54 protein-coding genes and 1 tRNA gene (1 of these 55 running past the window's edge) are annotated in these 56,954 nt (G+C 66.4%); 22 read left to right on the top strand and 33 right to left on the bottom strand.

What is annotated here, in order from left to right:
• Positions 1–191 precede the first annotated feature (191 nt).
• From aroQ to WS51_RS13355, 8 genes are all read left to right on the top strand, one after another.
• Positions 192–644: a type II 3-dehydroquinate dehydratase gene (aroQ, locus tag WS51_RS13390; protein ID WP_040143361.1), complete on the top strand. Its 453-nt coding sequence runs from the start codon at positions 192–194 to the stop codon at positions 642–644.
• 64 nt (positions 645–708) lie between these two features.
• Positions 709–1,185, top strand: a complete 477-nt coding sequence (gene accB, locus WS51_RS13385; RefSeq protein WP_059451927.1) for an acetyl-CoA carboxylase biotin carboxyl carrier protein — start codon at positions 709–711, stop codon at positions 1,183–1,185.
• Between the two features lie 85 nt (positions 1,186–1,270).
• On the top strand, positions 1,271–2,638 hold the full coding sequence (gene accC, locus WS51_RS13380) for an acetyl-CoA carboxylase biotin carboxylase subunit (RefSeq protein ID WP_059451926.1): 1,368 nt from the start codon (positions 1,271–1,273) through the stop codon (positions 2,636–2,638).
• 2 nt (positions 2,639–2,640) lie between these two features.
• Positions 2,641–3,543 (top strand): 50S ribosomal protein L11 methyltransferase, encoded by a 903-nt coding sequence (prmA, locus tag WS51_RS13375; protein ID WP_069229302.1) that lies wholly within the window; start codon positions 2,641–2,643, stop codon positions 3,541–3,543.
• Between the two features lie 45 nt (positions 3,544–3,588).
• The gene (locus tag WS51_RS13370; protein ID WP_069229301.1) at positions 3,589–4,932 is read left to right on the top strand and encodes a zinc-ribbon and DUF3426 domain-containing protein; all 1,344 of its coding nucleotides are present in this window, start codon (positions 3,589–3,591) and stop codon (positions 4,930–4,932) included.
• A gap of 72 nt (positions 4,933–5,004) precedes the next feature.
• Positions 5,005–5,508 (top strand): thiol peroxidase, encoded by a 504-nt coding sequence (gene tpx, locus WS51_RS13365; protein WP_059451923.1) that lies wholly within the window; start codon positions 5,005–5,007, stop codon positions 5,506–5,508.
• Positions 5,509–5,602: 94 nt separating this feature from the next.
• Positions 5,603–6,541, top strand: coding sequence for a carbohydrate kinase family protein (locus tag WS51_RS13360; protein WP_059546947.1), 939 nt, complete (start codon positions 5,603–5,605; stop codon positions 6,539–6,541).
• A gap of 19 nt (positions 6,542–6,560) precedes the next feature.
• On the top strand, positions 6,561–7,034 hold the full coding sequence (locus WS51_RS13355; protein WP_059451921.1) for an outer membrane lipoprotein: 474 nt from the start codon (positions 6,561–6,563) through the stop codon (positions 7,032–7,034).
• 218 nt (positions 7,035–7,252) lie between these two features.
• Here WS51_RS13355 and WS51_RS13350 read toward each other — a convergent pair whose 3' ends face one another.
• From WS51_RS13350 to WS51_RS13325, 7 genes are all read right to left on the bottom strand, one after another.
• Complete coding sequence (locus WS51_RS13350) at positions 7,253–7,936, bottom strand: histone H1-like DNA-binding protein (protein ID WP_059451920.1); 684 nt, start codon at positions 7,934–7,936, stop codon at positions 7,253–7,255.
• A gap of 28 nt (positions 7,937–7,964) precedes the next feature.
• On the bottom strand, positions 7,965–8,291 hold the full coding sequence (locus tag WS51_RS30955) for a hypothetical protein (protein WP_081053979.1): 327 nt from the start codon (positions 8,289–8,291) through the stop codon (positions 7,965–7,967).
• An 82-nt stretch (positions 8,292–8,373) separates the two neighbouring features.
• Entirely contained in the window at positions 8,374–9,585 is a 1,212-nt protein-coding gene (locus tag WS51_RS13345) for a ribonucleotide-diphosphate reductase subunit beta (RefSeq protein ID WP_059451919.1), read from the bottom strand.
• Between the two features lie 364 nt (positions 9,586–9,949).
• Positions 9,950–12,943 (bottom strand): ribonucleoside-diphosphate reductase subunit alpha, encoded by a 2,994-nt coding sequence (locus WS51_RS13340; protein WP_059506891.1) that lies wholly within the window; start codon positions 12,941–12,943, stop codon positions 9,950–9,952.
• A 453-nt stretch (positions 12,944–13,396) separates the two neighbouring features.
• A complete protein-coding gene (ampD, locus tag WS51_RS13335) occupies positions 13,397–13,987 on the bottom strand; it encodes a 1,6-anhydro-N-acetylmuramyl-L-alanine amidase AmpD (RefSeq protein WP_059451916.1) in 591 nt (196 codons plus the stop codon).
• The gene (locus tag WS51_RS13330; protein WP_059546952.1) at positions 13,984–14,298 is read right to left on the bottom strand and encodes a PP0621 family protein; all 315 of its coding nucleotides are present in this window, start codon (positions 14,296–14,298) and stop codon (positions 13,984–13,986) included. Before WS51_RS13330 ends, ampD begins: the two co-directional genes overlap by 4 nt.
• 13 nt (positions 14,299–14,311) lie before the next feature.
• Positions 14,312–15,205, bottom strand: a complete 894-nt coding sequence (locus WS51_RS13325) for a cytochrome C assembly family protein (RefSeq protein ID WP_059506889.1) — start codon at positions 15,203–15,205, stop codon at positions 14,312–14,314.
• Between the two features lie 89 nt (positions 15,206–15,294).
• Between WS51_RS13325 and ffh the strand changes: the two genes are divergently transcribed.
• Positions 15,295–16,662 (top strand): signal recognition particle protein, encoded by a 1,368-nt coding sequence (gene ffh / locus WS51_RS13320; protein WP_040143347.1) that lies wholly within the window; start codon positions 15,295–15,297, stop codon positions 16,660–16,662.
• 94 nt (positions 16,663–16,756) lie between these two features.
• Positions 16,757–17,308: a hypoxanthine-guanine phosphoribosyltransferase gene (locus WS51_RS13315; RefSeq protein WP_009688452.1), complete on the top strand. Its 552-nt coding sequence runs from the start codon at positions 16,757–16,759 to the stop codon at positions 17,306–17,308.
• Between the two features lie 83 nt (positions 17,309–17,391).
• Here WS51_RS13315 and WS51_RS13310 read toward each other — a convergent pair whose 3' ends face one another.
• Both WS51_RS13310 and WS51_RS13305 read right to left on the bottom strand, forming a co-directional pair.
• The gene (locus WS51_RS13310; protein ID WP_040143346.1) at positions 17,392–18,000 is read right to left on the bottom strand and encodes a MarC family protein; all 609 of its coding nucleotides are present in this window, start codon (positions 17,998–18,000) and stop codon (positions 17,392–17,394) included.
• Between the two features lie 21 nt (positions 18,001–18,021).
• The gene (locus WS51_RS13305) at positions 18,022–19,758 is read right to left on the bottom strand and encodes a proline--tRNA ligase (protein ID WP_059870145.1); all 1,737 of its coding nucleotides are present in this window, start codon (positions 19,756–19,758) and stop codon (positions 18,022–18,024) included.
• Between the two features lie 218 nt (positions 19,759–19,976).
• Between WS51_RS13305 and WS51_RS13300 the strand changes: the two genes are divergently transcribed.
• Positions 19,977–20,624: an RNA pyrophosphohydrolase gene (locus tag WS51_RS13300; protein WP_059451911.1), complete on the top strand. Its 648-nt coding sequence runs from the start codon at positions 19,977–19,979 to the stop codon at positions 20,622–20,624.
• Positions 20,625–20,687: 63 nt separating this feature from the next.
• Positions 20,688–21,245 carry a CNP1-like family protein gene (locus tag WS51_RS13295; RefSeq protein ID WP_059546960.1) on the top strand — a complete coding sequence of 186 codons (558 nt, stop codon included), beginning with the start codon at positions 20,688–20,690 and terminating at the stop codon, positions 21,243–21,245.
• A gap of 96 nt (positions 21,246–21,341) precedes the next feature.
• Here WS51_RS13295 and proB read toward each other — a convergent pair whose 3' ends face one another.
• The 4 genes from proB to rplU all read right to left on the bottom strand — a co-directional run bounded on the left by proB (position 21,342) and on the right by rplU (position 24,450).
• Positions 21,342–22,460 carry a glutamate 5-kinase gene (proB, locus tag WS51_RS13290; protein WP_040143342.1) on the bottom strand — a complete coding sequence of 373 codons (1,119 nt, stop codon included), beginning with the start codon at positions 22,458–22,460 and terminating at the stop codon, positions 21,342–21,344.
• 90 nt (positions 22,461–22,550) lie between these two features.
• Complete coding sequence (gene cgtA / locus WS51_RS13285; RefSeq protein ID WP_059451908.1) at positions 22,551–23,663, bottom strand: Obg family GTPase CgtA; 1,113 nt, start codon at positions 23,661–23,663, stop codon at positions 22,551–22,553.
• A 187-nt stretch (positions 23,664–23,850) separates the two neighbouring features.
• Complete coding sequence (gene rpmA, locus WS51_RS13280) at positions 23,851–24,114, bottom strand: 50S ribosomal protein L27 (protein WP_006476999.1); 264 nt, start codon at positions 24,112–24,114, stop codon at positions 23,851–23,853.
• A gap of 24 nt (positions 24,115–24,138) precedes the next feature.
• Complete coding sequence (rplU, locus tag WS51_RS13275) at positions 24,139–24,450, bottom strand: 50S ribosomal protein L21 (protein WP_006025184.1); 312 nt, start codon at positions 24,448–24,450, stop codon at positions 24,139–24,141.
• A 210-nt stretch (positions 24,451–24,660) separates the two neighbouring features.
• Between rplU and WS51_RS13270 the strand changes: the two genes are divergently transcribed.
• The 9 genes from WS51_RS13270 to WS51_RS13230 all read left to right on the top strand — a co-directional run bounded on the left by WS51_RS13270 (position 24,661) and on the right by WS51_RS13230 (position 32,630).
• The gene (locus WS51_RS13270) at positions 24,661–25,656 is read left to right on the top strand and encodes a polyprenyl synthetase family protein (RefSeq protein WP_059451907.1); all 996 of its coding nucleotides are present in this window, start codon (positions 24,661–24,663) and stop codon (positions 25,654–25,656) included.
• Between the two features lie 148 nt (positions 25,657–25,804).
• Positions 25,805–25,881 (top strand) — tRNA-Pro (locus WS51_RS13265).
• Positions 25,882–26,029: 148 nt separating this feature from the next.
• Entirely contained in the window at positions 26,030–27,316 is a 1,287-nt protein-coding gene (locus tag WS51_RS13260) for an HlyC/CorC family transporter (protein WP_081053742.1), read from the top strand.
• Between the two features lie 82 nt (positions 27,317–27,398).
• Positions 27,399–28,676: a GspE/PulE family protein gene (locus WS51_RS13255; RefSeq protein WP_059768340.1), complete on the top strand. Its 1,278-nt coding sequence runs from the start codon at positions 27,399–27,401 to the stop codon at positions 28,674–28,676.
• A gap of 5 nt (positions 28,677–28,681) precedes the next feature.
• Positions 28,682–29,887 carry a type II secretion system F family protein gene (locus WS51_RS13250; RefSeq protein ID WP_069229300.1) on the top strand — a complete coding sequence of 402 codons (1,206 nt, stop codon included), beginning with the start codon at positions 28,682–28,684 and terminating at the stop codon, positions 29,885–29,887.
• Positions 29,888–29,931: 44 nt separating this feature from the next.
• Entirely contained in the window at positions 29,932–30,843 is a 912-nt protein-coding gene (locus WS51_RS13245; RefSeq protein ID WP_069229978.1) for a prepilin peptidase, read from the top strand.
• An 84-nt stretch (positions 30,844–30,927) separates the two neighbouring features.
• Positions 30,928–31,536 carry a dephospho-CoA kinase gene (gene coaE, locus WS51_RS13240; protein ID WP_059848585.1) on the top strand — a complete coding sequence of 203 codons (609 nt, stop codon included), beginning with the start codon at positions 30,928–30,930 and terminating at the stop codon, positions 31,534–31,536.
• A 109-nt stretch (positions 31,537–31,645) separates the two neighbouring features.
• Positions 31,646–32,401, top strand: a complete 756-nt coding sequence (zapD, locus tag WS51_RS13235) for a cell division protein ZapD (protein WP_014898170.1) — start codon at positions 31,646–31,648, stop codon at positions 32,399–32,401.
• 28 nt (positions 32,402–32,429) lie between these two features.
• A complete protein-coding gene (locus tag WS51_RS13230; protein WP_069229299.1) occupies positions 32,430–32,630 on the top strand; it encodes a DNA gyrase inhibitor YacG in 201 nt (66 codons plus the stop codon).
• 61 nt (positions 32,631–32,691) lie between these two features.
• On the opposite strand, the gene WS51_RS13225 is transcribed toward WS51_RS13230, so the two are convergent.
• The 4 genes from WS51_RS13225 to secA form a co-directional block, all read right to left on the bottom strand.
• Positions 32,692–33,135, bottom strand: a complete 444-nt coding sequence (locus WS51_RS13225; RefSeq protein WP_069229298.1) for an NUDIX domain-containing protein — start codon at positions 33,133–33,135, stop codon at positions 32,692–32,694.
• Positions 33,132–34,001, bottom strand: coding sequence for an ATP-binding protein (locus WS51_RS13220; RefSeq protein ID WP_059506883.1), 870 nt, complete (start codon positions 33,999–34,001; stop codon positions 33,132–33,134). Before WS51_RS13220 ends, WS51_RS13225 begins: the two co-directional genes overlap by 4 nt.
• Positions 34,002–34,022: 21 nt before the next feature.
• A complete protein-coding gene (argJ, locus tag WS51_RS13215; protein WP_069229297.1) occupies positions 34,023–35,264 on the bottom strand; it encodes a bifunctional glutamate N-acetyltransferase/amino-acid acetyltransferase ArgJ in 1,242 nt (413 codons plus the stop codon).
• A 149-nt stretch (positions 35,265–35,413) separates the two neighbouring features.
• Positions 35,414–38,212 (bottom strand): preprotein translocase subunit SecA, encoded by a 2,799-nt coding sequence (gene secA, locus WS51_RS13210; RefSeq protein WP_059797818.1) that lies wholly within the window; start codon positions 38,210–38,212, stop codon positions 35,414–35,416.
• A gap of 266 nt (positions 38,213–38,478) precedes the next feature.
• Here secA and WS51_RS13205 point away from each other — a divergent pair, with 266 nt between their 5' ends.
• Entirely contained in the window at positions 38,479–38,958 is a 480-nt protein-coding gene (locus tag WS51_RS13205; RefSeq protein WP_059452032.1) for a DciA family protein, read from the top strand.
• Between the two features lie 79 nt (positions 38,959–39,037).
• On the opposite strand, the gene lpxC is transcribed toward WS51_RS13205, so the two are convergent.
• The 16 genes from lpxC to rsmH all read right to left on the bottom strand — a co-directional run.
• On the bottom strand, positions 39,038–39,955 hold the full coding sequence (lpxC, locus tag WS51_RS13200) for a UDP-3-O-acyl-N-acetylglucosamine deacetylase (protein ID WP_059506998.1): 918 nt from the start codon (positions 39,953–39,955) through the stop codon (positions 39,038–39,040).
• A 240-nt stretch (positions 39,956–40,195) separates the two neighbouring features.
• Entirely contained in the window at positions 40,196–40,702 is a 507-nt protein-coding gene (locus tag WS51_RS13195) for a peroxiredoxin (protein WP_059451898.1), read from the bottom strand.
• A gap of 197 nt (positions 40,703–40,899) precedes the next feature.
• Positions 40,900–42,096 carry a cell division protein FtsZ gene (gene ftsZ, locus WS51_RS13190; protein WP_011883181.1) on the bottom strand — a complete coding sequence of 399 codons (1,197 nt, stop codon included), beginning with the start codon at positions 42,094–42,096 and terminating at the stop codon, positions 40,900–40,902.
• A 111-nt stretch (positions 42,097–42,207) separates the two neighbouring features.
• On the bottom strand, positions 42,208–43,440 hold the full coding sequence (ftsA, locus tag WS51_RS13185; RefSeq protein WP_006752447.1) for a cell division protein FtsA: 1,233 nt from the start codon (positions 43,438–43,440) through the stop codon (positions 42,208–42,210).
• A gap of 26 nt (positions 43,441–43,466) precedes the next feature.
• Positions 43,467–44,219, bottom strand: coding sequence for a cell division protein FtsQ/DivIB (locus WS51_RS13180; protein WP_059465315.1), 753 nt, complete (start codon positions 44,217–44,219; stop codon positions 43,467–43,469).
• A 19-nt stretch (positions 44,220–44,238) separates the two neighbouring features.
• Positions 44,239–45,180: a D-alanine--D-alanine ligase gene (locus WS51_RS13175; RefSeq protein ID WP_059870156.1), complete on the bottom strand. Its 942-nt coding sequence runs from the start codon at positions 45,178–45,180 to the stop codon at positions 44,239–44,241.
• A gap of 1 nt (position 45,181) precedes the next feature.
• The gene (gene murC, locus WS51_RS13170; protein WP_059465314.1) at positions 45,182–46,579 is read right to left on the bottom strand and encodes a UDP-N-acetylmuramate--L-alanine ligase; all 1,398 of its coding nucleotides are present in this window, start codon (positions 46,577–46,579) and stop codon (positions 45,182–45,184) included.
• Complete coding sequence (gene murG / locus WS51_RS13165; RefSeq protein ID WP_069229296.1) at positions 46,576–47,679, bottom strand: undecaprenyldiphospho-muramoylpentapeptide beta-N-acetylglucosaminyltransferase; 1,104 nt, start codon at positions 47,677–47,679, stop codon at positions 46,576–46,578. Before murG ends, murC begins: the two co-directional genes overlap by 4 nt.
• Positions 47,676–48,959, bottom strand: a complete 1,284-nt coding sequence (gene ftsW, locus WS51_RS13160; protein ID WP_069229295.1) for a putative lipid II flippase FtsW — start codon at positions 48,957–48,959, stop codon at positions 47,676–47,678. Before ftsW ends, murG begins: the two co-directional genes overlap by 4 nt.
• The gene (gene murD, locus WS51_RS13155) at positions 48,956–50,467 is read right to left on the bottom strand and encodes a UDP-N-acetylmuramoyl-L-alanine--D-glutamate ligase (RefSeq protein WP_069229294.1); all 1,512 of its coding nucleotides are present in this window, start codon (positions 50,465–50,467) and stop codon (positions 48,956–48,958) included. The genes ftsW and murD overlap by 4 nt, the downstream gene beginning before the upstream one ends.
• Positions 50,468–50,495: 28 nt before the next feature.
• A complete protein-coding gene (mraY, locus tag WS51_RS13150) occupies positions 50,496–51,665 on the bottom strand; it encodes a phospho-N-acetylmuramoyl-pentapeptide-transferase (protein ID WP_059451891.1) in 1,170 nt (389 codons plus the stop codon).
• A 16-nt stretch (positions 51,666–51,681) separates the two neighbouring features.
• Positions 51,682–53,088, bottom strand: coding sequence for a UDP-N-acetylmuramoyl-tripeptide--D-alanyl-D-alanine ligase (locus WS51_RS13145; protein ID WP_069229293.1), 1,407 nt, complete (start codon positions 53,086–53,088; stop codon positions 51,682–51,684).
• Positions 53,085–54,623 (bottom strand): UDP-N-acetylmuramoyl-L-alanyl-D-glutamate--2,6-diaminopimelate ligase, encoded by a 1,539-nt coding sequence (locus tag WS51_RS13140; RefSeq protein ID WP_069229292.1) that lies wholly within the window; start codon positions 54,621–54,623, stop codon positions 53,085–53,087. The genes WS51_RS13145 and WS51_RS13140 overlap by 4 nt, the downstream gene beginning before the upstream one ends.
• Positions 54,620–56,467, bottom strand: a complete 1,848-nt coding sequence (locus WS51_RS13135) for a peptidoglycan D,D-transpeptidase FtsI family protein (protein WP_059506875.1) — start codon at positions 56,465–56,467, stop codon at positions 54,620–54,622. Before WS51_RS13135 ends, WS51_RS13140 begins: the two co-directional genes overlap by 4 nt.
• Positions 56,464–56,805, bottom strand: a complete 342-nt coding sequence (ftsL, locus tag WS51_RS13130) for a cell division protein FtsL (protein ID WP_059506874.1) — start codon at positions 56,803–56,805, stop codon at positions 56,464–56,466. The genes WS51_RS13135 and ftsL overlap by 4 nt, the downstream gene beginning before the upstream one ends.
• Positions 56,802–56,954, bottom strand: partial view of a 16S rRNA (cytosine(1402)-N(4))-methyltransferase RsmH gene (gene rsmH, locus WS51_RS13125; protein WP_059451886.1) — the 3' end only. It continues 789 nt past the right edge of the window; the window shows 153 of its 942 coding nt (coding positions 790–942); its start codon lies off the right edge, out of view — the gene reads right to left on this strand; its stop codon occupies positions 56,802–56,804. The genes ftsL and rsmH overlap by 4 nt, the downstream gene beginning before the upstream one ends.

The following is a 56,954-nucleotide window of genomic DNA, read 5'->3' as shown; positions in this document are numbered from 1 at the left end:
CCGTGAGCCGCCGCTTGCGCGTTGGCGGCGATTTATCCGTCGATCACCGCAATTTCACGTGATTTCGCTGAGACTTTGCGATGGCGCCGGTAATTCTTGCAGGTCGCGCGCGCCCGGCCGTTCGGCAAAACTAGACAAATTTCTCTAAATAGCGCTAAAGTTCGCGCAATTCCGCAGAAATAGAAGCGACCATGACACGATTGCTGGTGCTGCACGGCCCCAACCTGAACCTTCTCGGCACCCGGGAACCGGAGGTGTACGGCCGCGTCACGCTCGCGCAGATCGATCAGGCGCTTGCCGCGCGGGCACAGGAGGCCGGTGCCGAACTGTCGTCGTTCCAGAGCAACCATGAAGGCGCGCTCGTCGACCGCATCCAGGCCGCGCGGGAGGAACAGACCGATTTCATCCTGATCAATCCCGCCGCGTATACGCACACGAGCGTCGCGATCCGGGACGCGATCGCCGGCGTCGGCATCCCGTTCGTCGAGGTTCATCTGTCGAACGTGCACCGCCGCGAAGCGTTCAGGCACCACTCCTATTTTTCCGACCAGGCCGAAGGCGTGATCTGCGGGCTGGGCTGGAAAGGTTATCTGTACGCGCTCGAGTACGCGCTGGACAAGCTGCAAGGCGCGTCGCGCGGCTGATTTCGCGATCTAGATTCAGCGCCGGTCTCACCGGCGCTTTCACGTATTGAAAGGGGAATTCCCGATGGATCTTCGTAAGCTGAAAACTCTGATCGACCTCGTCTCCGAATCCGGCATCTCCGAGCTGGAAGTGACGGAAGGCGAAGGCAAGGTGCGTATCGTCAAGAACGCACCGCCGGTCTATGTCCAGCCGACGGGCGGATTTGCCCCGCAGGTCAGCGCGCCGGCCCCGGCGGCCGCACTGCCGACCGAAGGCGCGGCTGCCGCGCCGGCCGCTGGCGCCGCTGCCGCGCCCGCCGCACCGCAAGGCCACGTCGTGACGTCGCCGATGGTCGGCACGTTCTACCGCGCGCCGTCGCCGGGCGCCGACCCGTTCGTCCAGGTCGGCGATTCGGTCAAGGAAGGCCAGACCATCTGCATCATCGAAGCGATGAAGCTGCTCAACGAGATCGAGTCGGACAAGGCCGGCGTGATCAAGGAAATCCTCGTCGAGAACGGCCAGGCCGTCGAATACGGCCAGCCGCTTTTCGTGATCGGCTAAGCCCGCCGCGCGGCCCGTCCGGCCGCGCTCCGCCGATGCTCGCCAGGCGCCGTTCGCGCGCCCCTCGAAGAGACGAATACTCGCTATGTTTGAAAAAATCCTCATTGCCAACCGCGGTGAAATCGCGCTGCGCATCCAGCGCGCATGCCGCGAGCTCGGCGTCAAGACGGTGGTCGTCTACTCGGAAGCCGACAAGGAAGCCAAGTACGTGCGCCTTGCGGACGAAGCCGTCTGTATCGGCCCGGCCCCGTCGAATCTGAGCTACCTGAACATGCCGGCGCTGATCAGCGCCGCGGAAGTCACCGATGCCGAGGCGATCCACCCCGGCTACGGCTTCCTGTCGGAGAACGCCGACTTCGCGGAACGCGTCGAGCAGTCGGGCTTCACGTTCATCGGCCCGCGCCCGGAAACGATCCGCCTGATGGGCGACAAGGTCACCGCGAAGCAGACCATGATCAAGACGGGCGTGCCGTGCGTGCCGGGTTCGGAAGGCGCGTTGCCGGACGATCCGAAGGAGATCGTGAAGATTGCCCGCGCGATCGGCTATCCGGTCATCATCAAGGCAGCGGGCGGCGGCGGCGGGCGCGGGATGCGCGTCGTGCACACCGAGGCCGCGCTCGTCAATGCGGTCAACATGACCCGCGAGGAAGCCGGCCGTGCGTTCGGCAACCCGCAGGTGTACATGGAAAAGTTCCTCGAGAACCCGCGCCACATCGAAATCCAGGTGTTGTCGGATGCGCACAAGAACGCGATCTGGCTCGGCGAACGCGACTGCTCGATGCAGCGCCGTCACCAGAAGGTGATCGAGGAAGCGCCGGCGCCCGGCATTCCGCGCCGCCTGATCGAGCGCATCGGCGACCGCTGCGCGGACGCGTGCAAGAAGATGGGCTATCTCGGCGCGGGCACGTTCGAATTCCTGTACGAGAACAACGAGTTCTACTTCATCGAGATGAACACGCGCGTGCAGGTCGAGCACCCGGTGTCGGAGATGATCACGGGCGTCGACATCGTGCAGGAACAGATCCGCATCGCGGCGGGCGAGAAGCTCACGCTGCGCCAGCGCGACATCCAGTTCCGCGGACATGCGATCGAATGCCGGATCAACGCGGAAGATCCGTTCAAGTTCACGCCGTCGCCGGGCCGGATCACGTCATGGCATACGCCGGGCGGCCCCGGCGTGCGCGTCGATTCGCATGCATACAATGGCTATTTCGTGCCGCCGAACTATGATTCGATGATCGGCAAGCTGATCACCTACGGCGCGACGCGCGACCAGGCGATCCGCCGGATGCGCATCGCGCTGTCGGAAATGGTCGTCGAAGGCATTCAGACCAACATCCCGCTGCACCGCGAGCTGATGATCGACTCGAAGTTCGTCGAAGGCGGCACCAGCATCCATTACCTCGAACACCGGCTCGCCCAGAAGCAGCAGGTCGCACCGGAAGAAGCGTAAGCATGAGCTATCGCGAACTCGTCGTCGAACTGGCCCGAGAGCATGCGGAGGCGCTGTCCGATGCGCTGCTCGAGCTCGGCGCGCTGTCGGTGTCCGTCGAGGATGCCGATGCCGACACGCCCGACGAACAGCCGCTCTTCGGCGAGCCCGGGCTCGTCCCCGAACGCACCGCGTGGCAGCACTCGCGCGTGATCGCGCTGCTGTCGCCCGATCACGAGCCGGCCGTGCTGCTCGCGGCGGCCGCGAACGAGATCGGCGTCGCCGAGACGCCGAAGTTCGACGTGCGCGAAGTCGAGGAGCAGGACTGGGTGCGGCTCACGCAGTCGCAGTTCGAGCCGATTCCGATCGGCGAGCGGATCTGGGTCGTGCCGTCGTGGCACGACGCACCCGACCCCGATGCCCTGATCCTCGAGCTCGACCCCGGCCTCGCATTCGGCACGGGCAGCCATCCCACCACGCGCCTGTGCATGGAATGGCTCGAGCAGTCGGTGAAACCCGGCCAGTCCGTGCTCGACTACGGCTGCGGCTCGGGCATTCTCGCGATCCTCGCGAAGAAATGCGGTGCGAATCCCGTGGTCGGCATCGACATCGATCCGCAGGCGGTCGAATCGGCGCGGCAGAACAGCGAACGCAACCATGTGGAAGTCACGTACGGGCTGCCCGACGCGTGCCCGGCCGGCGAATTCGACATCGTCGTCGCCAACATCCTGTCGAACCCGCTGAAGCTGATGGCGTCGATGCTCGCATCGAAGGTGAAACCGGGCGGGCATATCGCGCTGTCGGGCGTGCTCGCGCGCCAGGCGGACGAGGTCGCGGCCGTCTACGCGCGCTACGTCGACATCTCGGTCTGGCGCGAACACGAAGGTTGGGTATGCCTCGCCGGAACGCGGCGCGAAAGCCATTAGAATAGCGCTGTCCTTCACTCTGGCCAGCAGGCCGCCCGGCTCGACATGCTTCTTGCGACGCGCTGCCCTCATTGCGAAACCGTCTTCCGGCTGCAGCAGGAACAGCTCTCGCTGCATGACGGGCTCGTGCGCTGCGGACACTGCCAGCAGATCTTCAACGCGTCGCACTCGCTCGTTCCCGAGCCGCCACCGCAGCCCGAGCCGGCGCTGAGCGAAGCGGCTCCGGCCGGCCCGGCCGCCGCCGAACCGCAACACGAAGCCGCGCCCGCGCGGCTCTTCACTACCGACGCACCGGTCGAGCCGGTGTCGGCCCGTTCCGACTACCAGCCCGAAGGCTGGGACATGTGGGCGCCCTGGCTCGACGCCGGCGTCGATCCGTCCCTGCAGCACAACGTTCGGACCGTGCGCACCGAGCCGCTGGTGCCGCTCGCGCTGCCGGCCATGGAGGCCGGTGTCGTCCATCTGTCCGGCACGCCCGCCCCGATCGCATCGGCGCCGGCCGAACTGCATGCCGTCGTGTCGGGCGAGCCGGATCCCGCGCCGCACGAAACCGACCGGTCCGACATGTCGCAGGCTACGCCCCCGGCCGAACCGGACCTGCGCGAACCGCGCTTCGTCGCGCACACGCCATCGGCGGCCGATGCAGGCGAACCGCTCGGCAACGCGCACTTCCCCGTACTCGACGACGATCGCGAGCCGCGCGAACCGCGCTTCGCATTCACGCCGGCGCAGGCCGTTCCTGAACACGATGCCAACGCCGACGAGCGTTCCTCCGCTGCGGCCGCGGCTGTCGGCGAAGCGCACGGCCGAGCGGACGCACAGCCGGCCGTCCCCTTCCCCGCCGCACTGGGCGACGACGATCGCCCGCACTTCGCCGTGACCCGCGAGACGCGCGCGCCGCAGCGACGCGGGATGCTCGGCGGCTTTTTCGGCGGGCTCGTCGCCGCCGCGCTCGCGGTGCTGCTCGTCGCGCAACTCGCATGGTGGCAGCGCGAAAACGCGATGATCTACTGGCCGGTCACGCAGAGCTGGTTCCGGCAGGCGTGCGCACCGCTCGGCTGCACGGTCGCGGCGCCGCGCGCGATCGACGGCCTGCGGCTCGACGCGGCCGACTTGCGCCAGCTCGACGGCCCGCGCGTGCTGGAGCTGAAGGTGCCGCTGACGAACCGCTATCGCGTCGCACTTGCCTACCCGTCGCTCGAGCTGACGCTGCTCGACGACACGAATCACGTGACCGTGCGCCGCGTGCTCGCGCCGCGCGACTACGTCCGCCCGGGCACGCCGATCGATGCGGGGCTGCCGCCCGGCACGACGCGGACGATGGTCGTCCGTCTCGACACGAACGGCGCACCCGCCTCGAATTTCCGCGTCCAGATCTTCTATCCGTGACGCCCCGCGGCGCGCGCATGCGCGCCGTCTCAACCCGCGCGCCGCAGCGGCGCGCTATTTCGGAGCACGAACATGAGCAAAGTTACGCTGGGTGGCAACCCGATCGATCTCGCCGGCACGTTCCCGGCCGTCGGCTCGCAAGCCCCCGACTTCAAGCTGGTCGGCAAGGACCTCGCCGATCTGTCGCTCGCCAGCTTCGCCGGCAAGCGCAAGGTGCTGAACATCGTGCCGAGCCTCGACACGCCGACCTGCGCGACGTCGACCCGCAAGTTCAACGAAGCCGCGTCGTCGCTCGACAACACGGTCGTGATCGTCGTGTCCGGCGACCTGCCGTTCGCCGCGACGCGCTTCTGCACGACGGAAGGCCTCGCGAACGTCGTGACGGCCTCGACGTTCCGCGGCGGCCGCGCGTTCGCGAACGCGTACGGCGTCGACGTGACGAGCGGCCCGCTGAACGGCCTGACGGCCCGCGCGGTCGTCGTGCTCGACGCGCAGGACAAGGTGATTCACGCGGAACTCGTCGGCGAGATCAAGGACGAGCCGAACTACGACGCGGCACTCGCCGCACTGAAGTAACCCGCTGCCGCCCGGCCCCGCCGCGCGAGGCCCGACGGCCTCGTCGCACCGGCCGGGCGGCCGCTTCTTATTGCTCTCTACAGGAACGCACGCCTTGACTACGCTGATTTGCGGCTCGCTCGCCTACGACAACATCATGACCTTCGAAGGCCGGTTTCGCGAGCACATCCTGCCCGACCAGGTTCACCTTCTGAACGTGAGCTTCCTCGTGCCGACGATGCGTCGCGAATTCGGCGGTTGCGCGGGGAACATCGCCTACGCGCTGCACATGCTCGGCGGCGACGCGCGCATCATGGCGACGGTCGGCGCGAACGACGCCGATCGCTATCTCGAGCGTCTCGACAGCCTCGGCCTGTCCAGGGCCAGCGTGCGCGTGGTGCCCGAAACGCACACCGCGCAGGCGATGATCACGACCGATCTCGAGAACAACCAGATCACCGCATTCCACCCGGGCGCGATGATGCAGTCGCACCTGAACCGCGCGGACGAAGTCGCCGGCGTGAAGCTCGGCATCGTCGCGCCGGACGGCTTCGACGGGATGGTCCAGCACGCCGAGCAATTCGCGAAGGCCGGCATCCCGTTCATCTTCGATCCGGGCCAGGGGCTGCCGCTGTTCGATGGTGCGACGCTGCGCCGCATCATTGAACTCGCGACCTTCGTCGCGGTCAACGACTACGAGGGCAAACTCGTCAGCGACAAGACGGGCTGGTCCGAACAGGAAATCGCCAGCCGGGTTCAGGCGTTGATCATCACGCGCGGCGAGCACGGCGCCACCATTCTTCACAAAAACGGCGAAGAACAGATTCCGGTCGTGCAAGCCGAGCGTATCGTCGATCCGACCGGCTGCGGCGACGCCTTCCGGGGCGGCCTGCTGTACGGCATCGAGAACGGCCTCGACTGGGCAACCACGGGCCGCCTCGCGAGCCTGATGGGCTCGATCAAGATCGCCCACCAGGGGCCTCAAACTTACGCACTGACGCGCGCCGAAATCGACGCGCGTTTCGAGGCTGCCTTCGGGTACAGTCTCAAATGAATATTGTGGGAGAGCAAAAATGTTGACCAGGAAAACCCTCACGCTCGCCGCGATGCTGACGGCCACGCTCACGCTCGCGGGCTGCTTCACGGCGCCGGGCTCGGCGGATGTCTATAGCGTCGGCCAGGCGCAGCGCGAACAAACCGTCCGCATGGGCACGGTCGAAAGCGTCCGTGCCGTGCGCATCCAGTCCGACGGCGGCGGCAGCGCGATCGGCACGCTCGGTGGCGGTGCGCTCGGCGCGGTCGCGGGCAGCGCGATCGGCGGCGGCAAGGGATCGATCCTGACGGCCATCGCCGGCGGTCTCGTCGGCGCGGTCGCGGGCAACGCGGTCGGCGAAAACCTCAGCACGGCGAACGGTGTCGAAATCACCGTGCGCCTCGACAACGGCGATCTGCGCTCGATCACGCAGGCGGCGAGCGGCGAAATGTTCCGCGCCGGCGAACGTGTGCGACTGCTCTCGAGCGGCGGCGTCACGCGCGTCACGCACTAACGGGCATCCTCAGCACGCGGCGCAAGCCGCGGTCGAACGCATGTGCGAAGCTGCACATGCGTTTTTTTTCGTCCGTGGCCGGCAACCACCGGTCGATACATCGACGAATGCGGACGAAAAAAATCCCGCCACCTGAGCCAGATGGCGGGATCGATTGAGTAGCGCTACTCAACCCACGGACACCGCGTGAGTGTCCGGGTGGTACGGCTCAGCCGCGATTACGGACGGCTGCCGGTCGGGAACGGCCATGCCGCTGCCGGGTTGAGCGCGGTCTTCACGCCCGATGCCGGCGCGACCGATGCGGTCGACGCGGTGGTTGCCGGTGCAGCCTTCTTCACGACGGCCTTCTTCGGAGCAGCAGCCTTCTTCGCCGGTGCGGCGGCCTTCGGTGCAGCAGCCTTCGGTGCAGCAGCAGCCTTCTTCGCGGGCGCAGCCTTCTTGGCAGGAGCGGCCTTCTTGGCAGCAGCCTTCTTCGCAGGCGCGGCCTTCTTCGCGGCAGCCTTCTTCGCCGGTGCGGCCTTCTTCGCAGCAGCCTTCTTCGCCGGTGCCGCCTTCTTCGCAGCAACCTTCTTCACCGCGACCTTCTTGGCTGCAACCTTTTTCGCTGCGGCCTTCTTCGCCGGTGCTGCCTTCTTCGCGGCAACCTTCTTCACCGCGACTTTCTTCGCTGCGACCTTCTTGGCTGCAACCTTCTTCGTTGCGACCTTCTTAGCCGCGACCTTCTTCGCAGCAGCCTTCTTCGCCGGTGCTGCCTTCTTCGCGGCAACCTTCTTCACCGCGACCTTCTTGGCAGCAACCTTCTTCACTGCAGCGGCCTTCTTCGCCGGAGCAGCAGCCTTCTTCGCAACGGTCTTCTTGGCAGCGACCTTCTTAGCAGCCGGTTTTTTCTTGGCAGTAGCCATGTTGTTCTCCTTCAGGTTCAGATGAGAGTCAGTTCAAACTACACCCTTCGTCAAAACCCGCTTCCCGCGGACGCTGTTCAGGACGTGCGCTTCGAAGCGGGCTATTCATCGGCGTACGCGGATACTGCGCGCTTACGCTAATGAATACGGTATGGCGCGCGTGACCCCATGGCCTCGCGCGCCAAATCAAGTCGGTAGCCGGCGCACCTCGCGCCGCTACCCCTAATCGCTTGATCAAGCGGACCGCCACACGGCCGCCCGCTTTTTCCGGAGGGAAGTTTGCCCATCCCACTGAAGGGTTCGCAAAGTGCCGATCATGTCGTTGGGCCGTTAAGGCACCGGGCATGCTTTGCATCAGGCGTTCTTGCTCCTAAACCTTGGGCCGGGGCCGAGAGGCCGCCGGCTGCTCCATCATGTGACGGGTTCGCTGCTGCGGGTTATTCCCAGGACAGCGCACCGCCCGTCTGATACTCGATCACACGCGTCTCGAAGAAGTTGCGTTCCTTCTTCAGGTCGATCATCTCGCTCATCCACGGGAACGGGTTTTCCTCGTTCGGGAACAGCGGATCGAGGCCGATCTGCTGGCAACGGCGGTTGCTGATGAAGCGCAGATAGCTCTTGAACATCGACGCGTTCAGGCCCAGCACGCCGCGCGGCATCGTGTCCTCGGCGTAGCGGTATTCGAGTTCGACAGCCTGCTTGAACAGCTCGCGGATCTCGGCGCGGAATTCCGCGGTCCAGAGATGTGGGTTCTCGAGCTTGATCTGGTTGATCAGGTCGATGCCGAAATTGCAGTGCATCGACTCGTCACGCAGGATGTACTGATATTGCTCTGCAGCACCCGTCATCTTGTTCTGGCGACCGAGTGCGAGGATCTGCGTGAAGCCGACATAGAAGAACAGGCCTTCCATGATGCAGGCGAACACGATCAGCGACTTCAGCAGCTTCTGATCCGCTTCGAGCGTGCCGGTCTTGAAGGCCGGGTCCGTCAGCGTGTGGATGAACGGGATCAGGAATTCGTCCTTCGCGCGGATCGACGGTACCTCGTGGTACGCGTTGAAGATCTCGCCTTCATCGAGACCGAGCGATTCGACGATGTATTGATACGCGTGCGTGTGGATCGCTTCCTCGAATGCCTGGCGCAGCAGGAACTGCCGGCACTCGGGCGCCGTGATGTGGCGGTACGTGCCGAGCACGATGTTGTTCGCGGCGAGCGAGTCGGCGGTCACGAAGAAGCCGAGGTTGCGCTTCACGATGCGGCGCTCGTCCTCGGTCAGACCGTTCGGGTCCTTCCACAGTGCGATGTCGCGGGACATGTTGATTTCCTGCGGCATCCAGTGGTTCGCGCAACCGGCCAGATACTTTTCCCACGCCCACTTGTACTTGAACGGCACCAGCTGATTGACGTCAGTCTGGCCGTTGATGATGCGCTTGTCGGCGACATTGACCCGCGCTTCCGAACCGCCGGCGGGAACAGCCGATGCTTGCGGCGGCACCGCAAGATCGCCTTCGAAAATGTCGCGGACCTGATGGGCGGCAGGCGTTGCAGCCTGCAGTCCGACAGCCATCCCCGCGGAAGTGCGCATCGCGTTTTGCTGCGCTCCGCTCGCGGGGGTTACGGCAGTCTTCTCGTCATCCCAGTTGAGCATAAATTCTCACCATCAATTTAGAACGGTTTGTACCATCTTTTCCTGAGCGATAAAAGGGTTCGCTCACGAAAAATCCTTTTTTCGATTCGCGTTGCGACCTCGATACAACACTTTGAGCAACGCATCGTCGTTCATGCAGAGCGCGACGCGTGTCACGCATGTATCGCGAGGTGCGCTCGACGCATCGAACGCTGATCGAAACGCGACGTCGTCGGGGATGTTTCGATCGCTTGTCACTGCCTGCAACGCAAGTGCCGCGTTACAGATTCCTTATCATTTTTTTAGTAGAGAGCAGCGCACACTTCAACCTTGATCGGTTGCCGTGCGCGCTGCCCGAACCTTCTTCAGGTCATGCGCGCCCGCGTTACTGGCACGCTTCGCACTCGTCGAAACCCGGATCGCCCGGACGCATCGTGCACACCGGACCGTCTGCTTCGACCGGCGCGAGTGCCGGTGCCGCGTCGAGTGCGCCCGACGACGACGCCGCGCCGCCTGCCGCACCGAAGCCGCCGGCCGCGCCTTGCGCGCCGCCGCTGCTCGAGCCGCCCGTCGGCACCGCGTTCAGCGCGCCGTGTGCGACCGTCGACTTCTCGACGTGCGTCGCCGCCATCGTGCGCAGGTAGTAGGTCGTCTTCAGACCGCGCAGCCATGCGAGCTTGTAGACCTCGTCGAGCTTCTTGCCCGACGCGCCGCCCATGTAGATGTTCAGCGACTGCGCCTGGTCGATCCACTTCTGACGACGCGATGCCGCTTCGACCAGCCACGTCGGGTCGACTTCGAACGCGGTCGCGTAGATCGCGCGCAGGTCGGCCGGGATGCGGTCGATGCGCGACAGCATGCCGTCGAAGTACTTCAGGTCGGCGACCATCACTTCGTCCCACAGGCCGCGTTCCTTCAGGTCGCGAACGAGGTACTCGTTGACCACCGTGAATTCGCCCGACAGGTTCGACTTCACGTACAGGTTCTGGAAGGTCGGCTCGATGCATGCCGACACGCCGATGATGTTCGAGATCGTCGCCGTCGGCGCGATCGCGACGCAGTTCGAGTTGCGCATGCCGTGCGCGGCGATGCGCGAGCGCAGCGTCGTCCAGTCGAGCGTCTCGGACGTGTCGACCTCGACGTAGCCGCCACGTGCTTCCGTCAGCAGCTTCAGCGTGTCCTGCGGGAGGATGCCGCGATCCCACAGCGAGCCGCGGTAGCTCGAGTAGCGGCCGCGTTCCTCGGCCAGCTCGGTCGACGCGTAGTACGCGTAGTAGCAGACCGCTTCCATCGAACGATCGGCGAACTCGACGGCCTCTTGCGACGCGTACGGCGTGCGCAGCAGGTGCAGGCAGTCCTGGAAACCCATGATGCCCATGCCGACCGGACGGTGCTTCAGGTTCGAGTTACGCGCCTTCGGCACCGCGTAGTAATTGATGTCGATCACGTTGTCGAGCATGCGCATCGCGACGCTGATCGTGCGCTTGAGCTTGTCGTGGTCGAGCGCGTAGCTGCCGTCGGCCTGCTTCACCAGGTGGGCGACGAGGTTCACCGAGCCCAGGTTGCACACCGCGATTTCGGTGTCGCTCGTGTTCAGCGTGATTTCCGTGCACAGGTTCGACGAATGGACGACGCCGACGTGCTGCTGCGGCGAGCGCACGTTGCACGGATCCTTGAACGTGATCCACGGGTGGCCGGTTTCGAACAGCATGCCGAGCATCTTGCGCCAGAGCTGCTGCGCCGGGATCTTCTTGAACAGCTTGATCTCGCCGCGCGCGACCTTCTCTTCGTAAGCCGTGTAAGCCTTCTCGAACTCCGCGCCGAACTTGTCGTGCAGGTCCGGGCAGGTCGACGGCGAGAACAGCGTCCAGTCGCCGCCTTCCATCACGCGCTTCATGAACAGGTCGGGAATCCAGTTCGCCGTGTTCATGTCGTGCGTACGGCGGCGGTCGTCGCCGGTGTTCTTGCGCAGCTCGAGGAACTCCTCGATGTCGAGGTGCCACGATTCCAGGTATGCGCACACCGCGCCCTTGCGCTTGCCGCCCTGGTTGACCGCGACGGCCGTGTCGTTGACGACCTTCAGGAACGGAACCACGCCTTGCGACTTGCCGTTCGTGCCCTTGATATGCGAGCCGAGTGCGCGCACGCGGGTCCAGTCGTTGCCGAGACCGCCGGCGAACTTCGACAGCAGCGCGTTTTCCTTCAGCGCTTCATAGATGCCGTCGAGATCGTCCGCGACCGTCGTCAGGTAGCACGACGACAGCTGCGAGCGGTGGGTGCCCGAGTTGAACAGCGTCGGCGTCGAGCTCATGAAGTCGAAGCTCGACAGCACGTTGTAGAACTCGATCGCGCGCGTTTCGCGGTCGATCTCGTTCAGCGACAGGCCCATCGCGACGCGCATGAAGAATGCCTGCGGCATTTCGATGCGGGTGCCGTCGACGTGCAGGAAGTAGCGGTCGTACAGCGTCTGCAGGCCGAGGTAGCCGAATTGCAGGTCGCGGTTCGCGTCGAGCGCTTCGCCCAGACGCTTCAGGTCGAACTGCAGCAGCTTGTCGTCGAGCAGGCCGGCGTCCACGCCGCGCTTCAGGAACTGCGGGAAGTACTCGGCGTAGCGCGCCGACATGTCGGCCTGCACCACTTCCTCGCCGAGGATCTCGCGACGGATCGTGTGCAGCAGGATGCGCGCCGTGACCTGGCTGTACGCCGGATCCTTTTCGATCATCGTGCGTGCTGCGAGGATCGCCGAGTCGTAGACCTGGCTCATCGGCACGCCGTCGTACAGGTTCTTCACCGTCTCCGCGACGATCGGGTCAGGGTTAACCGCGGTACCGAGGCCATCGCATGCCGACACGATCAGCGCGCGCAGCGCATTCAGGTCGAGCGGGCGCGTGACGCCGTTGTCGACGACGTTGATGCCGGTGCTCGACTCGCCGCCCGCGGCCGCTGCTTCCTCGCCCGCATGCTGACGCTCGAGGTGACGCTTCTCGCGATACAGCACGTACGCACGCGCGACGTTGTGCTCGCCGCCGCGCATCAGCGCGAGTTCGACCTGGTCCTGGATGTCTTCGATGTGGAACGTGCCGCCGTTCGGGCGGCTGCGCACGAGTGCGCGCACGACGTTGTGCGTCAGTTGCTCGACGAGTTCGCGTACGCGCGCCGATGCCGCGCCCTGCCCGCCGTTGACGGCCAGGAAAGCCTTGGTCACCGCAATCGCGATCTTCGAAGGCTCGAACGACACCACGCTGCCGTTGCGGCGGATCACCTTGTAGTCGGCGAACGTGGCCTGCGGCGCGAGCGCCTGCGCGCCCTGTTCGGTCCCGCCGAGCGGACGGCTCGAGGCGCTCTCGTACTGGGACGTCGCGTTGTCGGTGGTTTGCATGTGCAAAGCTCCTGGTGTTGGATGGTGCGGAGAGAACCGCGGATTAAAACGAACGCTGCGCAAGGAAGTGCGCGAGCGGTAAGAGGCGAGCGATGCGTCGGGGAAGCCGGTTCGGTCGATGCGCGACAACCGTCCCGGTCGTGTGCTTCGTCATGTGTACCCTGCCCCGTCGAAGTTCGCTGCGCTTGATCGCGACGCCCGGACCGCCCGGCCTGGCGCGCCGCCCTGAGAACCCTGTCCGCCGGCGTTGCCCGCCGGCCGGTGCCGCTCGGGTTTCCCCTGCGACACACACTATATCTAGTACAGAACCGCTCAACTGGCACCAAGTATAGTGGACATTCGGACGAGGTCAAAACGGATAATTTGCGGTCGAGGTCTTGACATCGCTCGCGCGCAGACACGACAAGGCATTGGTCGGAGAAAAAACTTTCCCCGGCCAAAAAAACCCTGCGCTCAGTGCTGACGGAAAGGAAAGTATTCGGCGGAAAAGCCGGCATCGCGTGCGAAGCGTTGCCAATCGAAGTGCGGGCCCGGGTCGGTCTTGCGGCCCGGTGCGACGTCGGAATGCCCGGCCACCGCATCGATCGGGTAGCGCGCGGCGAGCGAGCGCGCGAGCACGCCGAGCGTCGCGTACTGGGCCGCGTCGAACGGCACGTCGTCCGCGCCTTCGAGCTCGATGCCGATCGAGAAGTCGTTGCAGCGCGGCCGGCCGAAGAACTCGGATGCGCCCGCGTGCCACGCGCGCTCGTCGCACGACACGAACTGCACGAGCTCGCCGTCGCGACGGATCAGGAAGTGCGCGGACACGCGCACGCCGCGCAGATGGCTTTGGTAATAAGGGTGCGCATCGCAATCGAGGCGATTGAGGAACAGCGCCTCGATCGCATCGCCGCCGAACTCGCCGGGCGGCAGGCTGATGTTGTGGACGACGACGAGCGTCGGCACCGCGCCCGCGGGCCGCGCCTCGAAATTCGGCGACGGCGCGTGGCGCGCTTCGCGCACCCAGCCGTGCGCGTCGACCGACAGCAGCGCAGCGTCGCTCATCGCGCGTCGTGGCCGCTCGCGTGCGCGCCGTGGCGCTGCGCGTGCTCGGTGCTGCAGAAGTATTCGCCGCCCGCGGCGACGGCGTCGCCCTTCGGCGCATGCACGCCGCATTCGGCGCAGCGAACCATCGGTTCGGGCAGCGAGCGCGCCTCGCCGTTCGGGCGTGCCGCCCCGGCGCCGGAACCGGGCGCGCCGTCGAAGCCGCCACCGCGGCCGGTGCGCGCCTGCGCGTGCTCCTGGGCCTGGCGCAGCTTGCGCGTGAGCCACGAACCCGCGAAGAAGAGAAGAATCAGGAGAAGAATCTGTCGCATCGGAGACCTGCGTTCAAACCACGGAGCGGTGCAGCAGCACCTCGAAAACGAACCGGCTGCCGACATACGCGAGCAGCAGCGCGGCAAACGACACGAGCACCCAGCGCGCGGCGCCGCGCCCGCGCCAGCCCGACGTCTTGCGGGCCACCAGCAGGCCGCCGAACATCAGCCACGACAGCACCGCAAACACCGTCTTGTGATCGAGCCGCAGCGCGCGCGCATCGACCTGCTCGCTGAACAGGATTCCCGACGCGAGCGTGAGCGTCAGCAGCACGAAGCCTGCGCCGATCAGGCGGAACAACAGCTTCTCGAGCGTGAGCAGCGGCGGCAGCGTCTCGAGCCAGCTCGCGATCCAGCCGGTCGAGCCGTCGCGCCCGCCGCTCCTCAGCGACTGCAGGCGCCGCTCGACCATCAGCATCAGCACCGCGTGCAGCGCGGCGATCGCGAACAGGCCATACGCGATGTTCGCGATCAGGAAGTGCATCTTGAACAGCGGCGCCGCGGCATAAGGCAGCACCCGCACGCCGCCGAACACGAGCGGCAGCAGCGACGCGCCGCATGCGAGCGGCAGCACCAGCAGGCGCAGGCTGTCGAGCGGGAAGAAGAAGCTCTCGATCCAGTAGATGCCGGCGCCGAGCCAGAACATCGCGGACAGCGCGAACGCGAAGCCGAAGACCATCGCGTCGTGCGGAAAAATCGTCATGTGCAGCAGCACGCCGTGCGCGACGAGCGCCGCGAACAGCAGCGCGCGGCCGGCCCCGCTCATCCCCGATGCGGCGGACGCCGGAACCGGCACGGCCGGCACGCTCGCGACGAGCGAGGTCGCGCCCTGGCGGTGCGTGCGCCAGCCTGCGACGGCGAGGCCGCCGTACAGGAATGCGGTGAGGGCATACAGTACAATATCCATGTTCGAAGTTTACACTAGGCCCCCTTCCCGCGACGGCTCCCTTTGTTCGGTTCCGTTGCGCCTTCGGGCCCCACTGTCCATCGCTCCCCATGCTCGACAATCTCACTCAACGGATGGCGCGCGTCGTCAAGACGCTGCGCGGCGAGGCCCGGCTTACCGAGGCGAACACCCAGGAGATGCTCCGCGAGGTGCGTCTCGCGCTGCTGGAAGCCGACGTCGCGTTGCCCGTCGTCCGCGAATTCATCGCCAAGGTCAAGGAAAAGGCGCTCGGCGAGGAAGTGATCAGCAGCCTGTCGCCGGGCCAGGCGCTCGTCGGCGTGGTCCAGAAGGAACTGACCGCCGTGATCGGCGGCGACTACGAAGGCAAGGCCGCCGAGCTGAACCTCGCGGTCACGCCGCCCGCGGTGATCCTGATGGCCGGCCTGCAGGGCGCCGGCAAGACGACCACCGCCGGCAAGCTCGCGAAGCTGCTGCGCGAGAAGTACAAGAAGAAGGTGCTGACGGTGTCGTGCGACGTGTATCGCCCGGCCGCGATAATGCAGCTGAAAACGGTGAGCGAACAGGTCGGCGCCGACTTCTTCCCGTCGACGCCGGACCAGAAGCCCGTCGACATCGCGCTCGCGGCCGTCGACTGGGCGAAGCGCCACTACCATGACGTGCTGATCGTCGACACGGCCGGCCGCCTCGGTATCGACGAAGCGATGATGCAGGAAATCGCCGCGCTGCACGGCGCGCTGAAGCCGGCGGAGACGCTGTTCGTCGTCGACGCGATGCTCGGCCAGGACGCGGTCAACACCGCGAAGGCGTTCAACGACACGCTGCCGCTCACCGGCGTCGTGCTGACCAAGCTCGACGGCGATTCGCGCGGCGGTGCCGCGCTGTCGGTGCGCCACATCACGGGCAAGCCGATCAAGTTCGTCGGCGTCGCCGAGAAGCTCGACGGCCTCGAGGTGTTCCACCCGGACCGGATGGCGAACCGGATCCTCGGCATGGGCGACATCCTCGCACTCGTCGAGGAGGCACAGCGCGGCGTCGACGTGCAGGCCGCGCAGAAGCTCGCCGACAAGGTCAAGAAGGGCGGCGACTTCGACCTCAACGATTTCCGCGCGCAGATTTCGCAGATGAAGAACATGGGCGGCCTGTCGTCGCTGATGGACAAGCTGCCGGCGCAGTTCCAGCAGGCGGCGGCAGGCGCCGACATGAGCCAGGCGGAGAAATCGATCCGCCGCATGGAAGGGATCATCAGCTCGATGACGCCCGCCGAGCGCGCGAAACCCGAAATCATCAAGGCGACGCGCAAGCGCCGCATTGCAGCCGGCGCGGGCGTGCCGGTGCAGGAAGTCAACCGGATGCTGAACCAGTACGACCAGATGCGTACGATGATGAAGAAGCTGAAGGGCGGCAACATGCAGAAGATGATGCGCGGCCTGAAGGGCATGATGCCCGGCATGCGCTGATTCCGCCCGTCGGTCGGCGCGCGGGTTTTTGCCGTAGCGCGCGCTGGCCGTTCTGCCTCATCCTTATTTGTATACCGACTGCCCGCCAGAACACATGAACCGCGAAGAAGCCCTCCACATTTTCGACCACTCCGAAGAGATCGTCTCGGCCGATGCCGTCAACGCATCGATCGCCCGGATGGCCGACGCGATCCGCGCCGAGATCGGCGATGCGTTCCCGCTCGTTCTCTCGGTGATGGGCGGCGCCGCGGTGTTTACCGGGATGCTGCTGCCGCACCTCGATTTCCCGCTCGAGTTCGACTACATCCACCTGACCCGCTACCGCAACACCACGCAGGGCAGCCCGGAGATGCACTGGCGCGTCGCACCGCGTGAATCGGTGAAGGACCGGATCGTGCTCGTGCTCGACGACATCCTCGACGAAGGCGAGACGATGGCCGCGATCCGCGACCGCATCCTCGACATGGGCGCGAAGCGCTTCATGTCCGCCGTGCTGTGCGAGAAGACGCTCGCGAAGGCGAAACCGCTGCACCCCGACTTCTGCGGCTTCTCGGTGCCGGACCGCTACGTGTTCGGCTGCGGGATGGACGCAAAGGGCTACTGGCGCAACCTGCCGACGATCCGCGCGCTGACCGCGAACGTGTGATCGCCGCCCTGCCCGCCATATAAATGGAAAGCGGCGCTCCGTTTTCCGGAGCGCCGCTTTTTTCATCGACCGCACCGCCCGCGCTACGGCTGCAACTGGTGCACGAACGCGCGAATGCCGGCCAGCAGCATCTCGACCGAGATCGCGACAAGCACGAGGCCCATCAGCCGCTCGAACGCGGCGACGGTCCGCTCGCCGAGCCACGCCTGAATCCTTTCAGCCAGCACCAGCGTGATCGCGCAGACGATCATCGTGACCGTCAGCGCGCCGACCCACTCGAACATCTTGCCCGGCGCCTGCGACGTGAGCAGCATTACCGTCGCGAGCGCGGACGGCCCGGCAAGCGCCGGAATCGCCAGCGGCACGATGAACGGCTCGCCGCCTGCGCGCGGATCGCTGCCGAGCGCGCCGTCCGGATGCGGGAAGATCATCCGCAACGCGATCAGGAACAGCACGATCCCGCCGCCGAGCCGCAGCGACAGGTCGGTGAGGCTCATCATCCGCAGGAAGCGGTCGCCGACCACCATGAAGAACAGCAGGATCACGAATGCGATCCCCACTTCACGCAGGATCAGCTTCACGCGCCGCTCGCGCGGCACGTCGCGCATCGCCGTGATGAACAGCGGAATGTTGCCGAGCGGATCCGTGATCAGCACGAGGAGCACGGTGGCCGACAGGAAGGTGTATTCCACCGTGTCCCCCGGTTGCAGCGCTTAGCGCGCGAGCGCGGCGCGGATCTTCTCCGTCACCGTCGCCGCGGCCGCGTCGGCCGGCAGCAGCGTCGCTTCGGCGTCGCGGCGGCCCTGGTACTCGATCTTGCCTTCCTTCAGGCCGCGCTCGCCGATCACCAGGCGATGCGGCACGCCGATCAGTTCCCAGTCGGCGAACATCACGCCCGGGCGCTCGCCGCGGTCGTCGAGGATCACATCGACGCCGGCGGCGGCCAGTTCCGCGTACAGCTTGTCGGCCGCCTCGCGAACCATCTCGCTGCGATCGTAGCCCATCGGGCACAGCACGACCTCGAACGGGGCGATCGATTCGGGCCAGATGATGCCCTTCTCGTCGAAGTTCTGCTCGATGGCCGCGCCGAGAATGCGCGTGACACCGACACCGTAGCAGCCCATCAGCATCGGCTGCGGCTTGCCGGATTCGTCGAGGAACGTCGCGCCCATCGCTTCCGAGTACTTGGTGCCGAGCTGGAACACGTGGCCCACTTCGATGCCGCGGCAGATGTCGATCTCGCCCTTGCCGTCCGGCGACGGATCGCCCTTCTTCACGTTGCGCACGTCGGCGACTTCCGGCTCCGGCAGGTCGCGGCCCCAGTTCACGCCCGCGATGTGATAGTCGACCTCGTTCGCGCCGACGACGAAGTCGCTCATGTTCGCGACCGTGCGATCGGCGATCACCTTCACCGGCTTCTTCGTGCCGACCGGGCCGAGATAGCCCGGCGGCGTGCCGAACCACTCGACGATTTCCTGCTCGGTCGCGAAGCGATGGTTCTTCAGCCCCGGCAGCTTCGACACCTTGATTTCGTTCAGGTCGTGGTCGCCGCGCAGCATCACGAGCCAGATGGTCGGCTCGGCACCTTCGTTGTCGGTGGCCAGCACGATCGACTTGATCGTGCGCTCGAGCGGGATCTCCAGCAATTCGGCGACGGCTTCGCACTTCGCCTTGCCGGGCGTCGCGACCTTTTCCATCGCTTCGGCCGGCGCCGCGCGTTCGGCGATCAGCGGCAGCGCTTCGGCCGCCTCGATGTTCGCCGCGAACTCGGACGTCGGGCAATAGGCGATCGCGTCCTCGCCGGTATCGGCGATCACGTGGAACTCGTGCGAGAAGTTGCCGCCGATCGAGCCGCTGTCGGCCGCGACCGCACGGAACTCGAGGCCGAGGCGCGTGAAGATGCGCACGTATGCGTCATACATCTTGCGATACGACTCGTTCAGGCCGGCTGCGTCCTTGTCGAACGAATACGCGTCCTTCATGATGAATTCGCGGCCGCGCATCACGCCGAAGCGCGGCCGAATCTCGTCGCGGAACTTCGTCTGGATCTGATAGAAGTTCACCGGCATCTGCCGGTAGCTCTTGATCTGGTTGCGCGCGATGTCGGTGATGACTTCCTCGTGCGTCGGCCCGATCACGAAGTCGTTGTCCTTGCGGTCCTTGAAGCGCAGCAACTCGGGGCCGTATTGTTCCCAGCGGCCCGATTCCTGCCACAGCTCGGCCGGCTGCACGGCCGGCATCAGCAGCTCGATGGCGCCCGCCCGGTTCATTTCCTCGCGCACGATCGCCTCGACCTTGCGAATGGAACGCAGGCCGACCGGCAGGTAGTTGTAGATGCCGCCGGCGACGCGACGGATCATGCCGGCGCGCACCATCAGCTTGTGGCTGACGATCTCTGCGTCGGCCGGTGCTTCTTTGAGGGTGCCGATAAAGAAACGGGAAGCTTTCATGCGGACGGTTCCAAATGCGGCGCCCCAAGGCGGGGCGCCCGAAAAAGTTTCAAGGTGAAAAATCTGCGCGCGACGAACGGCGATGGCGCAGATGACGTAGCAGACAAATCAGGGACAATTCAGCCGATGCACCCCGCGCGGATTCGCTCCGTCACGGTGCGCAGCGCCCGTTATCTGTTTATAATCAAAGCAATTTTAAAGGATTCGAAGGTGGTTGTATGCTGGATCGTGAAGGCTTTCGCCCGAACGTCGGCATCATCCTCTTGAACGCGCGCAACGAGGTGTTTTGGGGCAAGCGGCTCCGCGAGCACTCCTGGCAGTTTCCTCAAGGTGGGATCAAGTACGGCGAGACCCCCATGCAGGCGATGTACCGGGAACTGCACGAGGAGACCGGCCTGCATCCGGAACACGTCAAGATAATCGGCCGCACCCGCGACTGGTTGCGTTACGAGGTGCCTGACAAGTTCATCAAACGCGAAGTACGCGGCCATTACCGCGGCCAGAAGCAGATCTGGTTCCTGCTGCGGATGGTCGGACGCGATTGCGACATTTGCTTGCGCGCGACCGATCACCCGGAGTTCGATGCGTGGCGCTGGAACGAGTACTGGGTGCCGCTCGATGCGGTGATCGAGTTCAAGCGGGATGTTTATCAGTTGGCGCTGACGGAACTGTCGCGCTTCCTGCGCCGCCCGGCGCAGCGAGCCGAAAAGCCGCGCGGGCCGCGTCCGGCGCGCTATCCGCGCGTCGTCGGGGCGCAGGTCCAGCAGACGCTGACGATTGTCGACACATCGGTAGTGTGTTCGGAGATCGAAGCGGAGGCGAGCACGCTCGACGAGATGCCGCCCCGCGAGATCGTCGGCAAATGACGAGTCGGACTGCATGACCGGGCGCGACCTTGTGTCGCGCCCTTTTTTTACGAGGAATGCATATTGAAAGCGATTGCTCTCGCGCTCGCATCGATTGTCGCGGCGGCCACGCTGGCCGGTTGCGCGAATTCGAAGACGCCGACCAACAAGGACGACAGCGAATTCGTGTACCTGCTGGACCGCCAGGGCAACTGGAAGGAAAACCCGGTCGACACGCTGCCGCCGCTTCCGCAAGCGGGCGACCTGCTGCCGTTCAACGTATCGCAGAACACGCCGCTCAAGTTCTCCGTCGATGCGAAGTCGCTCGCGGTCGGCACTGACGGCGTCGTGCGCTATGCGGTCGTCATCACGAGTCCGGCCGGCGCCCGCAACGTGAACTACGAAGGCATCCGCTGCGACACCTACGAATGGCGTCAGTATGCGGGACTGAATGCGGATCACGACGGCTGGGACCGCACGGTCGAGAACGACTGGCGTCGCATCGAGAACGGTGAGCTGAACGCGTATCACTCGGCGCTGTACCAGGACTACTTCTGCTCGAACAAGATGCCGCAGGGCACGACCCAGCAGATTCTCGAGAACATCCGGTTCCATCGCACCGCGATGAGCCAGTTGCGCTGATGGCGCGACGCCGGCCGGAAGCCCTTCGGCCGGCCGCAACAAAAAGCCCGCACGATGCGGGCTTTTTTAGTATCTCGAGACGCCTTGACCGGGCACTTACACGAGCACGAGGTTGTCTCGGTGAATCAGTTCCGGCTCCAGCATGTAGCCGAGCACCGTCTCGATCTCGCCGCTGGGTTTGCGGTGAATCAGCTTCGTTTCCGCGCTGCTGTAGTTCGTGAGACCGCGCGCCACTTCGCGTCCATCGGGGCCGACGCAGGCGATGACCTCGCCGCGCGCGAAGGCGCCCTGCACGCCGGTCACGCCGATCGGCAGCAGGCTCTTGCCGCCGGCCGTCAGCTTCTCGACCGCGCCGGCATCGATCACGACGTGCCCGCGCACCTGCAGGTGATCGGCCATCCATTGTTTGCGCGCGGCCATCCGCGCGGTGCGTGCGACCAGCTGCGTGCCGATCGCCTCGCCCGCCGCCAGCCGCACTAGCACGTCGGCTTCGCGGCCGCTCGCGATCACGGTGTTCGCGCCGCTGTGCGCTGCGCGCTTCGCCGCGAGGATCTTCGTCAGCATTCCGCCGCGGCCGAGGCTCGAGCCGGCCCCGCCCGCCATCGCCTCGAGTTCCGGCGCGCCCGCACTGGCTTCCGCGACCAGCGTCGCGTTCGGATCCTTGCGCGGATCGGCGGTGAACAGCCCCGACTGATCGGTCAGGATGATCAACGCGTCGCCTTCGATCAGGTTCGCGACCAGCGCGCCGAGCGTGTCGTTGTCGCCGAACTTGATTTCGTCGGTGACGACCGTGTCGTTCTCGTTGATGATCGGCACGACGCCGAGCCGCAGCAGCGTGAGCAGCGTCGAGCGCGCATTCAGGTAGCGTTCGCGATCGGCAAGATCGGCGTGCGTCAGCAGGATCTGCGCGGTGCGGATATCGTGCTCGGTGAAGCGGCTTTCATAGACCTGCGCGAGGCCCATCTGGCCGACCGCGGCGGCAGCCTGCAGTTCGTCGATCTCGCGCGGGCGCTTGCTCCAGCCGAGCCGCTGCATCCCTTCGGCGATCGCGCCCGAACTCACGAGCACCACTTCCTTGCCCTGCGCCCGCAGTGCGGCTATCTGGGCCGCCCAGCGACCGATCGCTGCATGATCGAGCCCCTTGCCGTCGTTGGTTACGAGGCTCGAGCCCACCTTCACCACCAATCGCTTCGAATCCGCGATGATCGAACGCATCGTGCGCTGTCTCCTGTATCTGATGCCTGCCCGGCCGGGCGCGATTAAATTCCGGCACCAGGCGCGATGCCCGGTGCGCTCCGGCCCCGCTCAGGCGTCGTCGCCGGGCGTCGCGCCGCCATCGGCGGACGGCGCATCGCGGAACCGCACGTCAGCGGCCAGGTCTTCCTCTTCCGCCGCGCGATGGGCGTCCGAATGCTCGGCGAGGTAGTCGTAGATCGCATAGCACAGCGCTTCGCAACCCTGCCCCGTGAGCGCCGAAATCTCGAACACCGGGCCATCCCAGCCGAAACGCTCGAGGAAATCGGCGACGCGCGCCTCGCGCTCGTCTTCCGGCACCATGTCGAGCTTGTTGAGGACGAGCCAGCGCGGCTTCTCGTAAAGCGCCTCGTCGTACTTGCGCAGTTCGCCGACGATCGCCGTTGCCTCCGCGACCGGATCGACGCTTTCGTCGAACGGGGCCAGATCGACGAGATGCAGCAGCACGCCGGTGCGCTGCAGGTGTCGCAGGAACTGGTGGCCGAGGCCCGCGCCTTCGGCCGCGCCCTCGATCAGCCCCGGGATGTCGGCGATCACGAAGCTCTTGCTCGGGCCGACCCGCACGACGCCGAGGTTCGGCGCAAGCGTCGTGAACGGATAGTCGGCGATCTTCGGCTTCGCGTTCGACACCGACGAGATGAAGGTCGACTTGCCGGCGTTCGGCATGCCGAGCAGACCGACGTCGGCGAGCACCTTCAGCTCGAGCTTCAGCATGCGCCGTTCGCCGGGCTTGCCGTCGGTTTTCTGGCGCGGCGCGCGGTTCGTGCTCGACTTGAAATGCAGGTTGCCGAGACCGCCGGCGCCGCCCTTCGCGAGCATCACCAGCTGGTCGTGCTCGGTCAGATCGGCGATCAGCTCGCCCGTCTCCATGTCGGTCACGACCGTGCCGACCGGCATGCGCAGCGTGACGTCGTCACCGCCCTTGCCGTAACAATCGGATCCGCGACCGTTTTCGCCGTTGCGCGCCAGGTGCTTCTTCGCGTAACGATAGTCGATCAGCGTGTTGATGTTGCGGTCGGCGATCGCGTAGACGTTGCCGCCCCGGCCGCCGTCGCCGCCATCCGGCCCGCCGAACGGAACGAATTTCTCGCGGCGCATCGACGCGCTGCCATCGCCTCCGTCGCCGGCGATGACTTCGATTCGTGCTTCGTCAATGAACTTCATTCGTCACTCCGACCAGTATTTCCGCTATTGTGCCGCGCGCCGGCGCGCTTGAACAATCTGCCGTTTGGCCGATTGCGTGCCGTTTCGCGACAGCCGCCGGTGCGCACATGCGCCCGGCGGCCAAATAAAAAAAGGCCCCGCGAAGACTGCGGGGCCTTTCGGCTACGAAGCCCGTGGGTGCCTGAACTTAGGCAGCCGCCGGGACGACGATGACCAGATGCTTCTTGTCCGCGCCCTTGGTCGCGAACTTGACGTGACCGTCGACCAGCGCGAACAGGGTGTGATCCTTGCCCATGCCGACGTTCTCGCCAGCGTGCATGCGCGTACCGCGCTGACGCACGATGATGCCGCCGGCGTTGATCGCCTGGCCGCCGTACACTTTCACGCCGAGACGTTTCGACTCGGAGTCGCGGCCGTTCCGGGAAGAGCCGCCTGCCTTTTTGTGTGCCATCTGATTGCTCCTTTACCGAGGCGCTTACGCGTTGATCGCGTCGATGCGCAGCTCAGTGTAGTTCTGGCGGTGGCCGCCGTGCTTTTGGTAGTGCTTCCGGCGACGCATCTTGAAGATGGTGACCTTGGCATGACGACCGTGCGACACAACGGTGGCCTTGACGGAAGCCCCACTGACCAGCGGCGTACCGAACTTAATCGATTCGCCTTCGCCCACTGCGAGAACCTGGTCGAGCGTGATTTCAGCGTCAATGTCAGCCGGTATCTGTTCTACTTTGAGTTTTTCGCCAACGGCAACCTTGTACTGCTTGCCGCCGGTTTTTATGACCGCGTACATTGAGAACCTCACTCTGGATCCAATTTTCCCGCACACCACGCGCGGAAAACACGTGATTATACATGGGGTTAGCACCCAAGTCAAAGCCGATCCACGATTGCCGCGCGCAAGCCCTGGCCGGACGGCCAAAATCACGGCGCCGGCACGTCCGACAGACCGGGATACCGCGGATTCGACTTATAATCCGCGGCATCACCCATTTCGATCATCATGTCGTCGTCCACCGCCTCCCCCACCCTCAGCGCCGCCCACCTGCTCGCCCCGATCGCCAGCGACATGGAGCAGGTCAATCGCGTTATCCGGCAAAGTCTCGCGTCCGACGTGCTGCTGATCAACCAGATCGCCGAGTACATCATCGGCGCGGGCGGCAAGCGGCTGCGTCCGGCGCTGCTGTTGCTCGTCGCCGGCGCGCTCGGCGAGACGTCGCACCAGCGGCACGTGCTGGCCGCCGTCGTCGAGTTCATCCACACGGCCACGCTGCTGCATGACGACGTCGTCGACGAATCCGAACTGCGGCGCGGCCGCCAGACGGCCAATGCGCTGTTCGGCAACGCCGCAAGCGTGCTGGTAGGCGACTACCTCTATTCGCGCTCGTTCGAGATGATGGTCGGCGTCGGCAAGATGCGCGTGATGGAAATCCTGTCGGAAGCGACGACGATCATTTCCGAAGGTGAAGTGCTGCAGCTCCTGAACATGCACGATGCGGACGTCGACGAGTCGCGCTACATGCAGGTAATCCGCTACAAGACGGCAAAGCTGTTCGAGGCATCGGCCCGCCTGGGCGCGGTGCTCGCCGGCGCCGATGCGCCGACCGAAGCCGCCGCGGCCGAATATGGCCGCCGCATCGGCACCGCATTCCAGATCATGGACGACTGGCTCGACTACGCGGGCACGGCCGAAGCGATGGGCAAGAATGCCGGCGACGATCTGCGCGAAGGCAAACCGACGCTGCCGCTCATCTATCTGATCGAACGCGGCACGCCCGAACAGTCGGCGCTCGCGCGCGAGGCGATCGAACAAGGCGGCACCGATCGCTTCGATACGATCTTCGATGCGATCACCCGTTCAGGCGCGCTCGACCACACGCTCGAATGCGCGCGCCAGGAAGCACAGGCCGCCGCTGCCGCGATCGCCGCGTTCCCGGATTCGATCTACAAGGAAAGCCTGCTCGCGCTGTGCTCGTATTCGACGTCGCGGCAGTCGTAAGCGCGCCGCGAAGGGAACGCGATACCTTCTCTCGAAAAATTTCTTCGCGAAGGTATTCCCTTTTAGAAAAAACATCGTTATAGTTACGTTCTTGCTTGAGACGACGCAGCGATCTTCACGAAGGCGCCGGAGTCGGAAGAGCAAAAATCGGGGTGTAGCTTAGCCTGGTAGAGCGCTACGTTCGGGACGTAGAGGCCGGAGGTTCGAATCCTCTCACCCCGACCAGATCTGAAAAAACCGTGCACCATGTGCACGGTTTTTTTTTGCCTTTCCTCTGCCGATCGCGTGGTCGCCATGCGGCGCGCGACACGACCCGGCCGCCGGCCTCTGCTATATTTCCTCCATCCCTGTCCTTCACTGCCCTTTCTGACGCGTGGACCAAATTCCCTTATGGGCGCAAATCGGCGCCGTCTTCCTGCTTCTCCTCTGTTCCAGCTTCTTTTCCATTTCCGAGACCGCGATGATGGCGCTCAACCGCCATCGGCTGAAGCATCTCGCCGGCCAGGGCGTACTCGGCGCGAAAACCACGCAGGGTCTTCTCACGCGCACCGACCTGCTGCTCAGCGTGATCCTGATCGGCAACAATCTGTTCAACACGATCATCCCGGTCCTGACCACTTCGCTCGCGCTGCACACGTTCGGCCGTAACAACCTCGCGCTGTCGATCGCGACCGGCATCGTCGCGTTCCTGATCATCGTGTTCGCGGAAATCGCGCCGAAGATCGTCGGCGCGACCTTCCCCGAGCGCATCGCGCTGCCCGCCAGTCTCGTGATCGCGCCGCTGATGCGCGTGTTCAAGCCGGTCGTGTGGTTCGTCAACGCGCTCGCGAACGGCGTGCTCTGGGTGCTGCGCATCAATACGAAGAAGGGCCGCGACCAGCGCATGTCGGCCGACGAGCTGCGCGCGATCGTGCTCGAATCGAGCAGCTTCATGCCGACCAAGCACCGCAGCATCCTGCTCAACCTGTTCGACCTCGAGAACATCACCGTCGACGACGTGATGGTGCCGCGCCGGCAAATCGAATCGCTGAACTTCTACGCGCCGCTCGACGACATCCTGCATCAGCTCGAGACCTGCTATCACAACCGTCTGGTCGTCTACGAAGGCGACATCGACAAGGTGCTCGGCGTGCTGCATGTGAGGAAAACACTCACCGCGCTGCACAACCAGGATTTCGATCGCGAAACGTTGCGCACGCTGCTCGCCGAGCCGTACTACGTGCCGTCGGGCACGCCGGTGGTGCAGCAGCTCCAGTATTTCCAGGAAAGCCGGCAGCGAACCGCGCTCGTCGTCAACGAATACGGCGAACTCGAGGGGCTTGTCACGCCCGAGGACATCATCGAGGAACTGATCGGCGAATTCACGACGTCGATGCCGCGCGGCGAGCGCGCGGGCGGCTGGGATCAGAACGGCGAATGCATCGTCGCCGCCAGCATGCCGCTGCGCGAACTGAACCGCTGGCTGCACCTGCAACTGCCCACCGACGGACCGAAGACGCTGAACGGCCTGATCCTCGAGATCCTCGAGGAAATTCCCGAAGGCGACGTGTGCCTGAAAATCCAAGACGTGATGCTCGAGGTGATGCGCAGCGACGACCAGGCCGTTCGAACCGTCAAGCTGTTCAGGCCACGCGGCACGCGCGCGCGCGCCGCGCGCTAGCCGAACGGCCGACTGTCGGCGCCGCTCGCGATACGCGACCATTTGCAGGTCACGATCAACAGGCGGCCGAGCGCCGGCTCACATGCACTTCCCAGCCCCCGGGGCGCCGCTGCGCGGGCAGCGGCCACCCGCCTCCAGCAACGCATCGTCCGCTGAAACGCCACGGCCGCTCGACGCGGCGCAGCTCGACGACTCGCCCGCCGTCCGGCTGCTGACAGACACGCTGCACGCCGCCCGCGTGCGCGACGCGTCCGACGTCCACATCGAACCATCCGAAGCAGGCTGGCGCATCCGCCTGCGCATCGACGGCGTCCTGCATGAACACGCGCGGCCGCCTGCGCATTTGCGCGACGCACTCGTGACGCGGATCAAGGTACTCGCCCGCATGGACATCGCCGAGCGCCGGCTTCCGCAAGACGGCCGGCTGCGCATCACGGTCGACGGCGGCATGCGCGGCGACTACCGCGTCAGCTCGCTGCCGACGTTGTTCGGCGAGAAGCTGGTGTTGCGCCGCCTCGAAACGTTGCCGCCCGATCTCACGCTCGCGCGCCTCGGCTTCGACGCGCGGCAGGCCGCGGCAATGGAGGCCGCAATTCGCGCGCCGCACGGCCTCGTTCTCGTCACCGGGCCGACCGGAAGCGGCAAGACGCTGTCGCTCTACTGCGCGCTGCAAATGCTCGATCGAGATGCGCACAACGTGTGCACCGTCGAGGATCCGGCCGAGATTCAGCTCGACGGCATCAACCAGGTCGGCGTGGCCGAAAAAGCCGGGCTCACTTTCGCCACGGCGCTGCGCGCGCTGCTGCGGCAGGACCCGGACGTGATCATGGTCGGCGAGATACGCGACGCGGAAACGGCCGACGTCGCGATCAAGGCCGCGCAGACCGGGCACCTCGTGCTGTCGACACTGCATACGAACGACGCGCCGGCAGCCGTCGCGCGACTGCTCGACATCGGCGTCGCGCCCTACAACCTCGCGGCCGCATTGCGCCTCGTCACCGCGCAACGCCTCGTTCGGCGCCTTTGCACCGTCTGCCGCGTGCGTTCGGACGTATCGGCACGCGCGCTGGGCGAAGCCGGCTGCGATCCGGCAGCGCTGGAATCCGGATGGCGTCCGTTCGTCGCACGCGGCTGCGCCGCCTGTCACGGCATCGGTTATCGCGGCCGGATCGGCCTGCATCAGACGATGCCGGTTTCACCGGCGATGGCGGAGCACATCGTCGCGCGCGCGAGCGTCGGCACGCTCGCGCAATGCGCGGCCGCCGACGGCGTACGGACTCTGCGCGACGCGGCACTCGCGCACGTCCGCGACGGCACGACGAGCGTCGCGGAAGCGTTGGCCGCGACGCCTGACGCGTGATTGCCATGCCTGCACCGCCAAACGAAAGCCGCTTCGCGTGGCGCGGCCGTCGTCGCGACGGCACGCCATGCCACGGCGACGTCATCGCATTCGATGCAGCCGCCGCACGCGCAGCGCTCGCGCGCGACGGCGTCGCGGTGCTGTCGCTCGACATTCGCGGCGCGGCCCGGCCTCCGGCCGCCGGCGCAAAAGAGGTCACGCGCTTCACGCGTCAGCTCGCGAGCTTGCTGCAGGCCGGACTGCCGCTCGCACCGTCGCTCGAGATGCTCGCCCGCACGCGCACACGCGACGGGCTGCCGCGCATCGCCGCCGGCCTCGCGCGCGAGATCGTCGGCGGGCAACGCTTCGCAGCCGCGCTCGCACGCTATCCGGCCCAGTTCGGCGCGCTGTATCGTCAATTGATCGAGGTGGGCGAGGCCTCCGGCGCACTCGGTACCGTGCTGACCCGCGTCGCGGAGCACCGGGAACGCACCGATGCGCAATGGCGCAAGCTGCGTGCCGCGCTCGCCTACCCGGTCGCCGTCATCGTGTTCGCGCTCGCGATCTCGGTCGCGCTGATGGTGTGGGTCGTGCCGACGTTCCGGCAGATCTTCGACGGCTTCGGCGCAGCGCTGCCGGCGCCGACCCGCGCCCTCCTCGCCCTTTCGTCCGCGACATCCGCGTGGGGCGGCATGTTGGTTGCCGGCGCAGCCATCGCGGGGCTCGCCGCGCGCCACGCGCTGCGGCGCTCGCCGTCGCTGCGCCATACGGTCGCGCGGCATTCGCTGAATCTGCCGCTCGTCGGCGGCGCGCTCACGCGCTTCGCGACCGCGCGCTGGTGCCGCTCGCTTGCAACGCTGCTCGGTGCCGGCGTCCCGCTCGCCGATGCGTTCGCCACGCTCGAGCGCACCGCCGGCCATCCGGTGTTCGAACGGGCCACCGCGCAGATTGCGTCGCGCGTGCTGCGCGGCGCGCGTCTGGCCGATGCGATGCACGCGGCGGGCTGCTTCCCGGACGACGTCGTGCAACCGATCGCCGTCGCGGAGGAAACCGGCGCGCTCGACACGATGCTCGCCGATATTGCCGCGCTATGCGAGCGTCAGCTCGACGCGCGCCTCGATGCGCTCGGCGCGCTCGGCGAACCGCTGATCGTGATCGTGCTGGGCGCACTCGTCGGCGGCCTCGTGATCGCGATGTATCTGCCCATCCTTCAGCTGGGCAACGTGGTGTAGCATCGCAACCGATTCCGTCGCCTTTCATGCCGAACCCGAACCTCATGACGTCCGCGCCCCTGATCACCGTTTTCGACTCGCCCGACAGCACGCTGCTCGCGCTGACGATGCTGCCGCCCGCGGTGCAGTACGCGTTTGCCGTCGTGCTCGGCTTGTGCGTCGGCAGCTTCGTGAACGTCGTCGTGCATCGCGTCCCCGTGATGATGCAGCGCGCCTGGCAAGCCGAGATCGCCGAAGTGACCGGCGGCGCAAGCACGGCGCCGGACGACGGCTATCCGCCGCGCTACGATCTGTGGCGCCCGCGCAGCGCTTGTCCGCATTGCGGTCACGTGCTGCGTGCGTGGGAGAACATCCCGGTCGTCAGCTACCTGTTGTTGCGCGGGCGCTGCCGTCAGTGCGGTCATGCGATCGGCGCGAGCTATCCGCTAGTCGAGCTCGCCGGTGCGCTGCTCGCCGCCGGTTCGCTCGCCGCGTTCGGCCCTACCGTCGCGGCATTCGCCGCGTTCGGACTGTGCGCGGCTTTACTCGCGATGAGCGCAATCGACATCCGGACCGGCTACCTGCCCGATTCGATGACGCTGCCGCTGCTCTGGGCCGGTCTTGCCCTGAACCTCGGCGGCACCTTCACGTCGCTGCGTTCGGCCGTGGTCGGCGCGATGGCCGGTTACCTGTTCCTGTGGTCGATCTACTGGCTGTTCAAGTGGTTGCGCGGCATCGAGGGCATCGGTTTCGGCGACCTGAAGCTGCTCGCCGCGCTCGGCGCATGGATGGGCTGGGCCGCGCTGCCGCAAGTCGTGCTGTTCGCCGCGGTGACGGGCGCGCTCGTCGGGCTGGTCGCGACCTGGCGCGGACGCATGCGCTTCGAGGAGCCGATTCCGTTCGGCCCGTTCCTCGCGGCAGGCGGCGTCGCGACGCTGTTTTTCGGCACCCCTTTCTATTCGGCACTCGGCGGCTGACATGGCGCATCGCCGGCGGCCGCCATGTTCGCTGCGTCGCGGGGCGGCGCGCCGCTGCCTCGCGACGGCCCGGCGGAGGCACACATGTTTGCAATAGGACTCACCGGCGGCATCGGCAGCGGCAAGACGACCGTCGCCGACATGTTCGCCGCACGCGGCGCATCGCTCGTCGATACCGACCTGATCGCGCACCGCATCACCGCACCGGCCGGCCTCGCAATGCCGGCGATCGAACATGCATTCGGGCCGGATTTCGTCGCGGCCGACGGCTCGCTCGATCGCGCGAAGATGCGCGCACTCATTTTCAGCGACGACGACGCACGCCGGCGTCTCGAAGCGATCACGCATCCGCTGATTCGCGCCGAGACCGAGCGCGAGGCCCGCGCAGCGCAGGGCCCGTACGTGATCTTCGTCGTGCCGCTGCTCGTGGAGTCAGGTAACTGGAAGGCGCGCAGCGATCGCGTGCTGGTCGTCGACTGTCCGGTCGAAACGCAGATTGCACGTGTGATGCGGCGCAACGGTTTCACGCGCGAGCAGGTCGAGGCGATCATCGCAAGACAAGCCTCGCGCGAAGCGCGTCTCGCCGCGGCCGACGACGTGATCGTCAACGATGCGACAACACCCGCTGCGCTCGCCGCACAGGTCGATGCACTGCACCAGCGCTATCTCGCATGCGCGGCCGCCGCGCACTGACCGCCGCGAGCGATCGTGATGGTGTACGAAATTGGTGCGTTGCTAGGGTAGACCGTGAGCATTAGAATGTCCTGCATTGTTTCAATCCCTACCCTAGAGGCGAGCGCGCTTGATTCTTTACGAGTATCCGTTCAACGAGCGAATTCGCACGCTGCTGCGCCTCGAAGACCTGTTCGAGCGCTTCGCGTTCTTTTTGGCTCAGGAGGACCCGCGGGAACATCACGTCGCGCTGACGACGCTGTTCGAAATCGCCGAGGTCACAGGCCGCGCGGACCTGAAATCGGATCTGATGAAGGAGCTCGAACGTCAACGCCAGACGCTCGCCCCCTTTCGCGGCAATCCGGGCATCGAACAGAATGCGCTCGAGGCCGTGCTCGGTGAAATCGAGCAGACGCTTGCCAATCTTGCGCAGATGCAGGGCAAGACCGGGCAGCATCTGGTCGACAACGAATGGCTCGCCAGCATCCGTAGCCGCGCGGTGATTCCCGGCGGCACGTGCAAATTCGATCTGCCGTCGTACTATGCGTGGCAGCAATGGCCCGCGGAACAGCGGCGCCAGGACATCGCCAAATGGATTCTGCCGTTGCTGCCGCTGCGCGACGCCGCAGCGATCGTGCTGCGGCTCGCGCGCGAATCGGGCCAGGCTTCGAAGGTGATGGCGATGCAGGGCAGCTACCAGCAGATGCTGTCCGGGCGCACATACCAGCTGATGCAGGTGCGCGTGCCGCCGGAGCTGCGCGTGATTCCCGAAGCGAGCGCCAACAAATACATGCTCTGGGTACGGTTCACCATGCAGGACGGCGACGTGCGGCCGCGCGCGGTGGACATCGACGTACCGTTCCATCTGACCCTGTGCAATCTGTAACGGCCACGTGCCGGTTCGACGCTTTCGTATGACTACCGTAGTGAAATGTCCGTCGTGCGGCGCAGAAGTGCGCTGGACGGCCGAAAACAAGTTCCGTCCCTTCTGTTCGGCCCGCTGCAAGCAGCTCGACCTCGGCGCATGGGCCGCGGAAAAGTACCGGATCGGCGGAGCCTCCGACGAGGGTCCGTCGTCGGAGGAAGACGGCACCGACGGCCGCCGCGACAGCTGAGCAACGCGCGGGCCGCCCGCGCAGCCGATATGGCCCGCCTTTCAGGCGAGCCGCCACGGCGTCATTGCGACGCCGCCTCCTTCTCCAGCAGCTCCAGCACCGGCAGCGCCGCCGGCAACAGCGGTGCGACCTCGACCGGCAGTTGCTGCCACACGAATGCCTGCCCTTCCTTGCTGTGCGGCTCGCCCGTCCAGCCCGTCACCTTGCAGAAATAGAGGCGCACGTACGCGTGCGGATAATCGTGCTCGAGCGTATGCCAGCGGTGGCTGGCCGTGACTTCGATGCCGAGTTCCTCGTGCAGCTCGCGCGCCAGCGCGTCCTCCACGCTCTCCCCGGCCTCCAGCTTGCCGCCCGGGAACTCCCAGTAGCCCTCGTACGGCTTGCCCTGCAGCCGTTGCGCGAGCAGGTAACGGCCGTCCGGCTGCACCATCACGCCAACCGCGACCTCGGTCACCTTGCGGCCATCGGGCGCGTGCGCGCCGCCTGCTGCGAAATTCGCGCTCATGCCTGCTCCTTGCGACCCGACCAGTCGCGCGCGAACTGCCATGCGACGCGCCCCGAACGCGAACCGCGCTCGAGCGCCCAGACGAGCGCGTCGCCGCGCGCCGTCTCGATCTCGGCGTCCGCGCAACCGAAATGGCGCAGCCAGTGCGCGACGATGTCGAGGTAGTCGTCCTGCTTGAACGGGTAGAAGCTGACCCACAGGCCGAAGCGCTCCGACAGCGAGATCTTTTCCTCGACGACTTCGCCGGGGTGGATCTCGCCGTCCGGCAGATGCTTGTACGACTCGTTGTCGCTCATGTACTCGGGCAGCAGATGGCGGCGGTTCGACGTCGCGTAGATCAGCACGTTGTCGGATTGCGCGGCGATCGAGCCGTCGAGGGCCACCTTCAGCGCCTTGTAGCCCGATTCGCCTTCCTCGAACGACAGGTCGTCGCAGAACACGATGAACCGCTCCGGGCGCTGCGAGATCAGATCGACGATGTCGCCAAGATCGTGCAGGTCGTCCTTGTCGACCTCGATCAGGCGCAGCCCGTCCTTCGCATAAGCGTTCAGGCAGGCCTTGATCAGGGAGGACTTGCCGGTGCCGCGTGCACCGGTCAGCAGCACGTTGTTCGCCGGCTTGCGCTGCACGAACTGTCGCGTGTTCTGCTCGATCAGCCCCTTCTGTCGATCGATGTTGTGCAGATCGTCGAGCGTGATCGACGATGCCGCAGGCACCGGCTGCAGATAGCCGCGCCCCTGGCGCTTGCGCCAGCGGAACGCGGTGGCGGCATTCCAGTCGATGGCCGCCGGCGCGGGCGGCAGCATTCCCTCGAGGCGGCCGAGCAGCGCTTCCGCGCGCGTCAGAAACTGTTCGAGCTTGTCCATGTCGTTCGAATGCTCCCGAGATCAGGAGCGGTAATCCGCGTTGATGCTCACGTAATCGTGCGACAGGTCGCACGTCCAGACGGTTGCCTGCGCGTCGCCGCGGCCGAGCAGCACGCGGATCGTGATCTCGCTCTGCTTCATCACGCGCTGGCCGTCCTCTTCCTGGTAGGCCGGGTTGCGGCCGCCCGCTTTCGCGACCAGCACGTCGTCGAGATAGAGATCGATCTTGCCGACGTCGAGATCCGTGACGCCAGCGTAGCCGATCGCGGCGAGGATTCGGCCGAGGTTGGGGTCGGATGCATAGAAAGCCGTCTTCACCAGCGGCGAGTGTCCGATCGCATACGCGATCTGGCGGCACTCGGCGACGCTCTTGCCGCCTTCGACCTGCACCGTCATGAATTTCGTCGCGCCTTCACCGTCGCGCACGATCAGCTGCGACAGCACCTGGGCAACCTGCGTGACCGCGTCGCGCAGCGCCGCATAGGCTGGCGAGTCGGTCGACGTGATCGCGGGCAGCGTGCTCTTGCCCGATGCGATCAGGATGAACGAGTCGTTCGTCGACGTGTCGCCGTCGATCGTGATGCAGTTGAACGAGCGGTCGGCGACTTCCTTCACGAGCGTGTCGAGCACCGGCTGCGCGACGTTCGCATCGAACGCGAGGAAGCCCAGCATCGTCGCCATGTTCGGCTTGATCATGCCCGCGCCCTTGCTGATGCCCGTGAGCGTGACCGTGTGGCCGTCGATCGTCACCTGTCGCGACGTGGCCTTCGGCAGCGTGTCGGTCGTCATGATCGCCTGCGCGGCGTCGTACCAGTTCGCGGCCTTGCGGTTCGCGAGCGCGGCGGGCAGCCCGGCCTTCAGGCGCTGGATCGGCAGCGGCTCGAGAATCACGCCGGTCGAGAACGGCAGCACCTGCGCGGCATCGATGCCCGCGAGGCGCGCGAGTTCCGAGCAGGTCTCGCGCGCGTTCACGAGGCCCGGCTCGCCGGTGCCCGCATTCGCGTTGCCGGTGTTCACGACAAGCGCGCGGATGCCCGCGCCGCCGGCACGCACCTTGGCCAGGTGCTCGCGGCACACCGTCACCGGCGCGGCGCAGAAGCGGTTCTCGGTAAATACGCCGGCGACCGTCGCCCCCTCGTCGACGGAGATGACCAGCACGTCCTTGCGATTCGGCTTGCGGATGTTCGCTTCCGCCCAGCCGAGCGTGACGCCGGCGACGGGATGGAGTTGGGCGGGATCGATCGACGGAAAATTGACAGCCATGGGGCACACCTGCCGGATGGAAAATGCCGGCATGCGCCGGCATCGATTGGAAGAACCAGCGGCCGCATGCGCGGGCCGCCGCAACTCACATCACTATCACTGACTCGAAGCTGGGAACGACGCGGCACGCGGACGCGCGCCGCCGTCGATCATGACAGCTTCCCGTGACATTGCTTGTACTTCTTGCCGCTGCCGCACGGGCACGGGTCGTTGCGGCCAACCTTCGGCATCTCGCCGCCCGGGCCGCCGTGAGTCATCGCGCTGCCTACCATGTCGGCCGTCGCCGTGGCTGCGGTGGCAGCCGCGACGTTCGCGACCGGCGCGCCCGATTCCGCGTAGTCGGCATGCTGGTACTCGACATTTTCGAGATGACCGCCGCGCTCCTCGATCTGCTCGGCGGCTTCCTCGAGCTGCTCCGGCGACTGGATCTGCACGTTCATCACGATACGCGTGACTTCCTGCTTGATCGCCTCGAGCATCGCGGCAAACAGCTCGAACGCTTCGCGCTTGTATTCCTGTTTCGGATTCTTCTGCGCATAACCGCGCAGGTGGATGCCCTGGCGCAGATGATCGAGCGCCGCGAGGTGCTCGCGCCACAGGCGGTCGACCGTCTGCAGCATCACCGAACGCTCGAACGCGCTGAACGATTCGCGGCCGACCATCGCGACCTTCGCCTCGTACTGCTCGTCGGCGGCGGCCGTCACTGCTTCGAGAATCTCCTCGGCCGTGATCGACGACGACTCGTTCACCATTTCCTGGATCGCGAGGTCGAGCTGCCAGTCGTTGCGCAGCGCTTCCTCGAGCTCGGGCACGTCCCACTGTTCCTCGATGCTGCCTTGCGGCACGAACTGGTGGACGACTTCGGCAATCACGCCGTGACGCATCGCCGAGATCGTCTCGGTGATGTCGTGCGCTTCGAGCAGTTCATTGCGCTGCTGGTAGATCACCTTGCGCTGGTCGTTCGACACGTCGTCGTATTCGAGCAGCTGCTTGCGGATGTCGAAGTTGCGCGCTTCGACCTTGCGCTGCGCGGACTCGATCGAACGCGTGACGATGCCGGCCTCGATCGCCTCGCCTTCCGGCATCTTCAGGCGATCCATGATCGCGCGCACGCGGTCGCCCGCGAAGATGCGCAGCAGCGGATCGTCGAGCGACAGATAGAAGCGCGACGAGCCCGGGTCGCCCTGGCGACCCGCACGGCCGCGCAGCTGGTTGTCGATCCGGCGCGATTCGTGGCGCTCGGTGCCGATGATGTGCAGGCCGCCCGCGGCCTTCACCTGCTCGTGCAGCGTTTCCCACTCGTCGTGCAGCTGCTTGATGCGGCGCGCCTTTTCGTCGGCCGGGATCGCGTCGTTGGCTTCGATGAACGCGGCCTGCTTCTCGGCGTTGCCGCCGAGCACGATGTCGGTACCGCGACCGGCCATGTTGGTTGCGATCGTGATGCGCTTCGGACGGCCGGCTTCCGCGACGATCGCGGCTTCACGCTCGTGCTGCTTCGCGTTCAGCACTTCGTGCGGCAGGCCGGCCTGCTTCAGCAGGTGCGACAGCAGCTCCGAATTCTCGATCGACGTCGTGCCGACCAGCACCGGCTGGCCGCGCTCGTAGCAGTCGCGAATGTCGCGGATCACCGCGTCGTAGCGCTCCTTGGCCGTCTTGTAGATCTGGTCCTGCTTGTCGATCCGCTTCGGCGGGCGGTTGGTCGGGATCACGACCGTCTCGAGGCCGTAGATCTCGTTGAATTCGTACGCTTCGGTGTCCGCCGTGCCGGTCATGCCCGCGAGCTTCGCGTACATGCGGAAGTAGTTCTGGAACGTGATCGACGCGAGCGTCTGGTTCTCGCTCTGGATCTTCACGTGTTCCTTCGCCTCGACCGCCTGGTGCAGGCCGTCGGACCAGCGGCGGCCCGCCATCAGGCGGCCCGTGAATTCGTCGACGATCACCACTTCGCCGTTCTGCACGACATAGTGCTGATCCTTGTGGAACAGCGTGTGCGCGCGCAGCGCCGCATACACGTGGTGCATCAGCGTGATGTTCTGCGGCGCGTACAGGCTCTCGCCCTCGCCGATGAGGCCCCACTCGGCGAGCAGCCGCTCGGCCTTCTCGTGGCCCGACTCCGTCAGGAACACCTGGCGCGCCTTCTCGTCGAGCGTGTAGTCGCCCGGTTTCTCGACGCCCGTGCCGTCGGCCTTCTCCTCGCCGATCTGACGCTCGAGCAGCGGCGGCAGCGCGTTCATCCGCACGTACAGGTCGGTGTGGTCTTCCGCCTGGCCCGAGATGATCAGCGGCGTGCGCGCCTCGTCGATCAGGATCGAGTCCACTTCGTCAACAACTGCGAAGTTCAGCGCCCGCTGCACGCGCGCGTCGGTCTCGTAGACCATGTTGTCGCGCAGGTAGTCGAAGCCGAACTCGTTGTTCGTGCCGTACGTGATGTCCGCCGCGTAGGCCTGCTGCTTCTGGTCGTGCTCCATGCCGGACAGGTTGATGCCGACCGACAGACCGAGGAAGTTGTAGAGGCGCGCCATCCACTCGGCGTCGCGCTGCGCGAGATAGTCGTTGACCGTCACGACGTGCACGCCGCGCCCGGCCAGCGCATTCAGGTACACGGGCAGCGTCGCGACGAGCGTCTTGCCCTCGCCGGTGCGCATTTCCGCGATCTTCCCATAATGGAGCACCATGCCGCCGATCAGCTGCACGTCGAAGTGGCGCATCTTCAGCACGCGGCGGCTCGCCTCGCGGCAGACCGCGAATGCCTCGGGCAGCAGCTTGTCAAGCGACTCGCCGCCCGCGATCCGCTGACGGAACTCATCCGTCTTGCCGCGCAACTGGTCGCCCGTCAGCTTCTCGATCTGCGTTTCGAGCGCATTGATCGTCGCGACGGTCTTTTGGTATTGCTTGACGAGCCGCTGGTTGCGGCTGCCAAAAATTTTCTGGAGAAAACCGGTTGTCATCGGATCGGATCCTGCGTCGCAGCACCGGCGCCCGGCGCGCGTTGCGCGCCCCGACGCCCGAGCCTCGGCGGCTTAGCGAATTAGTGGAATCAAACGAGCAATTTTAGCACGCGAGTCGGCATGCGCCGGTGTCCCGGCCGGACTCGCGCCGCACGCCGAACCCGCCCGCGCAGCCCGGCGCACGGCCCGAAAGCCGCCCCTGCGCGAGCCGGCGCGGGTACAATCGGCGCAACGTCCGCGCGCGTGCGCGCCCGAAGAATGCCTCGATGAACCGATTTTCCAAGCGTTTCGGCCCGCTCCCCGCGTATCGCCCGCAACCCGTGTCCGAAGTGCTCAACCGCACGGACGCGTTCGCGGCGCTGCGCGCCGGCGTCGAACAAGTGGCGTCGCTGCAGCGCGACCTCGCCGCCCTCCTGCCCGACTACCTTGCAAATCATGTCGAACCGGGCTCGATCAAGGACGGCACCCTGACCCTCTTTGCCGCGCACAATGCGCTCGCCGCCCGCCTGCGGCAGGTCGAGCCGCGCCTGCTCGCCGATCTCCAGAAGCGCGGCTGGCCGGTCTCGGCGCTGCGCGTGCGCGTGCGGCCGAAGGATGCGCCGGAGCCGCCGCACGTGAAGCAGGCGCGCATGACGAGCGTGGGCGCCGCCGCGTTGCGCGACCTCGCCGATCACCTCGAGCCGTCGCCGCTGCAGGCCGCACTCGCGCGAATGGCCGCGCGGCACGGTGCGAAGTCTTCGCGCTGAACGCCGCGCCGACGCGCAGGCGCCCCCAACAAAAAAGCGACCCGAAGGTCGCTTTTTTTATCGCAAGGCTGACCGCCGGTCAGGCGAACGCCGTCTGCGTATCGAACGCGAAGCCGCTCGGCGCGGCTTGCGGATCGTCGAACGTGACGATCTCGTATGCATCTTCGTGCGCGAGCAGTTCGCGCAGCAGCGCGTTGTTCAGCCCGTGCCCCGACTTGTATGCGGTGTACGACGCCAGCAGCGGATGGCCGACCACGTAGAGGTCGCCGATCGCGTCGAGCATCTTGTGCTTCACGAATTCGTCGTCGTAGCGCAGCCCGTCGTTGTTCAGGATCCGGTATTCGTCGAGGACGATCGCGTTGTCCATGCTGCCGCCGCGCGCGAGGCCCAGCTCGCGCATCATTTCGACTTCATGGGCGAAACCGAACGTGCGCGCACGCGCGATCTCACGCACGTACGACGTATTCGCGAAGTCGACCTCGAGTTCCTGGCCGGTCTTGTCGACGGCCGGATGACGGAAGTCGATCGTGAACTTCAGCTTGAAGCCGAAATACGGATCGAGACGCGCGAACTTGTCGCCGTCGCGGATTTCGACCGGCTTCTTCACCTTGATGAAGCGCTTGGGCGCGTTCTGCTCCTCGATGCCCGCGGACTGGATCAGGAACACGAAGGACGCGGCGCTGCCGTCCATGATCGGGATTTCCTCGGCCGTCACGTCGACATAGAGGTTGTCGATGCCGAGGCCGGCGCACGCCGACATCAGGTGCTCGACCGTCGACACGCGCGCACCATCCTTCTGCAGCACCGATGCGAGCCGCGTGTCGCCGATCGACATCGCGGATGCCGGAATGTCGACGGGCGTGGGCAGGTCGACGCGCGAGAAAACGATTCCCGTGCCCGGCGCGGCCGGGCGGAGCGTCAGTTCGACCTTGCGGCCCGAGTGCAGACCGATGCCCACGGTCTTCACGATCGATTTGATGGTGCGCTGCTTCAGCATGATGTTCTTCAACTTGATTGAGAATATCAATCAGGAGTTATATTCGATAGGCGAGATTATAGCGTAATTCCCTATTCAACGCTGTTTGAAACTGCGTATCAATCTGTTTCGACTGTTTACCCGCGCGGATACGGGACGGGCCGATGCCCGGAACGGAGGCGTTTCCGGTCATCGGCCCGTGTTACAACTGCCCTGAGGCCGGTGAGCAGCGTTGCCGGCAGGCAACGGCGCACCGCACGATCAGGACGTCAACGTCGCGAGCACACTCGCCGCATCGCTCACTTCGAACTTGCCCGGCGCTTCGACGGCCAGCGTCTTGACCACACCGTCGTCGACCACCATCGCGTAGCGCAGGGAACGGATTCCCATGCCACGCGCGGACAAATCCTGCGTCAGCCCCAGCGCATGAGTGAAAGCAGCGCTGCCGTCCGCCATCATGCGCACCTTGCCCGCGGTGTGCAGATCACGTCCCCATGCGCCCATCACGAATGCGTCGTTGACGGACACGCACCAGAGCTCGTCGATGCCCGCCGAGCGCAGTTGCGCGGCGTGCTCGACATAGCCCGGCACATGCTGCGCCGAACAGGTCGGCGTGAAAGCGCCCGGCAATCCGAAGATCACCACCCGCTTTCCCGCAACCTGGTCGCGCACGCTGAAGGCATTCGGCCCCAGCGTGCAGCCTTCGCGCGCGTCGTCGATGAACTCGAACAGTTGCGCGTCGGGCAGCGCGTCGCCCACTTGAATCATGGCTGGTCCCTCATAGCGATACGGTTTTCGGCGTATTGCGGACAGCACGTCCCATCCCGCTTCGCTGATGCGAAGAGGGCACGTTTCCCGGCCCGGCGTCGCATCCGACGCGGCCTGTCGTGGTTCGTGGCATCCGTCACGCCGGCGTTACCGCGGCAATCTCGTCGATCGCGCCGCGGCTTCGCCTGTGTGCGTCGTCAGTCGGCCTGCTTGCGCAGGAAAGCCGGGATGTCGTACGTGTCGACACCCTTCTCCTGCAGCGCCTGCACGTGCGAGGCCGCGGTTTCGCGCGAGTTGCGCCACACCGCCGGCGTATCGAGCGCGCCGTAGTCGGCCGTGCTGACGTGTTGCGGCTGTGCATAGCCATGCGAGACCGCGCTGACCGGCTGGTTGTCGGTGCCCGTGCGCAGCAGCGTCATCGGAGCCGATTGCTGCTTCTTCGCCGCGCGGCCCAGACCCGTCGCCACGACCGTCACGCGCAGTGCATCGCCCATTGCGTCGTCGTACACCGCACCGAAGATCACCGTTGCGTCTTCCGCTGCGTAGCTCTTGATCGTGTTCATCACTTCGCGCGTTTCCGACAGGCGCAGCGAACGGCTCGACGTGATGTTGACCAGCACGCCGCGCGCGCCCGACAGATCGACGCCTTCGAGCAGCGGGCTCGCCACGGCCTGTTCCGCCGCGAGGCGCGCGCGATCGACGCCGGCGACCGTCGCCGTGCCCATCATCGCCTTGCCCTGCTCGCCCATCACCGTCTTCACGTCTTCGAAGTCGACGTTCACGAGGCCATCGACATTGATGATTTCGGCGATACCCGCCACCGCGTTGTTCAACACGTCGTCCGCGCACTGGAAGCACTTGTCCATCTCGGCGTCATCGCCCATCACGTCGAACAGCTTGTCGTTCAGGACGACGATCAGCGAGTCGACGTGATCCTCCAGTTGCTGCGAGCCTGCTTCCGCGACGCGCATGCGCTTGCCGCCTTCGAATTCGAACGGCTTGCTGACGACACCGACCGTCAGGATGCCCATCTCCTTCGCGATCTGCGCGACCACCGGCGCCGCGCCTGTGCCCGTGCCGCCGCCCATGCCGGCCGTGATGAACACCATGTGCGCGCCACGCAGTGCGTCGGCGATGCGCTCGCGCGCCTCTTCCGCCGCCGCCTTGCCCATTTCAGGCTTCGCGCCGGCGCCGAGGCCGGTGTTGCCGAGCTGGATCACGGACGGCGCACGCGCGCGCGACAGCGCCTGTGCGTCGGTGTTCATCACGATGAAGTCGACGCCCTGCACGCCACGGTTGATCATGTGCTGAACGGCATTGCCGCCAGCGCCGCCAACGCCGACCACCTTGATGATGGTGCCGTTGGTTTCGGTTTCCAGCATTTCGAATTCCATTGTTGCCTCCGTCAAGAAAATAAAACTACTCGGCCGTTATTCGGCAGGAGATCGGGCAACCTCCTGTCGCGCGCCAGCCGCCGGCACCGGCGCGAATTTCGATTCGGTTCGTCAGAAGTTGCTCAGGAACCATTCCTTCATCCGCGAGAAGATCTGCCCCGCGTTGCCGGACTGCACGGCGACCTTGCGGCCGCGCATGCGCTGAGCGCTGCCTTCGACGAGCAGGCCCATCGCCGTCGAGTAGCGCGGGTTGCGCACCACGTCGGCCAGGCCGCCTGCGTATTCCGGCGCGCCGATGCGCACCGGTTTCAGGAAAATGTCTTCGCCGAGCTCGACCATGCCCGGCATCATCGAAGCCCCGCCGGTAATGACCACGCCGGAACTCAGCAGTTCTTCGTAACCCGACTCGCGCACGACCTGCTGCACCAGCGAGAACAGTTCCTCGACGCGCGGCTCGATCACGGCCGCGAGCGCCTGACGCGACAGCGTGCGCGGGCCGCGTTCGCCGAGACCCGGCACTTCGACCATCTCGTCCGGATCGGCGAGCGCCTGCTTCGCGATCCCGTAGCCGACCTTGATGTCTTCCGCGTCCGGCGTCGGCGTGCGCAGCGCCATCGCGATGTCGCTCGTGATCTGGTCGCCGGCGATCGGAATCACTGCCGTGTGGCGGATCGCGCCTTCGGCGAAGATCGCGATGTCCGTCGTGCCGCCGCCGATGTCGACCAGCACCACACCGAGATCCTTCTCGTCTTCCGTCAGCACGGCCAGCGACGACGCGAGCGGCTGCAGGATCAGGTCGTTCACTTCCAGCCCGCAGCGGCGCACGCACTTGACGATGTTCTGCGCGGCACTGACCGCGCCCGTCACGATGTGCACCTTCACTTCCAGCCGGATGCCGCTCATCCCGATCGGCTCGCGCACGTCTTCCTGGCCGTCGATGATGAATTCCTGCGTGAGGATGTGCAGCACCTGCTGGTCGGTCGGGATGTTGATCGCCTTCGCGGTCTCGATCACGCGCGCGACGTCCGTCTGCGTGACTTCCTTGTCCTTGATCGCGACCATCCCGCTCGAGTTGAAGCTGCGGATGTGGCTGCCGGCAATCCCCGTGAACACGTTGGTGATCTTGCAGTCGGCCATCAGCTCGGCTTCCTCGAGCGCGCGCTGGATCGACTGCACGGTGGCCTCGATGTTGACCACCACGCCCTTCTTCAGACCTTTCGATTCGCTCTGGCCGAGGCCGATCACCTCGTAATGGCCTTCGCCCTTCAGCTCGGCGACAATGGCCACCACCTTCGACGTGCCGATGTCGAGGGAAACCAGCAGATCCTTGTAGTCTTTGCTCATAAAGTGCTCTTGCGTGTGATCTCTCGTTACTTCTTGCGCTTGTCGGTATCGGTCAGGAACCGCATGCCTGCCGCACGAATCGCGAATCCGTTCGGATAACGCAGGTCCGCGTACTCGATGTCGTTGCCCCAACGCTCCGTGACGGCCGGCCACGCGGCGACGAGGCGCTGGCTCCGGTCATGCAGGGTCTCGCTGGTGCGCTCCTTGCCCAGTTCGACCTGCATGCCGTTCGACAGCTTCACCGTCCACGCGTAGCGCGCCGACAGCGTCACTTCTTCCGGCGCCGCCTTCAGCGGCGCAAACCAGTTCGTGAAGTCGCGATACCGCGTGACGACTTCCTTCGCACTGCCCTCCGGGCCGTCGAACGCCGGCAGTTCCTGATCCAGTTCGCCCTGGTTCGCGGTGAACAGCTCGCCGTCGACGCTCACCAGTTGCGCGCTGCCCCAGGTCCCGAGCGGTTTGTACTCCTCGAGCGTGACAGCCAGCGCATTCGGCCACACCCGGCGCACGCTCGCGTGACGCACCCACGGCATCTGCTCGAACGCGGCACGCGCCGCGTCGAGATCGACCGTGAAGAAATTGCCCTTCAGCCGGCCGACCACACCCGCACGCACCGTCGGCGTGTTGATGTGCTCGGTGTCGCCGTCGATCCGGATTTCGCGCAGCGCGAACGTCGGACGCTGGATCAGCCAGTAGCAGCCGGCCGCCGCCAACACGAGCAGCAACAGCGCGTACAGCGCGCTGGCGGCAAGGTTGAGTTGGCGAACGTTGTTCCACATACGTCGTTCCGTTCCTGCGTCAGTCGTTGAGCGTAAGCGACAGCACCTTCACGACCAGCTCCGAATAGCTGATGCCGATCGAGCGCGCGGCCTTCGGCGGCAGCGAGTGGTCGGTCATCCCGGGGGCCGTGTTCACTTCCAGGAAATACGCGTTGCCGGCGGCGTCGAGCATGAAATCCGCGCGGCCCCAGTCGGTGCAGCCGAGCACGTCGAACGCACGACGTGCGATGCGCTTCAGTTCCGCTTCCTTGTCGGCCGGCAGTCCGCACGGAATCAGGTATTGCGTGTCGTCGGCGACATACTTCGCGTGGTAGTCGTAGAACTCGCCGGCCGGCACGATCTTGATCAGCGGCAGGTCGAGATCGCCGGCGATGCACGCGGTGTATTCGCCGCCACCTTCGATGCTCTTCTCGACGATCACGATCTTGTCGTGCGTCGCGGCTTCCGACAGTGCGGCGGGCAACGCGTCGGCCGTCTTCACCTTCAGCACCGCGACGCTCGAGCCTTCGCTCGCCGGCTTCACGAACAGCGGCAGGCCCAGCTTCGCGACGATTTCGGTCGCGCGCGCCGCGTAGTCGTCGCCGCGCATCACCGTCTCGAACGGCGGCGTCGGCACGCCCGTCTGCTGCCACACGAGCTTCGTGCGGAACTTGTCGAGGCCGAGCGCCGAGCCGAGCACGCCGCTTCCCGTGTAGCGGATCCCGTAGAAATCGAGCGCGCCCTGGATCTGGCCGTTCTCGCCGTAGCCGCCGTGCAGCGCGTTGAACGCGCGCACGAAGCCTTCGTCCTTCAGCGCCGACAGCGGCCGCTCGGCCGGGTCGAACGGATGCGCGTCGACGCCCGCGTCACGCAGGCCCTGCAGCACGAGACGGCCCGAGGTGAGCGACACCTCGCGCTCGGCCGATTCGCCGCCGAACAACACCGCCACCTTGCCGAAACGTTTCGGATCGATCCCGCTCATGTCATGCCTTCTGTTGTGTGTGTTGCACGAGCTTCGCCGGCACGCCGCCGATCGAACCCGCACCCATCGTGATCACCACGTCGCCGTTCTGCGCGACCCTGGCCAGTGCGTCCGGCACGTCGTCGACCGTGGCGACGAACACCGGATCGACCTTGCCCACCGCGCGCAGCGCCCGCGACAGCGCGTCGCCGTTGGCCGTCGCGATCGCCGCTTCGCCCGCGGCATAGACTTCCGTCAGCACCAGCGCGTCGACCGTCGACAGCACGTTGACGAAATCGTCGAAACAGTCGCGCGTGCGCGTGTAGCGGTGCGGCTGGAATGCCAGCACGAGCCGGCGGCCCGGGAATGCCCCGCGCGCGGCCGCGATCGTCGCGGCCATCTCGACCGGGTGGTGGCCGTAGTCGTCGATCAGCGTGTACTGGCCGCCGTCCGCGGTCGGCACCTCGCCGTAGCGCTGGAAACGCCGGCCGACGCCGTTGAATTCCGCCAGCGCGAGCTGGATCGCGTCGTCGGCCACGCCGAGATCGGTCGCGATCGCGATCGCCGCGAGCGCGTTCTGCACGTTGTGCAGACCGGGCAGGTTCAGCACGACCGCGAGCGGCGCACGGCCTTCGCGGATCACCGTGAAATGCATGCGGCCGTCGCGCGCGTCGATGTCTTCGGCGCGCACCTGCGCGTCCGGCGACAGCCCGTAGCGCACGACCGGCTTCGAGATGAACGGAATGATCTGCCGCACGTTCGGATCGTCGACGCACACGACCGCGCTGCCGTAGAACGGCAGGCGCTGCGTGAATTCGATGAACGCCTGCTTGAGTCGCGCGAAATCGTGGCCGTAGGTGTCCATGTGATCGGCGTCGATGTTCGTGATGACTTCGATCACCGGATACAGGTTCAGGAACGACGCGTCCGACTCGTCGGCCTCGGCGACGATGAAGTCGCCCGTGCCGAGCCGCGCGTTCGCGCCGGCGCTGATCAGCCGGCCGCCGATCACGAAGGTCGGATCCAGCCCGCCCGCCGCGAGCACGCTCGCGACGAGGCTCGTCGTCGTGGTCTTGCCGTGCGTGCCGGCGATCGCGATGCCCTGCTTCAGGCGCATCAGCTCCGCGAGCATCACCGCGCGCTGCACGATCGGCACGCGCTGGTGGCGCGCGGCCAGCACCTCGGGGTTGTCCGAGCGCACGGCCGTCGACACGACGACCGCGTTTGCGCCCTCGATGTTCGCCGCGTCGTGGCCGATCGCGATCCGCGCGCCGAGGGCCGCGAGGCGGTCGGTCACCGCGTTGCGCGACAGGTCGGAGCCGCTGACCTCGTAGCCGAGGTTCACGAGCACTTCGGCGATGCCGCTCATGCCCGCGCCGCCGATCCCGACGAAATGAATGTGTTTGACGATGTGTTTCATTGCAGTTGTTCCAGGTTCGCGCCGGCCACCTTCGCGCAGACGCGCGCGACTTCGTCGGTGGCCTCGGGCTTCGCCAGCGAGCGCGAACGCTCCGCCATGTCCGCGAGCGACGCCCGCGTCTGGCCGCGCAGCCAGTCGGCAAGCAGTTCCGCCGACAGGTCGCGTTGTTGCACCAGCACCGCCGCGCCCGCATCGGCGAGGAACGCGGCGTTGGTCGTCTGGTGGTCGTCGACCGCGTACGGGAACGGCACGAACAGCGCGGCCACGCCCACCGCCGCGATCTCCGATACCGTCATCGCGCCGGAGCGGCAGATCACGAGATCGGCCGCCGCGTACGCGCTCGCCATGTCGTCGATGAACGGCACGAGCCGCACGTCGTCGCCGCCGGTGAATCCCGCTGCTTCGTAATTCGCCTTCAGCGCGTCGATGTGCCTCGCGCCGGCCTGGTGCACGATGCGCGGGCGCTCGCCCGGCGCCAGCAGCGCCAGCGCGCGCGGCACGACTTCATTCAGCGCGGCGGCGCCGAGACTGCCGCCGACGACCAGCACGTTCAGCGGGCCGCTGCGCGATGCATAGCGTGCTTTGGGCGTTTCCGTGCGCGCAAGTTCCGCGCGGATCGGGTTGCCCGTCCATTCCGCGTGCGGCAGTGCGCCGGGGAACGCGACGAGCACGCGCTTCGCGAATTTCGCGAGCACCTTGTTCGCCAGACCGGCGATCGAATTCTGTTCGTGCAGCACGAGCGGGCGGCCCGACAGCGCGGTCATCACGCCCGCCGGGAACGTGATGTAGCCGCCCATCCCGAGCACGACGTCCGGCCGCACGCGGCGCAGCGCGCCGAGGCTCTGCCAGCATGCGCGCAGCAGGTTGAACGGCAGCGTCAGCTTGGTCTTCAGGCCCTTGCCGCGCAGCCCGCCGAAGCGCACGTATTCCATCGGAATGCCGTGCTTCGGCACGAGCGTCGCCTCCATCCCGGCCGGATTGCCGAGCCATACGACGCGCCAGCCCGCCGCTTCCATCCGGTGCGCGACCGCGAGCCCCGGGAACACGTGGCCCCCGGTGCCGCCTGCCATCACCATCAGCGTGCGTCGCGACGCGGTCATACCTTCCCTCCGCGCATCAATACGCGATTTTCATAGTCGACCCGCAGCAGCACCGCGAGCGCGACACAGTTCAGCAGAATGCCCGAGCCGCCGTAGCTCACGAGCGGCAGCGTCAGGCCCTTGGTCGGCAGCAGCCCGAGGTTCACGCCCATGTTGATGAAGGTCTGCGCGCCGAACCAGATGCCGATGCCCTTGGCCATCAGGCCCGCGAACGTGCGATCGAGCGCGAGCGCCTGACGGCCGATCTCGAACGCGCGACGCACGATCCAGTAGAACAGCAGGATCACGACCATCACGCCGACGAAGCCGAGCTCCTCGCCGATCACCGCGAGGATGAAGTCGGTATGCGCTTCGGGCAGGTAGTTCAGCTTCTCGACGCTGCCGCCGAGGCCGACGCCGAACCACTCGCCGCGGCCGAACGCGATCAGCGAGTGCGTGAGCTGGTACGCCTTGCCCTGCGCGTAGCGTTCGTCCCACGGGTCGAGATACGCGAAGATCCGCTCGCGCCGCCACGGCGACAGCCACACGAGCATCGTGAAGGTGCCGACCGCCGTCGCGACGAGGCCGCCGAACAGCTTGCCGTTCACGCCGCCGAGGAAGAGCACGCCCATCGCGATCGCGGCGATCACCATGAATGCGCCCATGTCCGGCTCGAGCAGCAGCAGCGCGCCGACGAGGCCGACCGCGCAGGCCATCGGCAGGAAGCCTTTCGCGAAGCTCTGCATGTATTCCTGCTTGCGCACCGTGTAGTTCGCCGCGTAGATCGTCACCGCGAGCTTCATGACTTCCGACGGCTGCATGTTCGTGATGCCGAGCGGAATCCAGCGGCGCGCACCGTTCACGCCCTTGCCGACGTGCGGAATCAGCACGATCACGAGGCCGACCAGCGCGATCAGGAAGAGATGCGGCGCGTATTTGTCCCAGGTCGACACCGGCACGCGGAACGCGATCACCGCCGCGATGAACGCGACGACGAGCGACACGCAATGGCGCATCAGGAACGCGTAATCGTGATACGACGCATATTTCGGCGAATCGGGCATCGCGATCGACGCCGAATACACCATCACGACGCCGAGGCCCAGCAGCGCAATCGCCACCCACAGCAGCGAGTAGTCGAAGTCGAGCATCCGCGAGCGGCTCGGCCGCACGCCGTTGACGACGCTCGCGAGCCCGCCGGTCGCGGCGCGCGTGGCCGACGCGACGCGGCCGCCCGCGGCATTGCCGCCGGTGTCGTGCCGGTCGTTGAAACGGGAGACGAGGCGATCGGACCAGCTCATGGCGTCGCTCCTTTGTCGAGGGCGATTTCATCCACCGCCGCGCGGAACACGTCCGCGCGATGGGCGTAGTTCCTGAACATGTCGAGGCTCGCGCACGCGGGCGACAGCAGCACCGCGTCGCCCGGCTCCGCAAGCCCGGCAGCCGCATGCACCGCGGCTTCGAGCGTCGCGTGATCGGCAAGCGGCACGCCGGTTTCGGCGAGCGTGTCGCGAAGCGCGGGCGCATCGCGGCCGATCAGCATCACCGCGCGGCACCAGCGCGCGACCGGCGCGACCAGCGGCGCGAAATCCTGGCCCTTGCCGTCGCCGCCGGCGATCAGCACGATCTTCTGCGCGAGCCCGTCGAGCGCGGCCACCGTCGCGCCGACGTTCGTTCCCTTGCTGTCGTCGACGTAGTCCACGTCGTCGATCGTCGCGATCACTTCGACGCGATGCGCTTCGCCGCGGTATTCGCGCAGCGCATGCAGCAGCGGCGCGGCCGGCAGGTCGATCGCGCGTGCCAGCGCGAACGCGGCCAGCGCGTTCGCCGCGTTGTGCAGCCCGCGGATGCGCAGCGCGTCGGCCGGCATCAGGCGCTTCTGCGCGATGTCGGGCGTATGCGCGCCGTCGCGCTTGCGCCGACGGCTCGTCGTGGTCTCGTCCGGCGCATCGCGGTCGACGGCTTCGACGAGCCATGCGATGCCGTTGTCGCGCGACAGGCCGTAGTCGCCGTCATGCACCGGCTCATTCAGGCCGAACGTGACGGTGCGCGGCGCATCGGCGGCGCCGGCGGCCGGCGCGAACTTCATCACGGCCGCATCGTCGCGATTGAGCACGCGCGTCGTCGTCGCACCGAAAATCCGGCCCTTCGCCGCCGCGTACGCGTCGAAGCTGCCGTGCCAGTCGAGGTGATCCTGCGTGATGTTGAGGATCGCAGCGGCGTCCGGCGCGAACGTGCGCACGGTTTCGAGCTGGAAGCTCGACAGCTCGAGCACCCAGACGTCGGGCAGCGCCGTATCGTCGATCGCGGCCGCAAGCCGGTCGAGCATCGCCGGGCTGATGTTGCCCGCGACGGCCACCTTCTTGCCCGAACGCTGGCACAGCAGGCCCGTGAGGCTCGTCGTCGTGGTCTTGCCGTTGGTGCCGGTGATCGCGAGCACCTTCGGCTGATAGCCGCTCGTGCCGAGCGCGCGCAGCGCCTGCGCGAAGAATTCCAGTTCGCCCCACACCGCGATCGCGCGCTCGTTCGCGGCCGCGATCAACGCGGCGAGCGCCGGCTCGAGCGGCGACAGGCCGGGGCTCAGCCCGACGATCTCGACGCCGCCGTCGAGCAGCGCAGGCGTGAACGGCCCGCCGACGAACTCCGCATCGATGCCTTCGGCCTGCAGCGCGGCAAGGTTCGGCGGCGCCTCGCGGGTATCGGCAATACGCAGCCGGCACCCGTGCCTCGCGCACCATCGCGCGATCGCGAGACCCGATTCCCCGAGCCCCAGTACGAGCACCATCGGCCGCTGCCGATCTCCAAACATCTCGCCAGACATCCTTGTTACCTTTCCTTTACCGCAACTTGAGGGTGGACAGACCGAACAGGCACAGCATCAGCGTGATGATCCAGAAACGCACCACCACCTGCGTTTCCTTCCAGCCGGACAATTCGAAATGGTGATGCAGCGGCGCCATCTTCAGCAGGCGCCGCCCTTCGCCGTAACGCTTCTTCGTGTACTTGAACCACGACACCTGCAGCATCACCGACAGCGTTTCCGCGACGAAGATGCCGCCCATGATGAACAGCACGATTTCCTGGCGCACGATCACCGCGACCGTGCCGAGCGCGCCGCCGAGCGCCAGCGCGCCGACGTCGCCCATGAACACCTGCGCGGGGTGCGTGTTGTACCAGAGGAACGCGAGCCCTGCCCCGCCCATCGCGGAACAGAAGATCAGCAGCTCCCCGGCGCCCGGAATGTGCGGAAACAGCAGGTATTTCGAATACACCGAGCTGCCCATCACGTACGCGAACACGCCGAGCGACGCGCCGACCAGCACGACCGGCATGATCACGAGACCGTCGAGGCCGTCGGTCAGGTTGACCGCGTTGCTCGCGCCGACGATGACGAAGTACGTCAGCACGATGAAGCCCCAGACGCCCAGCGGGTAGCTGATCGACTTCAGGAACGGCAACATCAGGTCGGCCCGCGCGGGCAGCCCCATCGACAGGCCGCTCCTCACCCAGGCCATGAACAGGTCGAACACGCGCACGTTGTTCGCCTCGGACACGCTGAATGCGAGGTAGACCGCCGCGAACAGCCCGATCACCGACTGCCAGAAATACTTTTCGCGCGACGACATCCCGCGCGGGTCCTTGTAGACGACCTTGCGGTAGTCGTCGACCCAGCCGATCACGCCGAAGCCGAACGTCACGAGCATCACGATCCAGATGAAACGGTTCGTCAGGTCGCCCCACAGCAGCGTCGCGACCGCGATACCGATCAGGATCAGCACGCCGCCCATCGTCGGCGTGCCGGACTTGACGAGATGGCTCTGCGGGCCGTCCTTGCGCACGGCCTGCCCGACCTTCATTTGCGTCAGCTTGCGGATCACCCACGGTCCGCACACGAGCCCGATCCCGAGCGCGGTGATGGTAGCCATCACCGCACGGAACGTCAGGTACGTGAACAAGCGCAAAAAGCTTGCGTCTCCTTGCAGCCATTGCGCCAGCGCCAGCAGCATGCTTCCTTCCTTCTACTCAGTGTGCAGCGGGCACCGTGCCCGCCGCGGATTGTTTCGTCAGCGCGTCGACCACGCGCTCCATCTTCATGTACCGCGAACCCTTCACGAGCACCGTCGCGCGCGCGCCGTAGCCCGCCGCGAGCAGTGCCGTCACCAGCGCGCCGACGTCGTCGAAATGCCGGGCCGTGTCGCCATACGCGGTGCAGGCATCGCGCGACGCATCGCCGAGCGCGAACAGCGCATCGATGCCGCGCTCGCGCGCATACGCGCCGATCTCGCGGTGAAACGCCGGGCCTTCGTCGCCGACCTCGCCCATGTCGCCGATCACCAGCACCCGCGGCGCCGGTTGCGCGGCCAGCACGTCGATCGCCGCGCGCATCGAATCGGGGTTCGCGTTGTAGGTGTCGTCGACGACCGTTGCGCCCGCGAGGCTGCCGACGTCCGCCTGCCGGACCTGCAAACGGCCCTTGACCGGCTCGAACGATTCGAGGCCCTGCTTGATCGCAGCCAGCTCGATACCGGCCGCGAGCGCCGCGGCCGTTGCCGCCAACGCGTTGCGTGCGTTGTGATCGCCGAGCGCGCGCAGGCGTACCGTCACCGGGCCCGACGGCGTGTCGATCGCAAGCTCGCCGCCGTGCAAGCGGCCCGTGACCTGCGCCTCGACCTGCCGTTCGGCGTCGTGCAGCGCGAAATCGAGAATCCGGTTGCCGGTCGCCGCGACACGCCAGATTCCGGCGTACGCATCGTCGGCCGGAAACACCGCGACGCCGTCCGGCGTCAGCGCGTGGATCACGGCCGCATGTTCGAGCGCGACCGCCTCGACCGTCGCCATGAACTCCTGGTGTTCGCGCTGCGCATTGTTGACGAGCGCGACGGTCGGCGCCGCGAGGCGCGCGAGCACTTCGGTCTCGCCCGGGTGATTCATTCCGAGCTCAATCACCGCGACGCGATGCGCGCCCGACAGGCGCAGCAGCGTCAACGGCACGCCGATGTCGTTGTTCAGGTTGCCGGCCGTCGCCAGCCGCGCGTCGGCGCCGACGGCCGCCGCAAGGATCGACGCGATCATTTCCTTGACGGTCGTCTTCCCGTTGCTGCCCGTCACCGCGACGAGCGGCACCGCGAAGCGCTTGCGCCAGCCATGCGCGAGCGCGCCGAGCGCCGCGCGCGTTTCCCCGCCCTCGATGACCGGCATTGCAAGGCCCGCCGGCGCGTGCGCGACGAGCGCCGCGGCTGCACCTCGCGCGGCCACGTCGCCGAGGAAGTCGTGCGCGTCGAAGCGCTCGCCTTTCAGCGCGACGAACAGGTCGCCCGGGCCGACCGTGCGGCTGTCGGTGGACACGCGCTCGAACGTGGTGTCCGGATCGCCGTGCACGGAGGCACCGGCAATCAGGCGCGCGGCTTCGCCGAGACTGAGCATCGTCATTCGCCGCCTCCCTTGCCGTGCGTCGCGCGTGCCGCAAGCGCGAGCCGCGCGTGATCCTGATCGGAGAACGTGCGCTTCTTGCCCATGATTTCCTGCGTCGCCTCGTGACCCTTGCCGGCCAGCACGACGACATCCTCGCGGGCGGCGCCGCGCACGGCTTGCAGGATCGCGCTCGCGCGATCCTCGATGCGGCGTGCGCGATCGGGCGCGGTCATCCCCGCGATGACCTGGTCGATGATGCGCTGCGGATCCTCGCTGCGCGGATTGTCGCTCGTGACGACGACTTCGTCGGCGAGCCGCTCGGCGATCGCGCCCATCAGCGGACGCTTCGTCGCATCGCGATCGCCGCCGCAGCCGAACATGCAGATGAGCCGCCCGCCGCGCGCCGCCGCGATCGGGCGCAACGCGTCGAGCGTCTTGTCGAGCGCATCGGGCGTGTGCGCGTAGTCGATCACGACCAGAGGTTCGTCGTTCTGCAGCCGGCCGCCAAGGCGCTGCATGCGCCCGTTGACGGACTCGAGCCGCGCGATCTCCGCGACGGCCGCGTCGAACGGCACGTCGGCCGCGAGCAGCGAGCCGAGCACCGCGAGCAGGTTGCTGACGTTGAACGTGCCGAGCGTGCCGACTTCGACGTCCGCTTCGCCCCACGACGAGCGCAGGCGGAAAGCCGTGCCCGTGGCGGTCGCGCGCACGTCGAGCGCGACCAGCTCGCGATCGGCGTCGGCTGCTTGCGCGTCGCCGATACCGTAGGCGATCGTGCGCACACGGCCGCCAAGCTTCTCGAGCAGGCGGCGGCCGGCTGCGTCGTCGCGATTGACGACCGCAGCGCGCAGCCCGCGCCACGCGAACAGCTTCGACTTCGCGGCTTCGTACGCGTCGAACGTGCCGTGATAGTCGAGGTGATCCTGCGTGAGGTTGGTGAAGACGGCAATGTCGAATGCCGTGCCGTTCACGCGGCCCTGATGCAACGCGTGCGACGACACCTCCATCGCGACGGCCTTCGCGCCTGCGTCGTGCAACTGCGCGAGACTGCGCTGCAGCTGCGGCGCGTCCGGCGTCGTGAAGCCGGTCGGCACGAGTTGCCCCGGCATGCCGCTGCCGAGCGTGCCGATCAGCGCGCACGGCTGGTGCAGCGCCGTCAGCGCGGCTGCGATCCAGTGCGTGCAGGACGTCTTGCCGTTGGTGCCGGTCACGCCGACGACGAGCAGGCCGTCGCTCGGGTCGCCGTACCAGCCGCTGGCGATCTCGCCGGCCAGCTGGTCGAGCGCCGGCACCGCGAGCGCGACGGGCGCCGCCGGTGCGGCTTCGAGGCCCTCCGGCTGATACAGCACGGCGGCCGCGCCGCGCGCGACGGCATCGGAAATGAAGGCGCGATTGTCTGCCCCGTCGACTGCATAGCCGAGGAATGCGTCGCCCGCCTGCAGGCTGCGCGTGTCGGCATGCAGTTGCGCCGCGGGGGCCACATGCTGGCGCAGCCACGCAAGCGCGGCCGCGATCTGCTGATGCGCCGGATGGGAACTGCGAGCGGCGCTCATCGAACAACTCCTGGTGAATTACGTGTCGTGCTGGATACGATCATATGCTTCGCACCGCTGCCCGCGGCGAGCTTTTGCGGGCCCGTCCCGGCGGGCGCGCCGGGTGCGTCGTCGGACACGACGAGCTGCTTGATCGGCATGTTCGGCGGCACGTTCAGCGCGCGCATCGTATCGCCCGCGATCGCCGAGAATACGGGGCCGGACACCTGGCCGCCGAAGTGGCTGCCGGCGGTCGGTTCGTCGACCGACACGGCAACGACGATGCGCGGATTCGGCATCGGCGCCATGCCGACGAACGACGCGCGGTACTTGCGCGTGTAGCCGTGGCCTTCGTGCTTGTAAGCGGTGCCGCTCTTGCCGCCGACGCGATAACCGGGCACGGCCGCATCGGGCGACGTGCCGCCCGGCGCCACCACCGTTTCGAGCATCGCACGCACCTCGCGCGCAGTGGTCGGGTTGAACACCTGCGTGCCCACGACCGGCTGGTTGGGGTCGGTCTTGAAAATGGTCACCGGCATCAGCTCGCCGTCATGCGCGATCGCCGTGTATGCGCGCGCCAGCTGGAACAGCGACACCGACAGGCCGTAGCCGTACGACATCGTCGCCTGCTCGATGCGACGCCAGCTCTTCCACGGACGCAGGCGGCCGGCCACCGCGCCGGGAAACCCGACCTTCGGCGCCTGACCGAGGCCGATGCTCGTATACATATTCCACATTTCCTCGGGCCGCATCGTCATCGCGATCTTCGTCGCGCCGATGTTGCTCGACTTCTGGATCACGCCGCCGACCGTCAGCGTGCCGAAACCCGCATCGTCGGTGATCGGTGCGCCGTCGAGCACGAAGTGCCCGTTGCCCGTCTCGACGAGCGTGTTCGGCGTCACGCGGTGCAGGTCGAGCGCGAGCGACACGGTAAACGGCTTCATGATCGAGCCCGGCTCGAACACGTCGGTCATGATCCGGTTGCGCAACTGCTCGCCCGTCATGCGCGAACGATCGTTCGGGTTGTACGTCGGGTAGTTGACGAGCGCCAGCACCTCGCCGGTACGCACGTCGACGACCATCGCCGCGCCGGCCTTCGCCTTGAACTTCTCGACGGCGGCCTTCAGGTTCGCATACGCGATGTACTGGATCTTGCTGTCGATCGACAGGTCGACGTCGGTCCCGTTGTGCGGCGGAATCTGCTCGGCGACGTCCTCGACGATGTGCCCCATCCGGTCCTTGATCACGCGGCGCACGCCGGACGTGCCGGACAGCAGCTTCTGGTCGCCGAGCTCGACGCCTTCCTGGCCTTCGTCCTCGACGTTCGTGAAGCCGATCAGGTGAGCGGTGATCTCGCCTTCCGGATAGAAGCGCTTGTATTCGTTGCGCTGATAGATGCCGGGAATGTCGAGCGCGGCGACCTTGTCCGCCACGTCGATGGGCACCTGGCGCTTGACGTAGACGAAGCCCTTGTCTTCCGACAGCTTCACGCGCAGCTCCTTCGGCGTCATGCCAAGGAGCTTGCCGAGCTGATTGATCTTGTCCGCGCCGAGATCGTCGGGCACCGCGTCGGGAATCGCCCAGATCGCGCGCACGGGCAGGCTCGTCGCGAGCACGAGCCCGTTACGGTCGAGGATCTTGCCGCGCGTGGCCGGCAGCTCGATCGTGCGCTGGTAGCGGCTCTCGCCCTGCTTCTGATAGAAGGCGTTGCCGGGCCCCTGGATCCAGAACGCCCGCGCGGCGAGCGCGACGAACGCCATGAACAGCAGGAACACGACGAGTTTCGAGCGCCACATCGGCAGGTGCACGCCGAGCACGGGGCTCGACGAGAACTTCACGTCCTGGCGCTTTTGCGACGGCTTCATCGCGCGCCTCCGCGGCCCTTCGTGGCCGTGTCGGCCGACGCGGGAATCGGCGCATCGATCGCCTTCGCGGCGCCCGGCGGCAGCGTCAGGTACTGGGTGCGACCGGTCGTGATCGGCTGCATCTTCAGCGAATCGTTCGCGAGCTGCTCGATGCGCGACGTCTTCGACAGCGCGCTCTGCTGATATTGAAGCTGCGCGTAGTCCTGCTGGAGCTGACGCTCCTGCGACTGCGCGCGCTGCAGCTGGATGAAGATCTGGCGCTGCTGGTTCGTCGAGTTGACGACCGACAGTGCGCAGCCCATCACGATGATCAGCAGGAAGATGTTGAAGCGGCTCATGGCGTGACGCGCTCCGCGATGCGCATCACGGCCGACCGGGCGCGCGGGTTCGCGGCGACTTCCGCGTCGCTCGGGAACTGGCGGCTGATGATCTTGAGCGGCGGGCTCGGGAGGTCGACGGCGCGGATCGGCAGGCGACGATCGACCGC

Origin of the sequence: Burkholderia territorii (assembly GCF_001718335.1) — a bacterium.
GTDB lineage: Bacteria > Pseudomonadota > Gammaproteobacteria > Burkholderiales > Burkholderiaceae > Burkholderia > Burkholderia territorii.
Note: the sequence above shows the minus strand (reverse complement) of the source record. Positions and strands in the feature narration are given on the sequence as shown.

Bases quoted from the DNA above. Each gene is read 5' to 3' on its own strand.
- rplU (WP_006025184.1), bottom strand. From the start codon at position 24,450: ATGTACGCGGTCATAAAAACCGGCGGCAAGCAGTACAAGGTTGCCGTT.
- WS51_RS13345 (WP_059451919.1), bottom strand. From the start codon at position 9,585: ATGCTCAACTGGGATGACGAGAAGACTGCCGTAACCCCCGCGAGCGGA.
- WS51_RS13315 (WP_009688452.1), top strand. From the start codon at position 16,757: ATGAACCGCGAAGAAGCCCTCCACATTTTCGACCACTCCGAAGAGATC.
- ftsW (WP_069229295.1), bottom strand. From the start codon at position 48,959: ATGAGCTGGTCCGATCGCCTCGTCTCCCGTTTCAACGACCGGCACGAC.
- WS51_RS13180 (WP_059465315.1), bottom strand. From the start codon at position 44,219: ATGTGGAACAACGTTCGCCAACTCAACCTTGCCGCCAGCGCGCTGTAC.
- ftsA (WP_006752447.1), bottom strand. From the start codon at position 43,440: ATGAGCAAAGACTACAAGGATCTGCTGGTTTCCCTCGACATCGGCACG.
- WS51_RS13300 (WP_059451911.1), top strand. From the start codon at position 19,977: ATGCTGGATCGTGAAGGCTTTCGCCCGAACGTCGGCATCATCCTCTTG.
- WS51_RS13355 (WP_059451921.1), top strand. From the start codon at position 6,561: ATGTTGACCAGGAAAACCCTCACGCTCGCCGCGATGCTGACGGCCACG.
- tpx (WP_059451923.1), top strand. From the start codon at position 5,005: ATGAGCAAAGTTACGCTGGGTGGCAACCCGATCGATCTCGCCGGCACG.
- WS51_RS13270 (WP_059451907.1), top strand. From the start codon at position 24,661: ATGTCGTCGTCCACCGCCTCCCCCACCCTCAGCGCCGCCCACCTGCTC.
- mraY (WP_059451891.1), bottom strand. From the start codon at position 51,665: ATGCTGCTGGCGCTGGCGCAATGGCTGCAAGGAGACGCAAGCTTTTTG.
- WS51_RS30955 (WP_081053979.1), bottom strand. From the start codon at position 8,291: ATGCAAAGCATGCCCGGTGCCTTAACGGCCCAACGACATGATCGGCAC.
- WS51_RS13145 (WP_069229293.1), bottom strand. From the start codon at position 53,088: ATGACGATGCTCAGTCTCGGCGAAGCCGCGCGCCTGATTGCCGGTGCC.
- WS51_RS13340 (WP_059506891.1), bottom strand. From the start codon at position 12,943: ATGCAAACCACCGACAACGCGACGTCCCAGTACGAGAGCGCCTCGAGC.
- murC (WP_059465314.1), bottom strand. From the start codon at position 46,579: ATGAAACACATCGTCAAACACATTCATTTCGTCGGGATCGGCGGCGCG.
- WS51_RS13135 (WP_059506875.1), bottom strand. From the start codon at position 56,467: ATGAAGCCGTCGCAAAAGCGCCAGGACGTGAAGTTCTCGTCGAGCCCC.
- murG (WP_069229296.1), bottom strand. From the start codon at position 47,679: ATGACCGCGTCGCGACGCACGCTGATGGTGATGGCAGGCGGCACCGGG.
- ffh (WP_040143347.1), top strand. From the start codon at position 15,295: ATGCTCGACAATCTCACTCAACGGATGGCGCGCGTCGTCAAGACGCTG.
- ftsZ (WP_011883181.1), bottom strand. From the start codon at position 42,096: ATGGAATTCGAAATGCTGGAAACCGAAACCAACGGCACCATCATCAAG.
- WS51_RS13175 (WP_059870156.1), bottom strand. From the start codon at position 45,180: ATGAGCGGGATCGATCCGAAACGTTTCGGCAAGGTGGCGGTGTTGTTC.
- ampD (WP_059451916.1), bottom strand. From the start codon at position 13,987: ATGAGCGACGCTGCGCTGCTGTCGGTCGACGCGCACGGCTGGGTGCGC.
- WS51_RS13245 (WP_069229978.1), top strand. From the start codon at position 29,932: ATGACGTCCGCGCCCCTGATCACCGTTTTCGACTCGCCCGACAGCACG.
- WS51_RS13325 (WP_059506889.1), bottom strand. From the start codon at position 15,205: ATGGATATTGTACTGTATGCCCTCACCGCATTCCTGTACGGCGGCCTC.
- WS51_RS13220 (WP_059506883.1), bottom strand. From the start codon at position 34,001: ATGGACAAGCTCGAACAGTTTCTGACGCGCGCGGAAGCGCTGCTCGGC.
- murD (WP_069229294.1), bottom strand. From the start codon at position 50,467: ATGTTTGGAGATCGGCAGCGGCCGATGGTGCTCGTACTGGGGCTCGGG.
- proB (WP_040143342.1), bottom strand. From the start codon at position 22,460: ATGCGTTCGATCATCGCGGATTCGAAGCGATTGGTGGTGAAGGTGGGC.
- WS51_RS13370 (WP_069229301.1), top strand. From the start codon at position 3,589: ATGCTTCTTGCGACGCGCTGCCCTCATTGCGAAACCGTCTTCCGGCTG.
- secA (WP_059797818.1), bottom strand. From the start codon at position 38,212: ATGACAACCGGTTTTCTCCAGAAAATTTTTGGCAGCCGCAACCAGCGG.
- lpxC (WP_059506998.1), bottom strand. From the start codon at position 39,955: ATGCTGAAGCAGCGCACCATCAAATCGATCGTGAAGACCGTGGGCATC.
- accB (WP_059451927.1), top strand. From the start codon at position 709: ATGGATCTTCGTAAGCTGAAAACTCTGATCGACCTCGTCTCCGAATCC.
- aroQ (WP_040143361.1), top strand. From the start codon at position 192: ATGACACGATTGCTGGTGCTGCACGGCCCCAACCTGAACCTTCTCGGC.
- coaE (WP_059848585.1), top strand. From the start codon at position 30,928: ATGTTTGCAATAGGACTCACCGGCGGCATCGGCAGCGGCAAGACGACC.
- ftsL (WP_059506874.1), bottom strand. From the start codon at position 56,805: ATGAGCCGCTTCAACATCTTCCTGCTGATCATCGTGATGGGCTGCGCA.
- cgtA (WP_059451908.1), bottom strand. From the start codon at position 23,663: ATGAAGTTCATTGACGAAGCACGAATCGAAGTCATCGCCGGCGACGGA.
- argJ (WP_069229297.1), bottom strand. From the start codon at position 35,264: ATGGCTGTCAATTTTCCGTCGATCGATCCCGCCCAACTCCATCCCGTC.
- WS51_RS13350 (WP_059451920.1), bottom strand. From the start codon at position 7,936: ATGGCTACTGCCAAGAAAAAACCGGCTGCTAAGAAGGTCGCTGCCAAG.
- accC (WP_059451926.1), top strand. From the start codon at position 1,271: ATGTTTGAAAAAATCCTCATTGCCAACCGCGGTGAAATCGCGCTGCGC.
- prmA (WP_069229302.1), top strand. From the start codon at position 2,641: ATGAGCTATCGCGAACTCGTCGTCGAACTGGCCCGAGAGCATGCGGAG.
- WS51_RS13230 (WP_069229299.1), top strand. From the start codon at position 32,430: ATGACTACCGTAGTGAAATGTCCGTCGTGCGGCGCAGAAGTGCGCTGG.
- WS51_RS13255 (WP_059768340.1), top strand. From the start codon at position 27,399: ATGCACTTCCCAGCCCCCGGGGCGCCGCTGCGCGGGCAGCGGCCACCC.
- WS51_RS13195 (WP_059451898.1), bottom strand. From the start codon at position 40,702: ATGATTCAAGTGGGCGACGCGCTGCCCGACGCGCAACTGTTCGAGTTC.
- WS51_RS13140 (WP_069229292.1), bottom strand. From the start codon at position 54,623: ATGAGCGCCGCTCGCAGTTCCCATCCGGCGCATCAGCAGATCGCGGCC.
- WS51_RS13330 (WP_059546952.1), bottom strand. From the start codon at position 14,298: ATGCGACAGATTCTTCTCCTGATTCTTCTCTTCTTCGCGGGTTCGTGG.
- rpmA (WP_006476999.1), bottom strand. From the start codon at position 24,114: ATGGCACACAAAAAGGCAGGCGGCTCTTCCCGGAACGGCCGCGACTCC.
- WS51_RS13305 (WP_059870145.1), bottom strand. From the start codon at position 19,758: ATGAAAGCTTCCCGTTTCTTTATCGGCACCCTCAAAGAAGCACCGGCC.
- WS51_RS13205 (WP_059452032.1), top strand. From the start codon at position 38,479: ATGAACCGATTTTCCAAGCGTTTCGGCCCGCTCCCCGCGTATCGCCCG.
- WS51_RS13250 (WP_069229300.1), top strand. From the start codon at position 28,682: ATGCCTGCACCGCCAAACGAAAGCCGCTTCGCGTGGCGCGGCCGTCGT.
- WS51_RS13225 (WP_069229298.1), bottom strand. From the start codon at position 33,135: ATGAGCGCGAATTTCGCAGCAGGCGGCGCGCACGCGCCCGATGGCCGC.